Annotated in this window: 46 protein-coding genes (1 of these 46 cut by a window edge); 21 read left to right on the forward strand and 25 right to left on the reverse strand. The window is 69.0% G+C overall.

Annotated elements, in window-relative coordinates; all coding sequences use genetic code 11:
• On the reverse strand, positions 1-482 hold a 482-nt coding region (locus tag NR810_RS36300), incomplete at its 3' end, for a hypothetical protein (protein WP_257459277.1).
• Positions 483-576: 94 nt separating this feature from the next.
• On the opposite strand from NR810_RS36300, the gene NR810_RS36305 reads away from it, so the two are divergent.
• From NR810_RS36305 to NR810_RS36325, 5 genes are all read left to right on the forward strand, one after another.
• A complete protein-coding gene (locus tag NR810_RS36305; RefSeq protein WP_257459278.1) occupies positions 577-1431 on the forward strand; it encodes a DUF1887 family protein in 855 nt (284 codons plus the stop codon).
• A 296-nt stretch (positions 1432-1727) separates the two neighbouring features.
• Positions 1728-3731, forward strand: a complete 2004-nt coding sequence (locus tag NR810_RS36310; protein WP_257459279.1) for a fascin domain-containing protein — start codon at positions 1728-1730, stop codon at positions 3729-3731.
• 20 nt (positions 3732-3751) lie between these two features.
• Positions 3752-5998, forward strand: a complete 2247-nt coding sequence (locus NR810_RS36315; protein WP_257459281.1) for a LodA/GoxA family CTQ-dependent oxidase — start codon at positions 3752-3754, stop codon at positions 5996-5998.
• Positions 5999-6005: 7 nt separating this feature from the next.
• Complete coding sequence (locus tag NR810_RS36320; RefSeq protein WP_257459283.1) at positions 6006-7169, forward strand: NAD(P)/FAD-dependent oxidoreductase; 1164 nt, start codon at positions 6006-6008, stop codon at positions 7167-7169.
• 100 nt (positions 7170-7269) lie between these two features.
• Positions 7270-8025, forward strand: a complete 756-nt coding sequence (locus tag NR810_RS36325; protein ID WP_257459285.1) for a hypothetical protein — start codon at positions 7270-7272, stop codon at positions 8023-8025.
• Positions 8026-8043: 18 nt separating this feature from the next.
• Here NR810_RS36325 and NR810_RS36330 read toward each other — a convergent pair whose 3' ends face one another.
• The 3 genes from NR810_RS36330 to NR810_RS36340 all read right to left on the reverse strand — a co-directional run bounded on the left by NR810_RS36330 (position 8044) and on the right by NR810_RS36340 (position 11687).
• A complete protein-coding gene (locus NR810_RS36330) occupies positions 8044-8271 on the reverse strand; it encodes a hypothetical protein (protein WP_257459286.1) in 228 nt (75 codons plus the stop codon).
• Between the two features lie 45 nt (positions 8272-8316).
• Complete coding sequence (locus tag NR810_RS36335; protein WP_257459287.1) at positions 8317-10038, reverse strand: hypothetical protein; 1722 nt, start codon at positions 10036-10038, stop codon at positions 8317-8319.
• A 131-nt stretch (positions 10039-10169) separates the two neighbouring features.
• A complete protein-coding gene (locus NR810_RS36340; RefSeq protein WP_257459289.1) occupies positions 10170-11687 on the reverse strand; it encodes an acyl-CoA synthetase in 1518 nt (505 codons plus the stop codon).
• A 222-nt stretch (positions 11688-11909) separates the two neighbouring features.
• Between NR810_RS36340 and NR810_RS36345 the strand changes: the two genes are divergently transcribed.
• On the forward strand, positions 11910-13265 hold the full coding sequence (locus NR810_RS36345; protein WP_257459290.1) for a class A beta-lactamase-related serine hydrolase: 1356 nt from the start codon (positions 11910-11912) through the stop codon (positions 13263-13265).
• Between the two features lie 136 nt (positions 13266-13401).
• A complete protein-coding gene (locus NR810_RS36350) occupies positions 13402-13845 on the forward strand; it encodes a hypothetical protein (protein ID WP_257459291.1) in 444 nt (147 codons plus the stop codon).
• Positions 13846-13866: 21 nt separating this feature from the next.
• On the opposite strand, the gene NR810_RS36355 is transcribed toward NR810_RS36350, so the two are convergent.
• Positions 13867-14898 (reverse strand): synaptic vesicle VAT-1 family membrane protein, encoded by a 1032-nt coding sequence (locus NR810_RS36355; protein WP_257459292.1) that lies wholly within the window; start codon positions 14896-14898, stop codon positions 13867-13869.
• A 132-nt stretch (positions 14899-15030) separates the two neighbouring features.
• A complete protein-coding gene (locus tag NR810_RS36360) occupies positions 15031-15996 on the reverse strand; it encodes a coiled-coil domain-containing protein (RefSeq protein ID WP_257459293.1) in 966 nt (321 codons plus the stop codon).
• Positions 15997-16357: 361 nt separating this feature from the next.
• Between NR810_RS36360 and NR810_RS36365 the strand changes: the two genes are divergently transcribed.
• Complete coding sequence (locus NR810_RS36365) at positions 16358-17170, forward strand: M57 family metalloprotease (protein WP_257459295.1); 813 nt, start codon at positions 16358-16360, stop codon at positions 17168-17170.
• Between the two features lie 70 nt (positions 17171-17240).
• Here NR810_RS36365 and NR810_RS36370 read toward each other — a convergent pair whose 3' ends face one another.
• The 4 genes from NR810_RS36370 to NR810_RS36385 form a co-directional block, all read right to left on the reverse strand.
• Positions 17241-17633 (reverse strand): VOC family protein, encoded by a 393-nt coding sequence (locus tag NR810_RS36370; protein WP_257459296.1) that lies wholly within the window; start codon positions 17631-17633, stop codon positions 17241-17243.
• Positions 17634-17696: 63 nt separating this feature from the next.
• Positions 17697-18566, reverse strand: coding sequence for a helix-turn-helix domain-containing protein (locus NR810_RS36375; protein WP_257459297.1), 870 nt, complete (start codon positions 18564-18566; stop codon positions 17697-17699).
• Positions 18567-18570: 4 nt separating this feature from the next.
• On the reverse strand, positions 18571-19806 hold the full coding sequence (locus NR810_RS36380; protein WP_257459299.1) for an amidohydrolase family protein: 1236 nt from the start codon (positions 19804-19806) through the stop codon (positions 18571-18573).
• Between the two features lie 190 nt (positions 19807-19996).
• The gene (locus tag NR810_RS36385; protein WP_257459301.1) at positions 19997-20191 is read right to left on the reverse strand and encodes a hypothetical protein; all 195 of its coding nucleotides are present in this window, start codon (positions 20189-20191) and stop codon (positions 19997-19999) included.
• Positions 20192-20409: 218 nt separating this feature from the next.
• On the opposite strand from NR810_RS36385, the gene alr reads away from it, so the two are divergent.
• Complete coding sequence (alr, locus tag NR810_RS36390; RefSeq protein ID WP_257459302.1) at positions 20410-21615, forward strand: alanine racemase; 1206 nt, start codon at positions 20410-20412, stop codon at positions 21613-21615.
• Positions 21616-21648: 33 nt separating this feature from the next.
• Here the strand turns inward: alr and NR810_RS36395 are convergent, their stop codons facing one another.
• Both NR810_RS36395 and NR810_RS36400 read right to left on the reverse strand, forming a co-directional pair.
• Positions 21649-22767 (reverse strand): hypothetical protein, encoded by a 1119-nt coding sequence (locus tag NR810_RS36395; RefSeq protein ID WP_257459303.1) that lies wholly within the window; start codon positions 22765-22767, stop codon positions 21649-21651.
• Between the two features lie 385 nt (positions 22768-23152).
• On the reverse strand, positions 23153-23938 hold the full coding sequence (locus NR810_RS36400) for a DUF2381 family protein (protein WP_257459304.1): 786 nt from the start codon (positions 23936-23938) through the stop codon (positions 23153-23155).
• Between the two features lie 240 nt (positions 23939-24178).
• On the opposite strand from NR810_RS36400, the gene NR810_RS36405 reads away from it, so the two are divergent.
• The gene (locus NR810_RS36405; protein WP_257459306.1) at positions 24179-25234 is read left to right on the forward strand and encodes an alpha/beta fold hydrolase; all 1056 of its coding nucleotides are present in this window, start codon (positions 24179-24181) and stop codon (positions 25232-25234) included.
• 93 nt (positions 25235-25327) lie between these two features.
• A complete protein-coding gene (locus NR810_RS36410; RefSeq protein ID WP_257459309.1) occupies positions 25328-27271 on the forward strand; it encodes an esterase/lipase family protein in 1944 nt (647 codons plus the stop codon).
• A gap of 64 nt (positions 27272-27335) precedes the next feature.
• Here NR810_RS36410 and NR810_RS36415 read toward each other — a convergent pair whose 3' ends face one another.
• The 6 genes from NR810_RS36415 to NR810_RS36440 all read right to left on the reverse strand — a co-directional run bounded on the left by NR810_RS36415 (position 27336) and on the right by NR810_RS36440 (position 34154).
• Entirely contained in the window at positions 27336-28370 is a 1035-nt protein-coding gene (locus tag NR810_RS36415; protein WP_257459310.1) for an alpha/beta fold hydrolase, read from the reverse strand.
• Between the two features lie 2 nt (positions 28371-28372).
• Positions 28373-30028, reverse strand: coding sequence for a hypothetical protein (locus NR810_RS36420; protein WP_257459313.1), 1656 nt, complete (start codon positions 30026-30028; stop codon positions 28373-28375).
• Positions 30029-30073: 45 nt separating this feature from the next.
• A complete protein-coding gene (locus tag NR810_RS36425; RefSeq protein ID WP_257459314.1) occupies positions 30074-30691 on the reverse strand; it encodes a hypothetical protein in 618 nt (205 codons plus the stop codon).
• Positions 30692-30883: 192 nt separating this feature from the next.
• Positions 30884-32431, reverse strand: a complete 1548-nt coding sequence (locus NR810_RS36430; RefSeq protein WP_257459315.1) for an acyl-CoA synthetase — start codon at positions 32429-32431, stop codon at positions 30884-30886.
• Between the two features lie 47 nt (positions 32432-32478).
• Positions 32479-33474 (reverse strand): 3-oxoacyl-ACP synthase III family protein, encoded by a 996-nt coding sequence (locus tag NR810_RS36435; protein WP_257459316.1) that lies wholly within the window; start codon positions 33472-33474, stop codon positions 32479-32481.
• The gene (locus tag NR810_RS36440) at positions 33471-34154 is read right to left on the reverse strand and encodes a TetR/AcrR family transcriptional regulator (RefSeq protein ID WP_257459318.1); all 684 of its coding nucleotides are present in this window, start codon (positions 34152-34154) and stop codon (positions 33471-33473) included. The genes NR810_RS36435 and NR810_RS36440 overlap by 4 nt, the downstream gene beginning before the upstream one ends.
• A gap of 107 nt (positions 34155-34261) precedes the next feature.
• Between NR810_RS36440 and NR810_RS36445 the strand changes: the two genes are divergently transcribed.
• Entirely contained in the window at positions 34262-35008 is a 747-nt protein-coding gene (locus NR810_RS36445; RefSeq protein WP_257459319.1) for an SDR family oxidoreductase, read from the forward strand.
• A gap of 474 nt (positions 35009-35482) precedes the next feature.
• Here the strand turns inward: NR810_RS36445 and NR810_RS36450 are convergent, their stop codons facing one another.
• Together NR810_RS36450 and popC are read right to left on the reverse strand one after the other, a co-directional pair.
• Positions 35483-35881 (reverse strand): hypothetical protein, encoded by a 399-nt coding sequence (locus NR810_RS36450; protein WP_306818823.1) that lies wholly within the window; start codon positions 35879-35881, stop codon positions 35483-35485.
• 57 nt (positions 35882-35938) lie between these two features.
• Positions 35939-37357: a subtilisin-like protease PopC gene (gene popC, locus NR810_RS36455; protein WP_257459320.1), complete on the reverse strand. Its 1419-nt coding sequence runs from the start codon at positions 37355-37357 to the stop codon at positions 35939-35941.
• A gap of 483 nt (positions 37358-37840) precedes the next feature.
• On the opposite strand from popC, the gene NR810_RS36460 reads away from it, so the two are divergent.
• Positions 37841-38653, forward strand: coding sequence for a prolipoprotein diacylglyceryl transferase (locus NR810_RS36460; protein ID WP_257459321.1), 813 nt, complete (start codon positions 37841-37843; stop codon positions 38651-38653).
• A gap of 26 nt (positions 38654-38679) precedes the next feature.
• On the forward strand, positions 38680-39255 hold the full coding sequence (locus tag NR810_RS36465) for a class I SAM-dependent methyltransferase (RefSeq protein ID WP_257459322.1): 576 nt from the start codon (positions 38680-38682) through the stop codon (positions 39253-39255).
• Between the two features lie 26 nt (positions 39256-39281).
• On the opposite strand, the gene NR810_RS36470 is transcribed toward NR810_RS36465, so the two are convergent.
• Together NR810_RS36470 and NR810_RS36475 are read right to left on the reverse strand one after the other, a co-directional pair.
• Positions 39282-40247, reverse strand: a complete 966-nt coding sequence (locus NR810_RS36470; protein ID WP_257459323.1) for a sigma-70 family RNA polymerase sigma factor — start codon at positions 40245-40247, stop codon at positions 39282-39284.
• On the reverse strand, positions 40244-41536 hold the full coding sequence (locus NR810_RS36475) for a phytoene desaturase family protein (protein ID WP_257459324.1): 1293 nt from the start codon (positions 41534-41536) through the stop codon (positions 40244-40246). The genes NR810_RS36470 and NR810_RS36475 overlap by 4 nt, the downstream gene beginning before the upstream one ends.
• Positions 41537-41759: 223 nt before the next feature.
• On the opposite strand from NR810_RS36475, the gene NR810_RS36480 reads away from it, so the two are divergent.
• Complete coding sequence (locus NR810_RS36480; RefSeq protein WP_257459326.1) at positions 41760-42680, forward strand: alpha/beta fold hydrolase; 921 nt, start codon at positions 41760-41762, stop codon at positions 42678-42680.
• A gap of 99 nt (positions 42681-42779) precedes the next feature.
• Here NR810_RS36480 and NR810_RS36485 read toward each other — a convergent pair whose 3' ends face one another.
• Positions 42780-43061, reverse strand: a complete 282-nt coding sequence (locus NR810_RS36485; protein WP_257459327.1) for a rhodanese-like domain-containing protein — start codon at positions 43059-43061, stop codon at positions 42780-42782.
• A 64-nt stretch (positions 43062-43125) separates the two neighbouring features.
• On the opposite strand from NR810_RS36485, the gene NR810_RS36490 reads away from it, so the two are divergent.
• The 4 genes from NR810_RS36490 to NR810_RS36505 all read left to right on the forward strand — a co-directional run bounded on the left by NR810_RS36490 (position 43126) and on the right by NR810_RS36505 (position 50601).
• On the forward strand, positions 43126-43644 hold the full coding sequence (locus NR810_RS36490) for a GreA/GreB family elongation factor (RefSeq protein WP_257459329.1): 519 nt from the start codon (positions 43126-43128) through the stop codon (positions 43642-43644).
• Between the two features lie 93 nt (positions 43645-43737).
• Entirely contained in the window at positions 43738-45405 is a 1668-nt protein-coding gene (locus NR810_RS36495; protein WP_257459330.1) for a sensor histidine kinase, read from the forward strand.
• A 102-nt stretch (positions 45406-45507) separates the two neighbouring features.
• Positions 45508-48039 (forward strand): ATP-binding protein, encoded by a 2532-nt coding sequence (locus NR810_RS36500; RefSeq protein WP_257459331.1) that lies wholly within the window; start codon positions 45508-45510, stop codon positions 48037-48039.
• Between the two features lie 84 nt (positions 48040-48123).
• A complete protein-coding gene (locus NR810_RS36505) occupies positions 48124-50601 on the forward strand; it encodes an ATP-binding protein (protein ID WP_257459333.1) in 2478 nt (825 codons plus the stop codon).
• Between the two features lie 14 nt (positions 50602-50615).
• On the opposite strand, the gene NR810_RS36510 is transcribed toward NR810_RS36505, so the two are convergent.
• A complete protein-coding gene (locus tag NR810_RS36510) occupies positions 50616-51284 on the reverse strand; it encodes a hypothetical protein (protein ID WP_257459334.1) in 669 nt (222 codons plus the stop codon).
• A gap of 198 nt (positions 51285-51482) precedes the next feature.
• The gene (locus NR810_RS36515) at positions 51483-54806 is read right to left on the reverse strand and encodes a pre-toxin TG domain-containing protein (RefSeq protein ID WP_257459337.1); all 3324 of its coding nucleotides are present in this window, start codon (positions 54804-54806) and stop codon (positions 51483-51485) included.
• Positions 54807-55046: 240 nt separating this feature from the next.
• Here NR810_RS36515 and NR810_RS36520 point away from each other — a divergent pair, with 240 nt between their 5' ends.
• Both NR810_RS36520 and NR810_RS36525 read left to right on the forward strand, forming a co-directional pair.
• The gene (locus NR810_RS36520; RefSeq protein ID WP_257459339.1) at positions 55047-56453 is read left to right on the forward strand and encodes a vWA domain-containing protein; all 1407 of its coding nucleotides are present in this window, start codon (positions 55047-55049) and stop codon (positions 56451-56453) included.
• 13 nt (positions 56454-56466) lie between these two features.
• Positions 56467-57538, forward strand: the 5' portion of a protein-coding gene (locus tag NR810_RS36525; protein ID WP_257459341.1) for a hypothetical protein. It continues 26 nt past the right edge of the window; only the first 1072 of its 1098 coding nucleotides appear in the window; it begins with the start codon at positions 56467-56469; its stop codon lies beyond the right edge, outside the window.

The raw sequence follows: 57538 nt of genomic DNA on the forward strand, positions 1-57538 counted from the left end.
TCTCCTCGTGCGCAGCGCGCCGCTCCCAGCAACAGGTGGAAGAAGAACATCTCCAGCTCGCGCGAGAGGTCCACCGTCCGAGCCGCGCTCTGTTGCTGGATTCGCGCCAGTGATTGCGAGACGCCACCGGAGCGCTCGAACAACACACGGTAGTCATTGACCTTCGCGAGGAACAGCTCCTGCTCGTCGAAGATGGCGAACTCGAGCACGTGCCCGTCGTCGTACAGCACCTTGAGGCCATGTGCCGTCTCCCGCACGCGCAGGGCGATGCGGCTGGCCTCTGGCAGCCACGACACGTCCTGGCGGAACTGCTCCTGCACTCCGGGGATGGTGATCACGAAGAAGTCGTGGTCCGACCACTCGTCCGGAGCGCGGCGCACCTCCGCCATGGAGCCCAGCGCGACGAGCGCCAGGACGCGTGGATCGGCTTCCAGGCGGACCCGCAGGTTCTGGGTGAACTGGTGGTAGGCGTCCAGGTGCATGGGAATGCTCCAGTGAGGGAGGGCACTGGAGCATAGAAGTCATCCCTTCACCACACCGTCGAAGGCACCGTAGCCGCCAGGTAAGGTAGGTGGCATGCCGCAGACGCCGTCCCTCCCCTCCGCCCGAGACCTGGAGTTGCACGCGGCGGGCGCGCCGCCCGCGCCGAGGACGCTGCTGCAACCCGGAGGCGAGGCCCTGGCCATGCTGGCGCGCCGGGGCTTCACCGCGACCGTGGCGCCGCTGGACCTGCCCTTCCCCGCCGACCTGGAGGCCCAGGCGGCCGAGCGGCTCGCCGAGCGGCTCGGCCACTACGCGTTCCGCCTCTTCCTGCGTGGCGCCATCCTGCGCCGGGCCCCCTTCACGCCAGAGGAGGCCACGCGCTACGTGGATGTCGAGCAGGCCCGGGGCTTCGCGGAGGAGCTGGTGGCGCTGGACCTGGCGGCGCGCGAGGACGGTGGGCGCTACCGGCTGCGCTACCCGGCGAACAACTTCGGCGGCACGCTGGAGTGGTACGTGGCACGCGAGCTGCGCGGGCGGCTGGGCTTCGACGTGGCGGCGGGCGTGAAGTTCCACGCGCGTGACGTGGGCGGCGACCTGGACGTGGTGGCCTCCGCTGAAGGCAAGCTGCTCTACCTGGAGATGAAGTCCTCGCCCCCCAAGCACCTGGCGCCGGACGAGGTGGGTGCCTTCTTCCGGCGCGTGCGCACGCTGCGTCCGCACCTGGCCGTCTTCGTCATGGACACCGCGCTGCGCCTGTCCGACAAGGTATTGCCGCTGCTCCAGGCCGAGCTGTCCACCCAACCCCCGCCCGAGCCCCGGCGCGTGGTGCGCGAGGTGTGGGCCCTCACCCCGTACCTCTACGTCGTCAACGCGCGGCAGGATCTGCTCGGCAACATCGGCGTGGCCATCGCGGAGGGCTTCCGCGCGCTCGCGCCGCCTCCTCCCTGAGCGGCCGGCCGAATCGTAGGGGACAAGGCGTCGGCTGACACGTCGTTGGCGCTGGCTGACATGTCGGAAACGCCGAGGACATGTCCTTTCCGTGGCCGCGGGCCCGGGAGAACCGTGGCCAGGAAAGGCCTGTTTCCCCTCTGGGCGCGAGCTCCGGGCAACAACCACGCTTATGACAGGCATGGTTGTTGCTTGGACACTTCACCAGGGGGGCCACGCACCTTGATGAGGCACCGTCTTTTCGTCCCAAAGAAACATGGGTTCCCCGGGTCGCGTCCGCAACCACAGGAACAGAAATGAAAATGTTCGCATTTCCTTCGTCGCGTCTCCGTCGAAGCTCCCTCCTCACCTTCGGCGTATTGCTGGCGGCCCTGCAGGCGTCGCCTGGCTTCGCACAACGCACTCTTCCCACACCTGCCCCCGCGCTCCCCACTGCTCCACCTGCAAAGCCGAGCGCCCTCAACAACGGCAGCGCGGCGGAAGCGTCCAAGTACTACAAGGAGCTCTCCGAGAAGCTGGGGTTTCTCACGCCAGCGACAATCGAAACACAGGCCAACCTGAAAGTGATGTTGGACTACCTCGGGTATCAGGCCCTCACCCCGGATGACATCGAATTCGCGACGCCAGAGTCGTTGATGGCGCCGGCCCCGCAGAAGCCAGGCAACATCTCTCAGGTGTTGTCTCCCGGGAGCAAGGTGTCGCTCCAGGCGGATACGGGCACGTTCTTCTCCCGCTGCAACAACTGCCAGCAGACCGTGAACAACGGTGCTCCGGACTCTGTCACCACCCACATCAACAACACGGCCTCCGCGCCCTTCGCCATCTTCGAGGTGGTCGACGCGGGCAACGGCAAGATCGCCCTCAAGGCGGACACCGGCAAGTTCGTGGCCCGGTGCAGGTTCTGCATCATCGGCGGGACCGCCCCGGACTTCGCGACGGTCCATGTGGCCGGACCGACACCGCCGGAGTTCGCCAAGTTCATCCCGGAGCTGCTGCCAAACGGAAAGATCGCCCTCAAGGCGGACACGGGGAAGTACATGAACCGGTGCCGCAACTGCTCACCCGGCGCCAGCACTCCCGACACGGTCGCGATCAACGCCACCGATCCCCGGAGCGATGCCACGGCCCAGTGGTCCGTCGTTTCGAGCAGCCCCGCCCCTACCCAGCGAGAGGGGGAGATCCTCGTCTCGCGCTTCTTCGCGCCGAAGATCGTCAACTTCGCTGTTCCTCCCGAGCAGCGAGAGATCGGCTGGCGCCGCCTGGTGCGCATCAACGCGCGCCCCGGTTCCGAGGCGCAGAAGCACTTCGTGGAGAGCGCCTGGATCCTCTTCAATCACTTCACCAAACCCCCTACCCACAGCCCTTTTGGTGGCAGCAACGTGCCCGCCCAGGAAGTGAAGCCTTCCCCCTGGGGCAACGTGGTGGTCTCCACCACGCCGCCGTCGAAGAAGAATGGCTCCGTCAACACGCAGGTGGCCCTCGTCACCCACTGCCCGCCGTCCCGCCCCCAGTGCCAGGAGGAGAAGCTGAACAGCATCTACTGGTTGGACTTCGGCCCTTCGGACAAGGGCTCCAAGCTCTCCTACCAGCTCGATGCGTTCTTCGATGCCGGCGCCCTGGCGGGCGCCGCGCCCTACTTCGTCCCCAACGGGTGTGATACCTGCCATGGCTCCCTGCGCGGGAATGCCGTGCTCAACCACCTCGACACGGACCACTGGTTGGATCGCCTCACGGACGGGGACTTTCCCGCCCTCGCCAGGCCCGACGCTCCCGCCCCGCTCTTCGATGCCGGCAAGGATACCCGGTCGGCCCAGTACACCGCGGCCTTCGGAATCCTGCGCAAGCTGAACCAGGAGATCGCGACCATGCAGCAGCGCACGAATCCGAATGCCTTCCACCTCGCCGCCACCCGGAAGTGGTTGGACATGCACAAGAGCTCGGCGCAGCCGGAGCTGGATCTCGTCAAGCGCTCCGTCGACTTCTTCAACACCGGCCACCCCCTCAAGAAGGACCGCAAGCCGGCCAACGGCACACTGAACTGGACGGCGAGCGCCGAGGATCGGGAGCTGCTGGGTCTGATGAACAAGTATTGCTATCGCTGCCACGGAGCGATCCGCTTCGACGTCTTCAGCAAGGACATGGTCGCGGATCAGAGCAGCCCCATCCTCGACCGGATCGATCCCAATCCCACCCAGCAGAAGATCCTCGGCTTCAAGATGCCGATCGATCGCGACATGGACCCCAAGGACAAGCAGCGCCTGCTCGAGCTCGTAGAGAAGCTGTACGACCAGACCCACTGATTCCCGGAGGAGCACACGTCATGACCCGATTCTTCAGAATCCACCCCGCCGTGGGCGTTGCGCGTGTCGGCAACTCCCCTGATGAGTTCTTCGTCGGTCCCGAGCGGCCCGGAGAGCCCCCCAACTTCGACCTGGCCCAGAAGAAGTTCCGGCCCTTCAAGGACAGCCAGGGCCGCATCAAGCGGCAGGCGGCCCGCTTCCGCGTCTTCGAGTACGAGCAGAAGAACGGGGTGATCTTCCCCGTGCGCGAGGTGACCGCGGGCGGTAACGGCGTCGTCAGCATCAAATGGAAGGTTCACCTGGCCAACCGCAAGGCGGCCTTCTTCACGTTCGACGGGCAGGATGGCGCGGACGGCAACTGGAAGGGTCCAGAGCCGGAGGAGGGCCAGCCTCGGGTCAACCTGCGCAATGCCCATGTCAAGGGCGCGGCCGAGCGGGAGCGGTTGCTCGTCATCGATCCTGGGCTCAAGACCGTCTCGGGCCGCAACCAGCCGCCCGTGCCCTTCACCAATACCAAGACCCACATTCCCATCGCCACGCTGGGAGAGCTGCGCACGGATGAGAATGGCAACCTGCTCGTGCTGGGCGGGCTGGGGCAGGCCAACGTGCTCCCCCAGGGCAAGCTCATCGACGACTACGTGAACAACGATCACTGGTTCGATGACATGTCGGATGGCCCGGTGAGCGCCGAGGTCACCTACACGGAGGGAGGCACGACCCAGACGGCGACGCTGGAGGGGGCCACCGGCTCCTGGGTGCTGGTGGGCCCGCCGGACTTCGCGCCCTCGGTGAGCAACGTCGTGCGCCTCATCGACACCATGTGGGACGTGGCGGTGCGCTTCCCCCAGGTGGACCTGTTCGAGACGGACGGCCTCTTCAGCCAGGGCCTGCTCGCCCGGCTCAGGCAGCAGCGGAAGGACTGGGATGAGCCGACGAAGTCCTTCAAGACGTACAAGCCCTCCTTCCGGCTGGAGATCTACCCGATTCTCGACCGCGCCCTGCAACACCGGCATGTCCACAACCCCGAGGCTTCCAAGGCCTTCCACGGAACCTTCGCGGGCATCGAGCTGGACCTGGGAACGGTGAGCTCCACCAAGGGCAAGCGCCTGCGCAAGACGATCTTCAACTACATGCGCGATCCCTCCAACAACAACAACGAACCCCTGCTGATGCCCAAGGGACTGGGCGACAACTACTCGGACTTCGAGGGGCCCAGGCCGGGCTACTTCATGACCCTCACGAGCGTGCAGTACGCACTGCTCAAGCGGTGGTCCGAGGGGGCGTTCGAGGAGGACTGGAACGAGCTGGCGCACAAGACCATCGATCCGGCCATCACCGCCGAAGGGCTGGAGCGGGCCGCGCTGGAGAACAGCGTGGGAGGCCCCTTCTTCCCCGGCATCGACTGCAGTTGGATGGTGCGCCTGCCCGAGCTGTACGCTTCACCCTTCCGCATCAAGCACTCGGGGGTGGCGTTCCCCAACACCGCCAGACTCCCCATCGGCCCGGGGTTCTTCTCCCAGCAGATGGCGCTGCCCTGGCAGGCGGACTTCTTCCAGTGCAAGAAGCAGTTCTTCCCCCAGGCGCATGTCAAATACGAGGGCGAGGGCATGTACCACATGTGGTGGTCCGCCCACCGCCCAGATGACGTCTACGAGAAGAAGGGGGACTTCCAGATGGTCTCCTGGACTCGCACGCTGGAGACGGTTGCCGCGGTCGAGGCGAAGAAACCGGAGCTGCAGAAGAGCGCGACCGAGGATGTGCCCGCCCTCGACCTGGCCATGTACATCCAGATGCTGAGGAACTGGCCGCAGCTCGGCTTCGTCATCAGCGAGGGAGACGCTCACTTCGAGACCCAGGAGCGCAGCGCCCCGACAGGGATTGCCGCCGTACGCAACGCGACCCGGATCCGGCTCAAGTCCTGGAAGACGGACTACCTGCAGCGCACCGACGCGGCTCAAGGCGTCACCACCTCGACCAGCGGAGCCGGCACGGAGTGGCTCGTGGAGTGGGTGGGCAACAACACGCTCAGGCTCAAGTCGTCGAAGGGAGACTACCTGCAGCGCACCGACGCGGCTCAAGGCGTCACCACCGGAGCCACCGGGGTCAACACGGTGTGGATCATCGAGGCCAACACCGACAAGTTCACGTTGAAGTCCTCGAAGGGCGACTGCCTGCACCGGCCCGATGCGGCTCCCAGTGTCACCACCTGGGGCGAGGGCATTGGCAACCTGTGGCACATCGAAGTGCTGGCGCCCACCAAGGTCTAGAACCCTCATGACCCTCCATCCCACCTCCACCCCAGCGGATCCGATGAACCCCATTTCCTCCGACGCGCGGGACTCGCGAGCCTCCTATGGAGTCGTGGTGGTGGGAGGCGGCGTAGCGGGCCTGAGTGCCGCCCTCACCCTGGTGAGGGCGGGCGTGTCCGCCTGCGTGCTGGAACGCACGGACTACTCACCCTGGCGCCCCGGGGAGACCCTCTCCCCGGTGGCCTACGCCGAGCTCCGGCAATTGCTGGCACCCGAGCCCTTGGAGACAGAGGGGTTCCTGGCATCGCATGGCCTGGAAGCCATCTGGGGCTCGGAGCAGCCTCACCACCACTCCTTCCTCACCAACCCCTACGGGGGCGGCTGGCATGTGGAACGCCGGCACCTGGATGCGCTGTTGGCCCGCCGCGCCCAGGCCCTCCAGGTGCCGCTGTGGCAGCGAACTTGTGTCACCCACCTGGAGCGTGAGGGGCACGGGTGGCGGGTACTGGCCAGCACGCCCCAGGGCCCGCTGGAGCTGCGATGCGAGGCCCTGGTGGATGCGACCGGGCGCTCGGCCCAGGTGGCACGGCACTGTGGCGTGCGGCGCCACGACCGGGATGCGCTGTGCAGCGTGTCGGCGATCGTGGACAGGCCGCCGGGCTTCCAGGAGCAGCAACTGGTGGTGGAGGCCACGTCCCTGGGCTGGTGGTACGCCGCGCCGCTGCCCCAGGGGCGCCTCATTCTCACGCTGATGAGCGACATGGATGTGTTGACGCGCCACGGTGCCTTCCAACCCGCGGGATGGAGCGCGCTCTTCACCACCACCCGGCACCTGGCCGACAAGGTGGGCCAGCTCCCGGCGGTGGGGCGGCTGCATGTCCGCCGCTGCGAGACGAGCAGTCTGGAGCAGGCGGCGGGGGCGGACTGGGTGGCGGTGGGGGACGCCGCGGCCATGTGGGATCCGCTCTCCTCGAGCGGCATCCTCAAGGGGCTGCGCACCGGGCGCGAAGCGGCGCGTGCCCTGTGTGCCACGCTGGGAGGAGATGGCGGAGCACTGAAGCAGTACGCCCAGCGGCGGACGGAGGAGTTCAACCGCTACCTGTCCGCGCGCCAGTCCCACTACGCCCTGGAGCAACGCTGGGCGGGAGAGGAGTTCTGGCGGCGCCGGGTGGAAGCAACGGAGGTGTGAGCTGGGAGAACCCAACAGGACCCATCATGCGCCTTGACTCAAGGGGTCAAATCCGCTCCCCTGTGCACGCGTGAAGCGCGCATGCACGAAGGGGCAGCTCTTGGCGAACGAGAAGACAGACAAGGACGGTGGGACGGGGCCATTCCAGCTCGGCAGGAGCTACGACGGGGTAGGGCCCGACCTGGGGAGCCTCCACGAGGCGCGGCATGAGGGCACGGGCAGGGCGGCACTGACACTGCTGCCCAGCGAGCGCGTGGACTGGCAACCCGAGGGTCCCTGGCGGGTACGGCTCTCCTGCGAGCCGGAGACCCCCTCGGTGACGCTGGAGGTGGAGCAGGCGCCCGCCTCGGCTCAGGTGAAGGAGCTGGCGGACATCCTCGTGCTGATGACCGCCGCGGTCGAACGCGTGGAGGACAATCCCCAGGTGCAGGCCCACCTCGCGCGAGGCCGGGTCAGCCCCTGGGAGCGCTGGGGCCCGCGAGCCGTCGCGGCCCTCGCCGTGCTCGCATTGGGCCTGGGTGTCTGGCCGCATCTGGCGCGCGCTCCCGAACGCCTGGAGCCCACCTCGATTGGCGTGGACTCCGGGAGACCGTCACAGAGCGATGCACCGGGGTTGATCAACACGGATGATTCACAGGCAGCGCCCATCACCTACCCGCTGCCCTGGGAGCCCTTCCGCAACCAGGCGAAGGCTCCCTGCCGGACCAAATCGGGTGAGGTCGAGATCAACGGAGGTTGCTGGGTGGCGCTCGAACGGCGACCGCCTTGCACCGATATCCAGGCCGAGTACCAGGGCAAGTGCTACATGCCCGTCTCGAAGGACCGGGGCCGTCCGCCCCAGTCCGTCGACCCCTGAGCACGCGGGGAAGCGGGCTCACTCGACCGTGCAGGTGTCATCGCAGAGGCAAGCGCTCCCGGAGCGATGGCATTTGATGATGCAGGTGCACTCCGAATCGAGGCAGTAGTTCGAACAGATCAAGGAAGCGGCCTCCGCCTCCCTGGTGGAAAGTCCTCCCACGACGCCTCCGACCACGACGCCCAGGACAAAGACAACCTTCACGATTCCCTTGCGCACGATGACCTCCTTCACGATGGACTGCACGGGTGGCGAGCTCATCTCATCCACCCCCTGCTATTACTTCACTTCTCAGGGGAGGTCGTCCAGGCCCAGGAGCCGGCCCAGCATCGCGTTGACCGCGGACTGGTGCTCGACGGGGACGCCGGAGAACACGTCGGTGAGGACGTTGTCGAAGAGCTCGCCCATCCTGTTCTGATCGTCCTTGAGGCCGCTGTTGAGGAAGTCGATCAGCGCCTCCTTGCCCGTTTTGGAGATCTCCCCGGCCAGCAGCCCCGCCGCGGGACCGCCAGCGGCCGTGGCCGCTCCCGTGAGCTTGCCCTCGAGGGGCTTGAAGATCATGTTCACCAACGCGGCGCGCGCCTCCTGCGAGTCCTTGTTCGCATCATAGGCGCCCTCGTAGCCCAGCGCGGCGGTGCCGACCAGGTAGCCCAGGAAGCCGCCGACGCGGTTGCGCTCGTCCTGGGTGGACGCACCGAGGAGCTCGCCTTTCAGCTCGCCCACCAGCGTGTTGACCTGTTGGACCACGGCGCCGTTGGGGTCGGGGTTCTCGAAGACGGACTCGCGGAAGTAGAGGGAGAGCGCCTCGCCCTTGGCGTCCATCGCCGGGTTGGCGCGCCGTCCCGAGGCAGGCAGGCCGGCCTCATCGGGCCGGGTGCCATCCGAGAGCCACTCGACGATGCCGCGGCTGTCCGAGAGGAAGAGCTGATCCAACCCGGCCCGCAGGCTCGCGTTGTCGTTGCCCTGCTCATCCAGGGTCCTGGCCGCGGTGCCGAACACCTGCGCCTTGTGCAGCTGGGCATCGGGTCCGTTGTAGTTGGCCATCATCCCGACGACCTGCTCCAGGCCGTCATGCTGCATGGAGGCAAAGCCACTGTGGAACGAGTCCCGGCTGTGGGGCGGGAGGTCGCCCAGGCCCTTGTCGAGCATGGAGAGGAAGTCGTCACCCCACGCCTGCGCGTACTCGTTGACCAGGGTCTGGCTGCCCGCCAGGACGTTGCCGGCGGCGCGCGCCATGAAGGGGTCGCTCCTGGCCTGCTCCCTGGCCGCGTCGAGGTAGCCGCGCCGGGCCGCATCCAGCCCGGGTCCCCCCTGCCGCAGCAGGAGCGAGGCCTCGGCGTTGCCCTCGCGCGCCAATCGCGTGCCCACCTCGGTCTGGAAGCTCGCGGGCATCGTCCCCAGGGCCGTGGCGATCGAATTGAAGGAGCTCCGCAGCGCCGCGTCATTGGGGAAGAACTGGGAGTTGTCGTTGAAGGTCCCGTTCACCGTGTCGGCGACCAGCTCAGAGGTCTCCTCGGGACCGAGGGCGTTGAAGACCTCGGGAAGCTTCTCTGGGCCATTGGCCGCGAGCCAGGCCATGTCCTGGGACCGGAGCTGCGTGCCATTGAATCCCTCGTAACGGGCGTTGTTCGGATCGGACAGCCACTCCGCCGCCTGCTCCGGGCTCTCTGGAGGGGGACCCGCGTAGAAGGAGGGGTCGACGCCCGTCGCGGGAGGAATGGTCGTGCTGCCAGCGGCGCCCCCAGTGGCGGTCACGGAGGCCGGAGTGCCGCCCGTTGCCGCCGTGGTGTTTTGTTGGGGAACCTGCCGCTGAGCGTTCAGTGGCGTGCCGCTGAGCGTGGACCCCAGGTCCACCGGCCGGGCCCGTGGCGGATCAAACCCGTCAGACACCTGCGTCGGAGAGGTCCTGGAGGGCGGAGGCGGAGGCGGAGGCGGTTTGACTTCCTTCTGCTGGACTTCCTTCTTCGGAAGCGCAGCGGAAGTGGAGGAGTTTCCAGTCAGTTTCACGGCCATGGTGCCCACCTGCCTTCGCGCTGGAGGCGTTCGCTCCAGAGGGTTCAGGGGAATTATCCATACCGGTTCGTATGGAGTTTCCCCGGGCGGCCATTCGACCGATGGGCTGACATCGGTGGATGTCGCACCCGTCAAACCGGAGCGCCGTGCTGGGCCGCGAGCGAGCGCCGATCGACCTTCCCCGCGCTGGTGCGCTGCAGGGCCGCCAGGAAGCGGACGGAGCGGGGCTGCTTGTAGCGGGCGAGCCGGTCCTGGCAGAACTCGAGCAGCTTCGCCTCGGTGAGGTCCGCTCCGGGCCGCATCACCACGAGGGCCCGGGGCACCTCGCCCCACTTGGGGTCGGGCACGCCAATGACACACACCTCGGAGACCTCGGGGTGGGCGGCGAGCACGTTCTCCACCTCGGAGGGGTAGATGTTCTCTCCGCCGGAGATGATGAGGTCCTTGCTGCGTCCGATGATGGTGAAGCACCCGTCCGCGTCGCGCCGGGCGAGGTCTCCGGTGTGAAGCCAGCCGCCCGCGAAGGTCTTCGCGGTCTCCTCCGGGCGGCGCCAGTAGCCGGCGCACAGGTGGGGTCCGCGCAGGAGCAGCTCGCCCTCCTCGCCATCACCTTCGAGGCGCGCCTCCACATGGAACAGGGGCACGCCGACGGAGCCTGGCTTGCGGTGCACGTCACCCGAAGGGAGCCAGAAGTTGTTGGGCCCGGCCTCGGTGAGCCCGTAGCCCGTCTTGAAGTCCACGCCGCGAGCGAAGAAGCGCTCGAAGACGGGCTGGGGGCACGGGGCGCCACCGCTGATGAGCAGCTTGAGGCGGGAGAAGTCCACCGAGTCGAAGCGCGGATGGCGCTGCATCTCGATGAACATGGTGGGCACGCCGAAGAAGAGGTTGATGGCGCCGCGATGGATGAGATCGAAGACCTGCTCGATGGAGAAAGAGCGGGCGACGATGGTGGTGCCGCCCACGTAGACGAGGGGCGTGGTGAAGACGTTGAGGCCGCCGGTGTGGAAGAGGGGCGCGTTGAGGAGCGCGGTGTCCTCGGAGGAGAGGCCCCAGCTGACGACGGTGTTGGCGGCGTTGGCGGTGATGGAGCGGTGGGTGAGGATGGCGGCCTTGGGGATGCCGGTGCTGCCGCCGGTGTAGCAGAGCACCCAGGGGTCCTCGGGCTCGAGGTCCACGGAGGGCAGCGGCGCGTCCGAGAGGGAGTCGCGGAAGCTGAACGGGATGTCCTCGGGGCGCGAGGCCGGGTCTTCCAGATGGACGAAGTGCCGGACGCAGGAGGCGAGCGGGCGAACGGCCTCGACCTGGGATTGGAAGTCGGGACCGTGGACGAGGACGACGGGCTCGGCGTCGGCGAGGAGGGCGGCGAGCTCGGAGGAGCTGAGACGCCAGTTGAGGGGCTGGAGGATGGCGCCGAGCTTGCCGCAGGCGAAGAGGAGATCGAGGAACCCGGTGCAGTTCATGGCGAGCACGGCGACGCGGTCACCACGGCGGACACCGAGGACATCGTGAAGGAGACGGGCGGTGCGATTGGCGGAGGAGTTCCACTCGCGCCAGGAGATGGGGCGGTCGCCGTGGAGGGCGTCGATGAGGGCGATGCGCTCGGGGGCGAGGGAGGCGCGGCGGGCGAGCCAGTCGTGGACGATGGGCACGAGACACTCCGGCAGGCAACAACCCCTCTCCCTCCGGGAGAGGGACGGGGTGAGGGTAGATTCGGATCCCAGGTTGGACCCTCTCCCTCTGGGAGAGGGACGGGGTGAGGGTAGACCGGAGCCACTCAGGAAGAAACCCGTCCCCGTTCCCCCGCCATACCGAGCGCCGCTGGGCCAAAGCCCCCACCCGGAATACCGTGCGCTCCCCCACCCGGAGCCCCGATGCGCCCCTCCGCGCTCTGCCTCGCCCTGCTGCTGACCACGACCGCCGCGGCCAAACCCCAGGCCCGGAATCCCGTCTCCCCCACCCGTTCACGCAGTCTGGAGACAGAGCTCCTGCGAGCGGTACGCGAGGTGGGCTTCGAACGGGTACGCGACTGGAGACACAAGGGCGAGCGCATCGCGCACATGCCGAACGTGGACGTGGCGGTCATCGAGCTGGACGCGGAGGGAAAGCCGGTGGCGGCGGCGAACGTGCTGTTGTCGAGGGACTACCCGAAGGGCCGGGCGGTGCCGCTGGACGGGAAGACCCTGGGGACGAAGGCGGTGCGCTTCACGAAGTGGGACCTGGAGCGCTGGGACGGCAAGAAGGGCTGGGCGGACGCGCCGGCCGAGGACGACCTGGTGCCGGGACGAAGGAAGGCGCCGTTGCGCTTCATGGCGCCCTACCCCGCGTCACTCTTCAAGATCCTCATCGCGTACCGGGTGATGAAGCTGGTGGACCGAGGGGAGCTGACGCTGGACACGCCGTACCGCTTCATGAGGGACACGGAGGACAAGGGCGAGCGGCCAGTGCGGGACTGGCTGGAGCCGATGATCGTCGAGTCGAACAACGGCGCGACGGAGGCACTGGTGAAGCTGCTGCACGAGCGGGGGGCGATGGAGGGGCTGAACGCGGAGTACGCGGCACTGGGACTGGGGACGCTGCAGGTGAACGGGACATCTCCGGTGACGGGGAGGAACTGGCAGCCGGGGAGCATCCACATGACGGCGCTGGACACGGCGAAGCTGTTCCTGCTCATCGAGGGAGGGCCGGGGGTGCTGTGGAAGACGCCAGCAGGGCGCGAGGTGAAAGCGACTGAGCTGTCCGAACCGTCGAGAACCTTCCTGAAGGGACTGTTGGCGGACCAGGGATACGCGGAGGGCCTGAGCTCGACGCTGGTGTGCGGAGACCCGAATGCACGGCCGGGACTACCCGTGGCGGTACCGGCGAGGTGGCTGGCGGAGGACGGAACGGCGACGGTGGGGAGCACAGCGTTCAAGAGGGACACGCGGCCGTGCAACGCGGTGGCGGAGGTGGAGTTCCTGCACAAGACGGGGCAGACGGAGAACTACGGGAGCGACGCGGGAATCGTGCGAGCGCTGCCAGGCAAGGAGCCGAGACACTACGTCATCGCGTTCCTGTCGAACCTGGGCTACCGCTACTACGACGAGGGAGTCGCGGGCACGGCGAACTTCGAGGACGAGGAGAACGGCTTCCCCGGGACGGTGACGGCGATCGGCTTCACGCAGAGCATCGCGGAGCTGGGCCGCCGCATCGACGAGACCATGAAGCGACGGGGCCTCGTGAAGCGGTAGCCGCACAGGAAGAAACGCCAACGAAGAAGCATGACTCCAACCACCCCACCGCAGCAGTCACTTCCCAGGGCATGACGATTCAGGTTGTCATGAGGGGTGGGACTCCGCTATCCAGAGGCTGAGGCAGGAGGGAGTCATGGACGAGGAGTCACTGCGGAGAAAGCTGGCCGCCATCGAGGCACTCTTCGCTGGGGCCACCACCACGGGAGAGCGAGAGGCAGCAGAAGCCGCGCGCGAACGCATCCTCGCCAGGTTGAAGGCCGCCACCGAGACGCAGCCTGCGGTGGAGTACAAGTTCTCTCTGGCGGACGAATGGCAGCGCAGGCTGTTCGTGGCCTTGTTGCGCCGGTACGGTCTGGAGCCCTACCGCTACCGGGGGCAGCGGTACACCACGGTCATGGTGCGGGTTCCCAAACGTTTCGTCGATGAGACACTCTGGCCTCAGTACCAGCAGCTCGCCGCGACCCTGCGTGGCTGGTTGGACGAAGTGGCCGAGCGCGTCATCCGTGAAGTGCTTCAAGCGGAAGGCGGCAACGTCGAGGAGAAGACCGCCAGTCCACAATTGGAGCCTGGCTCGTAAGCCCGAAGCACTCCACGCTCCTCACGGCACGAGCACGAGCTTGCCCACGGTGGAGCCGGACTCCAATGCGCGGTGCGCGTCGGCGACCTGGTCGAGCGGGAAGCGTGTAACGGGTGGCGCCGTGATTCGCCCCTCCTCCACCCACGCGAGCAACCGCCCCATGGCCTCGGCGAGCACGTCCCGCTGCTCGAAGAGATAGGACAGGTTGAAGGCCATCACGCTCGCGTTCGCGTTGGTGAGCGAGAGCGGGTCGAAGCGCGGGGTGCGCAGGAAGTCCGCGGCGAGCTTCACCCAGTTGGGCCGGCCACCCTCGCGCGGCAACATGGAGTGGAAGCCATAGATGACGAGCTTGCCGGGACGGGCGAGGTGCTCGTAGCTCTGGCGGAGCGTCGAGACGCCATTGGCATCGAGCACCACGTCATAGCCACGGGGAGCGGCCCGCTCGGCGGCGCGCCAGAGGTCCTCGCGGCTCTTGTCGATGACGACCTCGGCGCCGAGCGCCCGCGCGGTCTCCACCTTGTGACTGGAACCGACGACGCCCACGGTGCGGCAGCCCGCGATGCGCCCCAGTTGCAGCAGCGCCCCGCCCACGCCACCCGCGGCCGAGTGCACGAGCAACGTGTTCCCCGGGCGCGGGTGGGCCAGTTCGAAGAGGGCGTAGTACGCGGTGAGGAAGACGGTGGGAAAGCCAGCGGCCTGGGCCATGTCGAAGCGCGCGGGCAGCGAAAACACCTGGTGCCGGGGCACGGCGACATGGGTGGAGTAGCCCCCGAAACGGGTGACCCCGAACACCCGGGCACCCGGCGTCAGGTCCGTGACGGCCGAGCCCACCGAGGACACGGTGCCAGCGAACTCGAAGCCCGGGGTGATGGGCCAGCCCACGTACTCCTTGGCCGAGGCATACAGCCCCATGCGGATGACGCAGTCGGCGTAGTTGACGCCGATGGCCTCCGTGGTGACGACGACCTCCTCGGGAGCGGGAGTCGGATCCGGCTGCGTCTGGAGCGTGAGCCGGTCGTAACCGCCGGCACGGGGGATGACCACCTTGCGCATGGTCCAGACATAACCCCACCCCTCCCGCGCCGGGCTCCTGAAAAGAGGGGGACCTCCCGGGCGCGTTCTTCAGCAACTGGTCCGACCATCGGACCAGTTCGCGCGAAATGCGACCGGACCCCAGACCTTCCCTCAGCCCTGGGTGCCCGACCCGCCCTCGTCGAACGGAAGCGCCACGGTGGCGGAAGTCTCGGCCTCTTGCTGCTCGATCGCGGGGGCCGGCGTCGCGGCGGCCTCGTCATCGAACGGGAGCACCACGGACTGCGCCACCTGCCCCCGCGCAGCAACGGGAGGAGGCTCGACATGAACCTGCGCGGGCGCCGGAGCCGAGGTGGCCACCTGCTCCGCGACGATCACGGAGGGCTCGCCCGCGACCGGCTCCGCCGCACCCGGGCCCGCGACCTCTGCGTCCAACCCGGGCACGAGGTGGGCGATGTCATCCAGGCTGGCGAGGAACGAGTCTCCCCCTGAGTCCCCGAAATCCCCCCCGCCCTCCTCCAGGTTCGCGATGTCATCCAGGCTGGCGAAGAACGTCTCCGCGCCCGGGTCGCTGTAGGCCTCCTCCGCCTCCTCGACGCCGCCAGCCTCATCCAGTTCCTCCTGGAGCGCGGAGAGCTCCGCCTGCATCCAGTCGTCCTCCCCGGCGACGGCGCCGGTCCCTGCCTCCACGGAAGCCGCCTCGGCCTGCTCCGCCGCGACACGCTCCTCCCGCGCCACCGCCGCGTACGCACTGGCCCTCGCCAGCTGCGCGAGCAGGACGCCCGAACCGGCCTCGGCGCCCGGGAGCGGGCCCTTCTTCGCGTCCGCGCCCCCCTTCAGGTCCACGAGCTCGCGCTGGGCGGTCTCATATCCATCCTTGAGCGTCAGCTTCGCGCGCAGCTCGGTGCTCTGGCGCTCCTGCGCGGCCCGCTCCGCCTCGAGTGCCTCCAGCTCGGCCTGGTGCTGGGCATTGAGCGCCTCCAGCACCTCCTCCTCGGACTTCAGCTCCGTGTCCTCGGTGCCAATGGGCTTCTCGACGGCATCGACGCGCCGCTGCCCCTGGATGAGGCCAGGGGTCTGGACGAAGGGGTTGAAGCTTCCAATCCGCCGGATGCTCATGAACGGTCCTTGCTTGGGCACACGGGGGGTGCCTCGTCGTTGGATTGTCGCAACAAGACGGCCCGGGTTGCGAACACCCCGGGAGAGAGACCCGCCGCATCACCGGCTCCCTCGCTTGTCTTCGTTTCGGACAGGCGACTGTCGCGTTTCAGGACACATCGACCTTCTTCTCAACCCCTTGTTTTCCAAGGAAAAAAGAGCCGAAGTGTCAAGGCCTTTGACGCACAACGACATTGTCGCATGGAGTCAGGGGGCACCAGGACGCCTCGTGGGAGCTGGCCCAACCTACGGGAATCATTGAGCAATCGGCCCTGGCACGGAGGCTGCTTCAGGAGGGTCCATTCCATTGAAAGGAACTCTGATGATCAAGTCCCGTTCCGTCGCGTTGCTGGCTGGTGTGACCCTCCTTGGAACCGCGTGTGGTGGCTCCGACGAGTCCACGACTCCCGAGCCCATGATGTCGTGGGAGGAGTTCCGCGCGAACGTCTTCCAGGAGCCGGAGACCGGCGCCTTCATCTTCGCGGGTGACCAGAAGGTGGACAGCGAGCAGGAGCTGCGCGACGCGTACCAGCAGATGGCCAACGGGGACGTGGGCCAGCTGGCGGGTGGCCTGGCCGTGTACAGCTCGGGCGGCAAGGACATCAAATGGACGGCGAGCCAGGCGCTCAACATCACCTACTGCGTGAGCACGAAGTTCGGGAGCAACTACAGCAAGGTGGTGAGCTCCATGAACACCGCGGCGGGCGCCTGGGAGGGCGCGGGCAAGGTGAACTTCATCCACGTGTCGGCGCAGGACAGCAACTGCACCAGCCGTAACAGCAACGTGGTGTTCGACGTGAACCCGGTGAATGTGAGAGGCCAGTACCTGGCGCGCGCGTTCTTCCCGAACTCGAGCCGCAGCAGCCGCAACGTGCTCATCGACAACTCGGCCTTCCAGCCGGGCGCGCCGGGCCTGGACGGGATTCTGCGGCACGAGCTGGGCCACACCCTCGGCTTCCGCCACGAGCACACCCGTCCCGAGGCGGGCGCGTGCTACGAGGACGGCCAGTGGCGTGCGCTGACGGCGTACGACAGCAGCTCGGTGATGCACTACCCGCAGTGCAACGGCACCAACACGTGGAACCTGACGCTGACGAACCTGGACAAGCAGGGCACCAGCATCCTCTACCCGTAATCCAGCCGGCGCGAGCGCCAGGTTGAGAGGACCACGGGCGGCTCCGGAAAGGGGCCGCCCGTCGTCGTTTTCACGGAGCGGGGCGGTAGGTGCCGAAGCTCCAGACGTGGCCCTCCGGGTCTCGCGCGGCGTACTCGCGGCTGCCGTAGCTGGTGTCATGGGGCTCCATGACGATGACGGCGCCGGCGGCCCGCGCCCGGGCGCAGTGAGCGTCCGGATCGCGCACGTGGACATAGGGACCCATGCCCGAGCCGCCGAACACGTCATCCTTGATGCTGCCCATCATGAGGATGCCGTTGCCGAAGCGCAGCTCGGCGTGGGCGATGGTGTCGTTCGGGCCGGGCACCACCATGTGCGACTCGAAGCCGAAGGCCTGGGCCAACCACTTGAGGGCAGCGGGCGCGTCCTTGTAGCGCATGCAGGGATAGAAGGTCGGGGCGGTCTCGGGATTGGACGGGGTCATGGCGGTCTCCTGAGGTATCGAGAAGAAGGTAGACCCCGGCGGCGCCGCCGTATTGGACGGATTTCACCTCATCATCCCGTCGGGGTCCGCCATGCGCTGACGCAGGAATTCTCCGGGGCTGGAGCCGGTGAACTGGCGGAACTCGCGGATGAAGTGGGCCTGGTCATAGTAGCCAAGCGAGAGCGCGAGCGAGCCCCAGTCAGGCGTGGCACCGGCCTTCAACTGGCGGATGGCTCCCTCGAAGCGGCAGATGCGGGAGAACAGCTTGGGCGGTACACCCACGTGCTCGCGGAAGCGGGCGATGACGTGCTTGTGGCTGTAGCCGAGCTCGTCGGCGAGCGCGCCCGCCTCGACCCGGCCGCCAGTCTCGACGAGCCGGCGGACGGCCCAGTCGACCCACTCCGGCACCGCGCGCGTGGCATGGATGCGGGTGGCGATGACCCGGTCGAGCAGGTCGAAACGGGCCTCCCATTCTGGGAGCCCGAGCAGCTGCTCCCGGAGCAGGGAGCCCTCGGCGCCCATGACGTCCTCGAGCCCCACCACCCGGTGGGCCAGCTCATCCATGGGAAGCCCGAAGAACAGACGGGCGCCGAGCGGCGTGAAGTTCACCTGCAGGCCGGACATGGCGCCCGGGGTCTCGGTGAGGGAGTAGGTTTCGTGCAGGCCGGCGACGAAGCCGGCGGTGTGCCGCGCCGCCAGCGAGCCGTCTCGCGCGTCGAGCAGGTGGAGGGGCGGCCCGAAGTCGATGATGAGCACGACCTGGGGTGCGGAGAGCTCGCGGCGGCGCAGGGGATGGGGGGTCTTCTCGAAGTAGCCGCAGTAGTCGCGCACATAGCCCGCCAGGCGCGGAGCGGGCTGGCCGAGCGCCAGCATCCAACCGCCGCTCGGCGACTCCTGACGCACGACCTGGACGCGAGAGCCGGGCGCGAGCATGTCCCTACCGACGATACACAGTGCCGTTCTTCATGACGAAACGAACCCGCCGCAACGAGGAGATGTCCTGGGTGGGATCTCCCTGGACGGCGACGAGGTCGGCGAGGAGGCCCTGCTTCACCTGACCGATGCGGTCCTCCATGTGGAGCATGCGCGCGTTGACGGAGGTGGCGGCCTTGAGCGCCTGCAAGGGGGGCATGCCGTAGGCGACCATCAACTCCAGCTCGCGGACGTTGTCCCCGTGGGCGAACACCCCCACGTCACTGCCGTTGCAGATCTGCACCCCCGAGTCGAGGGCGGCGCGGAAGCTGGCGCGCTTCTGCTGGATGGAGGCGGGCTCGGGGTCGGAGCCCTTCTTCCAACCGCCGTACTGCTGGATGGCATCACCGGCGGCGACCGTGGGGCAGAAGAAGACGCCGTACTGGGCCATGAGCTTGAAGACCTCCGGGGTACCACCGTCACCGTGCTCGATGGTCTCGACCCCGGCGAGCACGGCGCGACGCATGCCCTCGGCGGTGCTGGCGTGGACGACGACGGGGCGGCCACCGTCGCGAGCGGTCTGGACGATGAGCTTCAGCTCCTCGAGGGAGAAGGTGGGGAGCGCCTCGCCCCTGGGACCCCAGCGGTAGTCGCCATAGACCTTGATCCAATCGGCGCCCCGGCCCATCTGCCCGCGGACGGCGCGGATGAGGCCATCGGACCCATCGGCCTCCTCGGCGCCCTGGGGGACGTGCCACTCGGGCGCATAACCCTTGGGAGCATAGGAGCCGGTGGCGACGATGGCGCGGGTGGTGGCGAGCACGCGGGGCCCGGGGATGATGCCCTGCTGGATGGCCTGCTTGAGACCCACGTCGGCGTCGGCGGCGCCCTCGGTGCCGAGGTCCCGCACGGTGGTGAAGCCGGCGAGCAGGGTGTCATGGGCATGGCGGGTGGCGCGGGCGACGCGGAGGGCGAGCGACTCACGGAGCACCTGATCATTCCAGGACGTCTCGTTGTAGGGGTGGAGGAGCAGATGCGAGTGCCCCTCGATGAGACCAGGAAGCAGGGTGGTGCCAGGAAGGTCGATGCGCTCGGTGCCCGAGGGGGCTGACACCTGGGAGGCGGGACCGACGGCGGCGATGCGGTCACCGCGAACGAGCACGACCCAGCCCTCCTGGGGCTTGGCGGAGACGCCGTCGAAGACGCGAGCGGGCCGCAGGAGGAACGAGGTGGAGGGAGCCGAGGCCTGTGCGGACGCCATGGAAGGCACGACACAGAGGAGCGCGACGAAGAAGGCGAGCAGGTGGCGCATGGAGGGCGAGGAGAAGAACGAGAGACAGGCCAGCGACCTATCACAAATACGCCCGCTCCCCTCCTCCCCTTCCCACCCTCTCCCGCCGGGAGAGGGCCGGGGTGAGGGTACGTGTCACCGTGCTCCACCCCGTGAGCCGCTACTCGTCCTCTTCGACCGAGGAAGCATCCTTGCCATAAGGAGGACCGGACACACCGGAGAGCTGCCGTTCCTTGAGCTCCTTGTCGCGTTCGAGGTCGGCGTAGGTCATGCCCGGGGACTCGGGACCGGGGCGCCGTGCCTCGTCCCCGGAGTGGCCGCGGAAGCGAGAAGAGAGCTTCTGCCAGAGGCTCATGGACGATCTCCCATGCGGCGAAGGGCCGCGTACCCGGAGAAGATGGGACGCCGGAGCGAAGCGTGAGGAGGTGAACCGAGCGAGCCCTTCCCGCGCGGAGCATCGTGCGCTCCCATGCCTGGAAGCTCGGAAGGCACGTGCAAAGAGGCGGACTTTGGCGCAGAACGCGAGGGGAGAACGAGCGCGCGCCGTATGGCGCGAGGACGGACAGGCGGCAGATGCACGAAGTGACTGCGGGAGCATCGGGGAAGGTGGCGTCGTGGTTGGAGCTGTCGGCGGGGGCACTCGCCGCGAACGTGACCACGCTGCGCAAGCTGTCCGCGGACACGGGGGGGCCGAAGGCACTGGGCGCGGTGCTGAAGGGCAACGCGTACGGACACGGCCTGACGCAGATGCTGCCGCTGGTGCACCCGCTGGTGGACATCCTCTATTTCATCACGCCGGGGGACGCGCTGACGGCGCGGGCCTTCGAGCAGGCGCGGGGCCTGCCGCGCAAGCAGGTGTTGGTGATTGGCGCCATGGACGCGGAGGAGGCGGTGGCGCTGGCGCGGGCGGGGGTGGAGGTGGTGGTGGGGGACGGCGCGTGGGAGCACATCGTGGGGGAGCTGCGCCGCGCGAAGCTGGAGCACCCGCTGCGGGCGCACGTGCACGTGGACACGGGGCTGGGGCGCGAGGGCTTCACCCCGGGGCAGATCGCTGGAGGCGAGCTGGACTTCCTGCGGGAGGCGTCGGACGTGCTGAAGGTGGTGGGGGCGCTGAGCCACTTCGCCAACACGGAGGACGTGACGGAGCAGACCTACGCGGAGACACAGGTGGACGTCTTCGAGGGAGGGCTGATGGCGTTGCGCGCGAGCCTGCCGGTGCAGGAGCCGTTGCAGCGGCACATGGCGGCGAGCGCGGCGACGCTGGTGCTGCCGAGGGCGAGGTACGACGCGCAGCGGGTGGGCATCTCGCTGTACGGGCTGTGGCCCTCGACGGAGACGAGGCTGTCGGCGCGGCTGGTGCTGGGCCGGGTGCCGGAGCTGAGGCCGGTGTTGTCGTGGCGATGCCCGAGCCAGGTGGTGAAGTGGCTGCCGGCGGGGAGCTACGTGGGGTACGGGTGCACGTACCGGTGCCCCGAGGCGACGAGGGTGGCGGTGCTACCGGTGGGCTACTTCGACGGCTATCCCCGGTTGTTGTCGGGGAAGGCGCACGTGCTGGTGAACGGCCGGAGGTGCCCGGTGCTGGGGCGCGTGATGATGAACCACATCATCGTGGACGTGACGCGGGCCACGCACGACGAGCGGCCGGTGACGGCGACGCTCATCGGCAAGGACAGCGACGAGCACCTGCACGTGGAGAACCTGGCGGACTGGGCACAAACCATCAACTACGAGCTGGCGACGAGACTGGGAGCGCACCTGAGAAGGGTCGTGGTCCCCTGATCGCCCACCTCTCAGAGGACCCCTGGTCGAACCCTACCGTTGCATATCCGGGCTGCACCCGAACACAGACATATCCTCCGTCACCGTGGAACACACCCAACCCGGGCCACAGGAATTCAAGTCCCCGGGGTCGCACTTGCGAAAGCAGGTGCTGACGGTGGGGCTGCCCACGCCGCAGACATCGCCCGAGGGACAGCTCTCGGAGCGAAGCGGATTGCAGACCCGGGCGCACCAGAAGACGGCGCGGCCACGGGACATGCGCATGTTGCAGCGCTCGCCCTCGGCGCACGGGTTCTCGCGGCAATCCCCCTGGGAGTCCACGAGACACTGATACTGCCCCTCCGGGATGCGGGTGCAGCGCTGCCCATCGGGACAGCCGAGGCGCTGACAGTCCGGGGCACACCCGGGACCCTGGAGACTGTCGGAACAAACGAAGCCCGAGGCACAGCGCGCGGAACCATCGAGTGAACAGGGCTCGGAGCACACCTGATTCACACACCGCAGCCCCTCGCGACAGGAGCTGGCGGGCGAGACGGCGATGGAGTCACACGGCTCACCCGCGCTTCGCTGTCCCTCGGGGGTACAGCGGCGGATGACGGAGCCGGTGGCGCCCGTCGTCACGGGGCGGCAGACCGAGCCGGGGAAACAGTGCGTGTCCTCCTCGCACTCGGAGGCCATGCATTCGAAGCGGCGCGTCTCGCGATTGGCGACACATCCCTGACCGGCCGGACAGTCCCCATCGACACGGCAGCTGCCACAGTCGAGCCCATTCGCCGTCCGTTTGCAGCGCATCGCCGCGGCCGGGAGCCCATCGGGTGAACGCTCCTGGGAAACCAGGGGAAGAACCGAGACAGGGGGAGGCGAAGCGGAGGAGACCTGGGGCTCGGGCTCGGGAGCAGGCTCGGGCGGGCTCTGTAATACCGGCCGGGAGTGGGCCCAGGGGACGGCCGCGACGATCCGCGAGGCGGAGGAGGCGGCGAAGCTGGCATCGACGACGGAGGCGCCACCGGGGAGGGCGCGATGCCGGGGACGTTCGCGAGGGTCCTCGGGGGAAGGGACGAAGAGCCCCGCGAGAAACGGAGCGGGTGAGGCAGTGGCGAGCTGCCAGCAGACGAACACCGCCACAACGACCAGGGTGACCTTGAGGATCACCCTCCTCGGGCGTGTCGGCTCACGCCACATGTCCTGCGCCTCTCATGTCATCCCCTCCGTGACGGCCATTGCATTCACGGTGCGACGGGCCCCTGGGGGCCCTCCTCCCTCATTGTCCGAGGGAGGAGTGACGCGGTTTCCGCACCAGGCTTCACATCCGTACCGCTTCCGTCAGCAGGCGTAGGTCGAGCAACACATGAGGTAGCCACCATCCTCCGCGCAACCGCACGGGAGGCAGTTCCAACACTCCCTGCCGATAGCATAGGCCGATCCGCCCCCGATAGCGGCGGCGACAGCAATGGCCAGCAGCCAACGACGCAAATGGGTCTTCTTGTCCGGTTTCATGACGTCCTCCTTCGGGCTCACCACTGCGGAACGACATCCCTCACAGCGCGACGCCCTCGGGTGGTGCCAGGAAGGCCCCACTCCGTCCGCGCAGCTGCAACTCGAATCGGGCCCGCCCATCCCTCGGCAGGGCCCGGGTGATGACGACGAGCCACCCCCACCCTCCGGGCGGGAGTGACACGGGCCCCATGCGGAGGGCCAGCACCTCCACCTCCTCCCCTCCCTCCGCATGACGCACCCGCACGTCGCCGGGCTCCCAGCGCCGCGACGGCTCCGGGTCGCGCACCCTCACCACGAAGCCGGACAGCCCTCCGGCATGGAACAGCCGCCGCTCCCCCTCGAACCCCGCCCGCGACTCCGCCAGCCGCGCGGCCCACACCTCGGACACCAGCAACGCCACCTCGCGTGCGTCCGGAGCCAGAGACGGGGTCGGTGCGGACCTGGAGACCCGCACCTGCACATCCACCTCGGAGGAGCTGCGGGCGAGGACGAAGGGCACCTCGGTCCCATCCGAGAGCACGACCTTCAAGGACACCCGCTCGCCGTGGGGAAGCTCCTCGCGCGGGGTGACGACGAGGAAGCCATTGCCCACCAGCAGGGGCTCGAAGTGGGCGTGCCCGTCGTCCTCCAGACGGGTGCGCACCGCATCGAGCGCGGTGTCGAAACGGAGTCGCGTCGCCGTCCTGGGGGCCACGCGTACCTCCTCGGTCCCACCCGACACCGTCACGGCCCGGAGCCTCGGCTTCTTCGCCATCGGCTGCGCCGCTTCCACCGCCCCCACCGCGGAGAGACACATGGCCAGGATGGGCATGACGCGGAGAGTCATCCCGGCGTGTCCTGACCTCATGCGTTACCCAACCTAAGCAGGGGGAGAATTCTTGGGGAGGGCTGAAGTCGGTTTTCCGTGAACCGCCCGACTCCGACGCAAGTACGAGTCTCCCGTGCGGACACGCACGCTCACGCAATGCGTCACGAATTCGCGTGTTTGACCGGCGTGAAACGTCTGGGCTATCAAACCTGAAACTTGAATCAGTCATCATCTCCCAACTCCGAAGGAGCGGCGCAAATGAGCGAACAGGGCCGGGTCGTGGAGCAGCGCAACATCCAGACGAAGCGGCTCACCGTGCACACGCGGATGACTGGCACGGAGGGCTTTCCGGTGGTGTTCGTGCACGGCAACTGCTCGTCCTCGGCCTTCTTCGACTCGCTGCTCGAGCGACTTCCCACGGGGCTGCGAGGCATCGCGCCGGACCTGCGCGGCTACGGCGAGACGGAGCCCAAGCCCATCGACGCCACGCGCGGCATGCGTGACTTCAGCGACGACGTGGCCTCGCTGCTGGACGCGCTGAACATCCAGAAGGCGCTCTTCGTGGCCCACTCGGCGGGCGCGGGCGTGGTGATGCAGCTGACGCTCGACCACCCCTCGCGCGTGGCCGGCCTGGTGCTGGAGGCGCCCGTGTCCCCGTATGGCTTTGGCGGCACGCGCGACGCGGATGGCACGCCCTGCTGGTCCGACTTCGCGGGCTCGGGCGGCGGCACCGCCAACCCCGACTTCGTGCAGCGCCTGGCGAAGAAGGACCGCTCGACGGAGAGCCAGACGTCTCCGCGCAACGTGATGAACGGCTGCTACGTGAAGCCGCCCTTCAAGTCGCCCCGGGAGGAGGCGCTGCTGGACTCGGTGCTCTCCACGCGCATCTCGGACGCGCACTACCCCGGCAACTTCGAGAAGAGCCCCAACTGGCCCGGCGTGGCCCCCGGCACCACGGGGATGAACAACGCCTTCGCGCCCAAGTACTTCAACCTCGGCGCGTTCGCCTCCCTGTCCATCAAGCCGGACGTGCTGTGGATCCGCGGCGCGGATGACGTCATCGTCTCGGACACCTCGCTCTTCGACTTCGGCTACCTGGGCAAGCTGGGCGCCATCCCCGGCTGGCCCGGCGACGAGAAGTACCCGCCGCAACCGATGATCAGCCAGACGCGCCGGCTGTTCGAGCGCTACGCCGCCAACGGTGGCCGCTTCCGCGAGGAGGTGCTCACGGACACCGGCCACAGCCCGCATATCGAAAAGCCCCAGGAGTTCGAGCGGCTCGCCTTCCCGTTCCTCCTCGAGCACGCCCGCTGAGCGCGAGCTCCGGCGCACCGGCCCCGCTGGCGCGCCTCCTTCCCCGTTTCCCCCCACGTCGTAGGACTCACCTCATGTGTTGATGGAGGTCGTATGAAGACGTCGTTGAAGTTGTCGCTCTCGGCCGCGGCCCTGCTCACCGCCCCCGTTGCCGGAGCCGCCCTGCCCACGGACCTGGCTCCGTATTTCGATGCGAACGCCGCGCCCGCCAACACCTACCGGGTCGTCGGCACGTACACGCCGCCCACCTGGTCCTGGGGGCAGATCGAGCTGCTCGAGGGCCAGCAGCTCTACCGCACCGAGTATTACAACAAGCGCACGGAGAAGCTGCGCGACCAGGACACCTACCAGTCCTCGAGCTATCCGGTGCGCACCTACTACGGCTCGCTCAACCAGCAGCTCGTGAACGCGTTCAACCTCCATTACAAGAACGCCTGTGCGACAACGGCGGGGAGCACCTGTCCGGTGCCGGGCCCGACGCGCCCCGAGGCGCGCTTCGTGCTGCTGCACAAGGGCCGGAAGACGGCGGCGCGCACCTGCAACGTGAACCTGACGCCCACGCTGCTGGTGCACGGGGCCATGCAGGACGGCAACGTGTGGCTCTTCCCCAACGGCAATGACGGGACGGGCAGCGCGTACGGCGGCGCCTCGCAGGTGACGGGCTTCGTGCAGGACCTGGAGAGCAAGAACCGCTGCGTGTACGCGGTCACCTTCGGCTCCTTCCACGGAGACAACTTCAGCCAGGCCATCAACGTGTCCAACGCGGTCAAGCGCATCAAGGCGCTGCACCCGGGCGTGGCGCGCGTGGACGTGGTGGGGTGGAGCAAGGGCGTGCTGTCGGTGGACGCGTGGCTGAGCAACGCGCCCACGTGGACGGGCTTCAGCACCACGCGCTTCTTCGAGCGCATGGCGGCGGAGCAGGCCAAGGCGGTGCCGGCGTATGACGACTCGGTGCGCACGTACGTGGCGCTGAGCGGTCCGCACCGGGGCATCGACCTGAACTTCCGCCACCCCATCCACACGCTGACGATCGCCAGCACGTCGAACAACGCGCCGGTGGGCCGCGGCCCGATGCCGTGGACGTACTTCTCCGCCTTCCAGTGCGTGAACTGGGGCCCGGACGTGCCCTGGTACAACAACCCCTACGCGGAGAGCGTGTGCGAGGGCTCCGGCGGCACCTGGCCGGACTACTTCCGCCGCATCTACGTGTCCAACATCACCAGCCTGGACTCCACGGGCAAGCCTGTCACCGGCGGCACGCTCAAGACGCTCAACGTGAACCAGGGTGTCTCGTCGACCTCGTTCAACTTCGACGAGTATAACATGAGCATGTTCGGCAGCGTGGACGACACGGGCAAGTACGTGAACGCCTACGTGGGCCAGCTGCAGACGTCGGATGACCTGCGGGGCCTCTACCCCATCCCGGACCGCAGCGCCTACGAGTGGTCGGACGTGGACCAGGACGAGGCGCGCTTCTTCCCGTGGGTGGACCAGAAGCTCATCTACAACCCGTACAACCCGGCCATCGCCGCGGGCTACCTGAGCAGCACGAATACCCAGTGCAAGGCGACGGCGTTCGATCCGGTGGGCAGCCCCTGCTACGCCTACCACGCCTACAACACGAACCAGAACCGCGAGGCCTACGACGCGCTGGGCTACGGCAAGTACCGCATCATCCAGAGCCTGGGCATCGCGGCGGCCAAGGAGATGGGCGGCAAGTTCATCACCCGGCTGTCCGAGCGCGGACTGGACCCGCGGCTGCCCTCGCTCTACGTGCTGTACGGCACCACGTACGGGGCGAGCACGGACGCGCGCTACGAGACGGACGGCATGAGCTGCCCCACCTGCTCGGTGAACGGTGACGGCGTGCTGTTCAACGCGAGCATCGCGGCGGTGAACCAGCTCACCCAGGGCTGGACGTCCACCAAGAAGACCGCGGACGCCAAGCAGGAGGGCGTGCCCTACGGCCACCTGGAGGTGGGTGTCACCCCGGCCGTCTGGGCCAAGATGACGGCTCACTTCGCCTCGCGCGACTGAGTCCACCCGCCAGGGACAGGCAGCGGTGAGGAGCCCGCCGCCTGTCCCTCCGCGGGGGGGCTCCCTACTTCCCGGAGCCCCCGGACTCCAGCCCCTTCAGGAACGCGAGCACCTGCTCGTTGTACTCCTGGGGGCAATCCATCTGGACGGTGTGGCCGCAGCCCTTCAGGCCCACCAGCTGCGAGCGCCGGATGTGCTCGTGCCCGTACATCATGATGTCGCTCACCTCGCCCCCGTGCAGGTATGGGTTGGGGATGAGGCGGTCGTCCTCTCCGTAGACGATGAGCGTGTTCACCGTGATGTGGCCCAGGCTGTCGCGCACGAAGTCGTCATGCGCGAGCCCGTCCACCGTGCGCACGTTGGCGTAGGCGTAGGAGTCGAACTCGGGGCTCTTCGCCACCCGCACGCGCTCCTCGATGAGCCACTCGAGCTCGGGGCGCCAGCGCTCGAAGTTGGACTGGCGCACGCTGCCCCAGATGCCGTACTCGGGCGCGCTCTTGATGAGCTGCGTGCTGAAGGAGCGCTTGAACCACGCCTGCTCCTTGCGGCTGAACTTCTCGAAGCCCGCGGGCGACGTGAGCACGAGCCCCGACAGGTCCTCCGGGTAGCGGATGGCATACGAGAGCGCCGTCTGCCCTCCCATGGAGTGTCCCACGAGGATGGGCTTGTCGATGCACACCTTGCTCGCGAGCTCGTGCACCGCGTCGGCCATGGCCTCCATGGTGTACGGGAACGAGGCGGGCTTGTCGGACTTGCCGTAGCCCGGCAGGTCCACGGCGATGACGCGGTAGCCCTGCGCGGCGATGGCGTCGAGCTGGTAGCGCCAGAACTTCAGGTACGAGCCCAGCCCGTGGATGAAGATGATGGTCCGCTGGCCCTCGGGGTTGAGCTCGACGTAGGCCATCTCCGGCACGCGCGCCAGGCCGAGGGCGGCGGCGGTGTCGGCCAGGGCGAGCCGCTGGAGCGGCCAGGGCTTGCCCTCGAGCGAGGAGTAGTCGAGGTCCTGGAAGGACAGCGGCGGGCGCGAGGCGTACGAGGTGGCGCACCCGGTAGAGAGGCCCGCGAGCAGGAGCAGGCTCAGCGCACTCGAAGTCTTCATGGTCAGAACGCGTACCAGGTGAAGGTGGTGAAGCCAGCCCACGGGTTGGTCGTGACGCGCGGATTGCCGTTGTAGAAGTTGCCGCGGAACATGTAGCCGCCGTGCAGACCCACCGTCATGAGGTAACGGATGGTGTAGCGGAGCTCGGCGTTGATCTCCGTGCCAATCACCCGGCCGCGCCCCACGCCCGGGGTGTTCTCCGGAGGCGTGACGGTGCTCTCCGCGTAGCCCGCGCCCAGCTTGAGGTTGAGCTTGTTCGGGATGAGGTCATACGCGCCGGTGGCCAGGACCGTCTTCAGGCCAAAGCCCTGGTTGGAGATGTCCGTCACCGCGCCCGTGTAGTTGTTCGCCGTGCTGGAGAAGGGGAACAGCAGCAGCATCTTGTGGTTGAACCACACCGCGCCCGGCAGGCCGTACTGGTTGAGCGTGAAGGCGCTCGTGTAGAGGCGATCCTCCAGGTTCTTGTCGCCGGTGGAGAACATGCCCTCCAGCGTCACCAGGTCGTTCGACGTGCGCCCGAAGTTGTAGAGCAGCTCCAGGTTGGCCGACAGGCCACTGATCTCCACCTCGCGGTTGAACGTGGTCTCCGGATTGGTGCTGGTGTAGCGGCCCCCGTTGTACATGGCGAAGCCCGAGGCTCCGAAGGGACCCGTGCGGAAGTCGATGTTGTGGTGGAAGTTGAGGCCCAGCCAGCCCACCCAACCGCTGGGCCGCTCGATGTTGAAGCGGGACGTGCCCACGAAGGACGGCAGGCCCGTGGACGAGGGTCCGCTCCGGATGAGGCCCTCGAAGGCATAGGCCTCGCCCTTGGTCTCGTCGCGCAGGTACCAGGCCGACAGGCCCACGTTCGTCCCCGGCGCCACCGGGTACGCGTAATCGGCCATGCCCAGCACGGCGTACTTCAGCCGCGGGTCGTCCTGCAGCGCCTTGTCCGCCTGCGCGCTGCCCAGCGGCAACAGGCTCAGCCTCGCGTGGCCCTTGGCGTTGCTGAAGACGGACAGGCCCGTGGCGTCACTGCCCAGGAACGCCAGCTTGTAGCCGGTGCGGATGATGTCGTTGAGCGGCGTGCGCGTCGGGTCGAAGTAGGCGTCGTAGACCGGCTGCGTGCCCACCACGATGGCCAGCTCGTTGGGGTTCTTCGTCGGGTAGAGCGCGACGTTGACGTTCTTCGTCTGGATGTTGACCTGGTCGGCGTTGAAGCCGCCGCCCTCGTTCTGCTGCGACGCATTGGCCGCGCGCCCCCAGAGGTAGTCCACCTCGAGCTGCGCGCGGAAGCTGGCCAGCCCGTCCACGAACACCGGGCTGTATTCGATGACCGGAATCCAGCGCTGCTCGACGTAGAAGGCCGGGCGCCGCTCCACGCGCACCGCGCTGCCCGCGGGCATGCCGATGGGGCCCAGCGTCACGCCCTTGAGGCCGGACGGATCCGCGATCTCATTGGTCGCGGTGGCTCGCGTGAAGAAGTAGTTGATGAGGATGAACTCGCGCGGCTCCGCGTCCTCGTCGCGGTTCTTCGCATCGTACCATCCAGCGTAGGCCCCCGGCAGGGGCGTGCTCCCTTGCGCCCAGGCGGGCCACGCGAGCCCCGCCGTTCCCAGGGCCAGCGCCAGCGCGCTCCCTCGCAGCCGCCTATCTGTCTCGGACAACCGCCACTTCATATGCGTCTCGTCTCCGGGTGAGGGGCGCGCCGGGGAGGCCGCTCCTTACTGGATGGTGTAGGTCTGCACCGCGTTTCCAGTAAAGGGCTGCTTGTTGAAGATGACCGTCGGCGCCCCCACATCCCCATCCGCGCAGCGGCTGCCGGTGGCCTGGTTCTCGAAGTACAGCTCCACCTTCAGCGTCTTGCCGTCCTGGCTCACCTGGCCTCGCCCCAGCTGCTTGAAAATCCCGAAGTTGTACGTCACATCGAAGCAGCTCCCGTCCTCCCTCACGTTCTCGATGAGCACCGTCTGCGTGGTGAAGTCCGACTGGCCCGACTTCGTCGTGCGGTCACACTTCCGCACCCCTGGCGAGGTCTCGCGCAGCGTCCCCAGGTCGCTGATGACGCGGTAGTCGCCACCCGCCACCGTCATCGTCACGAGCACGTAGCACTGGGTGCCCTGACCCAGGTCCAGGTCCTCGCTGTAGCCGTTGGGATGGCTGGGGATGTCGTTCCCCGTCATCACCAGCGTCTTCCCCTCGAGGTACGTGCTGATCTTGTCCGCCGCGTTGTACTTCGGCCCGGTGTTCGTGTTGTTGCCCGGGTTGGGAGTGGTGTCGTCACCGCAGCCCCCCAGCCCCAGCGCGCACAGCATCACCGCCGACAGCAGTTGCTTCTTCATTTGACAGTCCCTCTCCCCACGGCTCGTGCCGGCTCCTACTGATTTCGAGATGGCTGGGATTGCCCCGCGTGGTTTCGCGGGACGACCCTCACCCTGGCCCTCTCCCAGAGGGAGAGGGGATTGACTCGGGTTCAACCCGGGGCCCTGGTACCCTCACCCCGTCCCTCTCCCGGAGGGAGAGGGGAGTTGGGCTCAACTCTTGTCGGAGGCGATCGCCCGCTCTCGCAGCTCTCGCTTGAGAATCTTTCCCGCCGCCGACACCGGCAGCGCCTCCACCAGCTCCACCTTCTTCGGCACCTTGTAGCGCGCTACCCGGTTGCGCAGGTGCTCCAGCAGTGCATCCGGCGTCGCCGATGCCCCTGGCTTGAGCACCACGAAGGCTCGCCCCACCTCGCCCCACTTCGCGTCGGGCACCCCCACCACCGAGCAGGCCTGCACCGCCGGGTGCTCGTACAGCACCGTCTCCAGCTCCAGCGGGTACACGTTCTCTCCCCCGGAGATGAACATGTCCTTCTTGCGCCCCACGATGAAGTAGAAGCCGTCCGCGTCCCGCCGCGCCAGGTCCCCCGTGTGGAACCAACCCCCCGCGTCGATCGCCTCCGCCGTCGCCTCCGCGTTCTCGAAGTACCCCGAGCACATCGACGGCGCCTTGAGGATGAGCTCCCCCGTGCCCCCCTCGGGCACGTCCCGCCCGTCGTCATCCACCAGCCGCGCGTCGATGAAGTAGTTGGGCCGGCCGATCGAGCCCGCCTTCGACTCCGCGAACTCCGGACCCATGCTGAAGATGCCGGGCCCGAACTCCGTCATGCCGAAGCCCTGCTTGAAGGGCACCCGGTGCACCGCCTGCCACGCCTGCAACAACGGCACAGGCAGCGGCGCTCCACCGCTCGTCACGAAGCGCACGCTCGACAGGTCCGTCGTCCGGAAGCGCGGCGAGTCGTACATCTGCTGGTACTGCGTCGGCACCGCGAAGAAGAGCGTTACCTTCTCGCGCTCCACCAGCCGCAGCATCTCGTCCGCGTCCCAGCGGCGCATCAGCACCACCGTGCCCCCACACGTGAGCATCGGCACCGTGTAGACCAGCAGTCCGCCCGTGTGGAACATCGGCGTGTGCGTCACCGTCACGTCCCCGGGCCGCACCTCGTGGATGAGCGTGTTGAGCGTGTTCCACGCCACCATCCGGTAGCTGATGCGCGCACCCTTCGACTTCCCCGTCGTCCCGCCCGTGAAGAGCAGGCAGATGATGTCCTCCTCGCTCACCTGCTCGTTCGTCACCTTCGACGTGGACACGTGCGCCAGCACCTCGGCGTACGGGCGGCTCTCCGGCAGACCCTGTCCCTCCAGGTGCACGAGCTTCAGCGAGTCCCCCACCTGCCTGTGCACCGCCGCCACGTTGTCGCGGAAGTCGTCGCTGAAGAGCAGCACGCGCGGGCCCGTGTCGCGCACCAGGTCCGTCAGCTCCTGCGCGTGCAGGCGCCAGTTGAAGGGGACGAAGATGGCGCCCAGCTTCCCGCAGGCGAAGAACACATCCAGGTTCTCCACCCCGTTGTGGGCCACCAGCCCCACCCGGTCACCCCTCGACACGCCGGCCACGTCCCGCAGCCAGCCCGCGAGCGCCTCGGCGCGCGCGTTCATCGCCCGGTAGGTGAAGCGGCCCGACTCTCCCCTGGCCACATCCACCACCGCCGTGTGCTCCGGCCAATACATGGCCCCACGACCCATCCAGTCGCCGATGAACATGCTCCGTCCCCTCCGTCGGTTGTGTTCTCAGTCGCCCGGGCGACCGATCAGGCCGTCCAGCGGTACAGCGCCGAGGCCATCGCCAGGCCACCGCCGCTCGCGCACAGGGCCACCAGGTCGCCCTTCTTCACCCGGCCCTCCACCACCGCGTCATCCAGCGTCATCGGGATGCACGCCGAGCCCGTGTAGCCCCACTTGTCCATCGTCCAGTTCGTCTTGGACATGGGCTGCTCCAGCGCCTTCATCGTCGCCTCGATGGTGCGCAGGTTCAGCTGCGTGAAGACGAAGTGGTCCACGTCGTTCATCGTCAGCTTCGCCCGCTCCAGCAACTGCTTGAGCAGCATGGGCCAGCGCTCGGTGTTGAAGGTCGCCGGGAACTTGCGCACGAACTGCACCGCCGGCTTGCCGTTCGTCAGCGCCAGCGTCTCCGCCGTGGCCGGCCGGTACGTGCCGCCCGTGTAGACCCCCAGCGCGTCGTGGTACTCGCCCGCCGCCAGCAGCTTCGCGCCCAGGAAGCCCGGCTTGTCACTCGCGCCCAGCACCACCGCGCCCGCCCCGTCCGCGAAGAGCGTGCACGTCTTCTTGTCCTTCCAGTTGATGTACCGGGACATCCCGTACGCGCCCACCACCAGCACGCGCTGGTAGCTCTCGTCCGCGGCGATCGTCTTGCTCGCCACGTCCAGCGCCGTCACCCAGCCCGCGCACGCGGCGTTGATGTCGAACGTGCCCGCGTTGCTCGCGCCCAGCTTCGCCTGCACCACCGAGGCCGTCGCCGGGCTCAGGTAGTCCGGCGTGTCCGTGGAGATGATGATGAGATCCAACTCCTGGGGCTTCACGCCCGCGCGCTCCATCGCCTGCTTCGCGGCGGCCACGCACAAATCGCTCGTCACCTGGTCATCCGCCATCAGGTGGCGCTGCTTGATGCCCACGTTCTGCTGCAACCACGCATCCACCGGCTCGCCGATGATGCGCTCCACGTCGGCGTTGGTGAGGACCTTCTCGGGGACATAGCGGCCAGTGGCCAGGATGTTGGCGTACCTCATCGGCTCCTGCTCCGCGGGACCCGGGGCTTGCGGCGCCCCTTCCCGCTCTCGGTGTCTGCCCCGGCAGGACGCGCGTCCATGCCGTGGCGGATGAAATCCATCGCGGTGTCCAACACGTGCTCCAGCCCGCCCTCCCCCTCCCACAGCACCCAGCGCATCCCCAGGAAGTCCCCCAGCCCCATCAGGCAGTAGGCCAGCGCCTCCGGGTCCATCCGCCGTACCTCGCCCGCCTCCATGCCCCTCACCAGGCCCGACACGTACCCCTTCGCGAAGCGGTCGTAGTAGCGCCGGTAGCACTCCTCATCGACGAACTCCGCCTGGCGCACGATGCGGTACAGGTTGCGGTTGCTCCCCACGAACTGGAAGAAGGCCCGCAATCCCTCCCGCTCCACCTGCATCCGGTCCTCGCACGCCGCCACCGACTCCGCGATGAGCCGCCGCAGCCGCGCCCCCAGCTCGTCCACCACCTCCACGAAGATGGACTGCTTGTCCGGGAAGTAGACGTAGAAAGTCCCCAGCGCCACCTCCGCCTCTCGCGTAATATCCGCGATGGAGGCATGCTCGTAGCCCTTCTCCCCGAAGACGGCCTCCGCCGCCCTCAGGAGCTTCTGGCGCGTGCGCTGTCCTCGCGGGGTCGCGGGCACGATGCGCTCGGTTGGCGAAGTTGAAGACCGATTCATCTTTCAACCTTGCGTAACACCCCCCTCGCGGTATTGTCAAAAGCTGTCATTCACACGCTGGCGCACACCCCGATGCTACGCATTGCGTCAGCCAGGAGAAGCACCGCATGCAGCTCAAGGACTTGAAGGTCATCGTCACGGGCGGCGCCCAGGGCATGGGCGCTCACTTCGCCACCCGCCTGCACGAGGCCGGCGCCAAGGTCGCCGTGGGCGACGTCAACGAGGAGCGCCTCGCCGCCCTCCCCGCCGCCATCCACCGCCGCCGCCTGGACGTCTCCAAGGAGGAGGAGTGTGTCTCCTTCGTCCAGTGGGCCCACGAGTCCATGGGTGGCCTCAACGGCCTCATCAACAACGCCGGCATCCTCCGCGACTCGCTGCTGGTGAAGAAGGACAAGACCACCGGTGAGGTGAAGAAGCTGTCCACCGCCGACTGGAACGCCGTCATCGGCGTCAACCTCACCGGCGCCACCTTCATGGTGCGCGAGGTGGTGGCGAAGATGGTGCAGACGGATCAGCGCCCCGGCGTCATCGTCAACATGAGTTCCATCGCCCGGCACGGAAACCGCGGGCAGAGCAACTACGTGTCCGCCAAGGCCGCGCTGGCCGCCAACACCGTCACCTGGTCGCGCGAGTTCGCCCCCTTCGGCATCCGCGTGGGCGCCGTCGCCCCCGGTATGGTCGAGACGCCCATGACCCAGGGCATGAACCAGAAGGCCCGTGACGCCCTCGTGGCCAACATCCCCGTGGGCCGCATCGGCCTGCCCGAGGACCTGTGGCTCGCCGTGAAGTTCGTCCTCGAGTGCGACTACTTCAACGGCCGCACCATCGACGTGGACGGCGGCCTCAATATGTAGGCTGGCCAACGCGCGCCCCCGGGCAGCGCACGCCACCCAACGAGCCGGTGCGGAGGGGCCGTCAGACCCTTTCGCCCGGCTCGTTCGTTTCAGTCGTATGGAGGCGGAACCCGGCCCAGCGGCGTCGCCCGGCAGGCAGGCGGGCAGACCCTCACCCCAGCCCTCTCCCAGGGGGAGAGGGGGCATCCACGGACCTGTCCTGGGGTCCGAAGGGAAAAAGCGTGCAAGGTGGGACTTCTTCCCGTGGATGCAAGCGCAACGGCCGTTCAGGGGGTTGCCACTTGGAAGTCAAGTGAGTAAATCATTTCCAGTCGGGAATAGTCGGGACGCTCGGAAGGTCGGAGAAGGCAGGCGAGGCAACGCCCCCCCAGGAGGCGAGCCGCCAAGAGCCGGGCGAACCAGAAGCTGTAGGGAAGTCCCGACCTTCGAGGGGAACCTCGAGCCCCGCTCAGGTGTCCATCCTGAGGGGCTGGCTCAGGTGTACATCTCGAGACCCGCGGTGCGCCCCGCCTCGAACTCCGGCGCGCGCTGCAGCTGCTCCAACACCCGGGGCGTGCAGTAGAGCGTCACCATGGGCGTGGAGCCGGGCTCGCTGATCCACCTCACGGCGCCCATGAGATGGTGCGCCTGGAGGAAGCTCAGCACCGAGTCCCGAAACTGCTTGCTCTGCTCGCAAGCGGCTTTGTGGACGAGCGAGCGGTCTCGCTGGATGGACGGGCGCCACGCGGCTCCGGGCTCTTCCCGGGGCATGACCAGGGCCTCGATCCACCCTTGCGCGCTCTCCACCCGGGAACCCGGGAGGGGCGTGACGGCGGACATCCGTGGAAAGCGGCCGGAGGCCCGGCGCGGTGAGGTGGCTGTCTTCCTGCTCATCCCACTTCCTCCTCGACAGGCCCGGCGCTCACCTGGCGCCGGCCCTGGCTGCCGCCACTACTTGAAAACCGCCAGACCCCTGCCAGCACGTCCGGCAGGCGTCTTGGGCAGCTTCAGCGTATTGTCCAGAATCAAATCCCTGACTTCTTCCGCCGTCAAGTCGGGGGAACGGCAGCGATATAGCGCGGCCAGACCCGCGACGTAAGGGGCGGCCATGCTCGTTCCGCTCATTCGTTCATAGAACGCCTGGTTGTTACACCTTCGTTCTGTGCTCGAGTAGACGTTCACGCCATAACCCATCACGTCGGGAACAGGTCGCTGTCCCACCACGCCGCTGGCCGAGAAGCTGGCCACGCGCCTCGAGAAGTCGACCGCCCCCACGGAGAGGGCCTCGGGGAAGGCCGCTGGGTAACCAGCCGTCCCAGCGCCTCCGTTACCAGCCGCCACCACGGGCAGGACGTTGGAGTCCACCAGGCGGCGCACCAGCGTCTGCAGGGCCCGGATGTTCAGGCGGTACTCCATGTCGCTGACTCCGGGCGGAGGCTGCACGGGGAACCCCAGGGACATGTTCACCACCGCGGGACGCGTGGCGTTCTCGGGACGCGAGAACTGGTGTAGCAGCCATTCCATGCCGGCGGCCACCCGTCCCAGGCTGGTGCGTATGGTTTCGGACTCGATGACCGAGGCGACGTAGAGGTCCACCTCCGGAGCGACGCCGTGGTTGAGGCCCGCGGCGATGCCGGCCACGTGGGTGCCATGCCCATCCGGGTCGAAGCCGCGCACGTCACGCGCCGGGTTGTGCGGCGAGTTGGGGAAGAGCGAGACGTAGCGGAACTGGATGAGGCGCCCCATGTGCTCCGGGTGGTCCGCGTCCACGCCCGTGTCGAGGATGCCGAGCATCACGCCCGCGCCCCGGATGCCCTGGGCGTGAGCGGAGAGGACACCGCACTCCTCGGGCCACTCGCGGTGCTGGAGCGAGGAGAGGCCCTGGTTGCGCGGCCCCATCTGCCCGGCGGACACCGGCCCCGGGAAGGTGAGCTGCACCGTGTCCGGGATGAACTCGAAGTCGCGCCCGAGCTCCTCCCGGGCGATGCGCTCGGCCTGCTCCGTGTTGAAGTGGGCCATGGTGGCGCCGATGAGCGGCATGTGCCGGTAGGTGCCCACCTCCGAGGCGGACGCCGACTCCATCATCACCGGCCCTTCCGAGGCCGAGGCCGCCACGTCGACCTCGTTCTTGCGGCCGCGGCCCCGCCCCTTGCGGCTCTTGGTGGGAGGGGTGCTCACCTCGGGCAGCCGCCCCGGCAGCGTCGCGGAGCGCAATCCCAGGCTCCGCAGCATGTCTGGCGCCCGCCCGCTGATCATGAACTGCAGGGCGGTGCTGCGCTGCAGCACCCGCTCTCCCTGCTCCGTGCCCCGCACGCCCGGATGGGCTTGGGTCTCGATCGACTCCTTCGGAACCAGGAGATAGGACTTCATGATGGGTTCGCTCCTTTACAGAATAACGACGGCACTGACTGCGCGCGGGACCTGGGTGGACGCCGGCCGCGCCCTGGCGGAAGGCGGGGTGGGACACCGTCGTCGTTCACACGTCCGGCTCACAGTGCGACTAGAGCGGTCCCCCCTGACATGGACCGGTGGAGTTCCCGCTGTGGACACCTCGGACGCTCCGGGGGGTTCCACTGGACGACTTTCACAACGTACGAAACCGGAAAGCATTCACAGGTAGGAAGCGTAATACGGATCGTGACAGGTCGGGAAATAGCCGCCCGGTCCCGGGCGAGCCCGAGAATCCGGCCCGGAACGCTCCCGCGCCCCGGCGCAATGGGGTACCGGTGGAAATCGACGGCTTCCTACCCGCTCCCCGGACGGCCACGGGAAGGCCCACCCCCCCATGATTTGTTCGCCACCCTGGCGGCAGGCGGACTATGGGTGTCTTCCGTCCGCCCGCCGGAGAGCCTCGTGATTCCCTACCTGCACGTTCCTTCCATCAAGCTCGGCCCCCTCACCATCGAGCCCTTCGGCATCTTCGTGGCGATGGGCATCCTCCTCGCCGCACGCCTCCTGGCACGCCAGGCCGAGCGCGAGGGGCTCGATTCCACGCCCCTCCAGGACTATGCCCCCTGGGGCGTCGGTGTGGGTGTCGTCGTCGGCCACCTCTTCCACCTCTTCGCCTACCACCCCGAGGAGCTCTCCAAGAGCCCGTTCCAGATCTTCAAGGTGTGGGATGGCCTCTCCTCCTTCGGCGGGCTGATCGGCGGCATCCTCGCCGCCGTGGTCTTCTTCCGGGTGCGCAAGCTGCGCTTCCGCGACTACGCCGATGCCTTCGCGCTCTCCGTCGCCCCCGGCTGGGCCGTCGCCCGGCTCGGCTGCTTCGCCGTGCACGACCACCCCGGCGTCCGCACCGACTTCTTCCTCGCCATCGACTTCCCCCTCCCCCTGGGGCCCCGTCATGACCTGGGCCTCTACGACGCCGCCTTCCTCTTCGCCATCTCCGCCCTGCTCTGGGGTCTGCGCAACGCCGGCAAGCTGCGTGGGAAGCTCCTGCCCCTGCTCTCCCTCCTCTACGCCTTCGGCCGCTTCTTCTTCGACTCCCTGCGCGCCACCGACCTGTCCTATGTCGACTCCCGCTACCTCGGCCTGACACCCGCCCAGTTCGGGTGCTTCGCGCTCGTCGCCTTCGGCCTCTGGGGGCTCGTGAAGTGGGATGCCCCCGCCAGGAAGCCCACGCCCGCCTCGGGCTCGGGGGGCGGAAGCGTCCAGGCCGCCCGGTAGGCCCCCGAGTGATAGGAAGGGGAGCCATGACCGCCAGGGCCCTGCTCTACGACGCTTTCATGACTCCCCTCGGATGGCTCGGGCTCGACCGCGCCCGGCACAGGCTCGTCGAGGGGCTCTCCGGTGACGTCCTCGAGGTGGGCACCGGCACCGGGCTCCTCCCCTCCTACCCGCCCTCGGTCGCCTCCACCGTCGCCATCGACATCGACCCCGACATGCTCGCCCGCGCGCGCCTCCGCCGCCCCGGCGTCACGCTCCTCCAGGCCGATGTCCAGCAGCTCCCCTTCCCCGACCGCTCCTTCGACGCCGTCGTCTCCTGCCTCGTCTTCTGTAGTGTGGAGGAGCCCGCCCGTGGCCTCGCGGAGATCCGCCGCGTCCTCCGACCCGGCGGCCAGCTCCGCATGCTCGAGCACGTCCGCTCTCCTCGCCCCGCGCTCGCTCACCTTCAGGATGGGCTCAATCCTGTCTGGTGCCGGATGTCCGGTGGGTGTCGTCTCAATCGGGAGACCGTTCCCCTCGTCGAGGCCGCCGGCTTCCGCATCGTCCAGCGCGCACAGCACCTGCGCGAGGTCGTCGAGGAGCTCGTCGCCGTTCCCGTGTGACTCGGGCGGGGCGGAAGACCCTCACCCTAACCCTCTCCCAGAGGGAGAGGGGATTCACGCAGGTTCCCGAGCTTGCGGCTCGCCAGTACCGAGTGCACCTCGGTGATACGTCCATCCGGCCCTGTTTCCACCCGCATCACGATCCTCGCGGCGTTGCGCGGCTCGCAGTTCCTCCACTCCGCCACCACCGCCGGCAGGCCGTTGAACATCCGCAACTCCACCGCGTCCGCCGGGCCTCGCAGCTCCATCAGCCGACGGTAGAGCAGCGCCACCCTCCTCACCCCCACCACCGGTACCTTCGCCGCGTAGAACTCGCCTCCTCCATCCGACAACGCCCTCACCGGCTCCGCCAGCAACGCCTCCGCCGCCGCCACGTCCCCTGTCGCCAGCGCCCCCAGGAATCCCATCAGCGCACCCCTCGTCCGCTCCTGGAGCTCCCGCGTCGGCACGCACCTCCCCCGGTCGTACGTCTCCATCGCCTCTCTCGCCCGATGGTGCGTCACCTTCACGTTCGTCTCACTCATCCCCAGGCTCTCCCCCACCTCCTTCACCGAGTAGTCGAATACGTCCCTCAGCAGCAGCACCGCCCTCTGCCTCGGCGTCAGCGCCTCCAGCGCCAGCAGGAACGCGAAGGACACGCTCTCCAATAGCTCGTAGCGCCCCTCCGTCGTCCCTCCCCCAGGCAGCTCCGCCTCCACCGACGGCACCGCCTCCTCCCCCGTCTCCACCGGCGAGGGCAGCCACGGGCCCTCGTACCCCTCCCGCTTCCTCCTCCTCAGCCTGTCCCGCGCCAGGTTCAGCGCCACCCGCGTCAGCCACGGGCGCAGCTCCTCCGGCCGCGCCGGTTGCTTCGTGAGCGCTCGCGCGTACGTCTCCTGCACCAGCTCGTCCGCGTCCGCCGCCACCCCCGTCATCCGGTAGCAGAGGCCCCAGAGGAACTTCTCGTTCTCCCTCGCCGCTCTCTCCAGCGCCTCGTGTGCCGCCGACGTCATGCCGCTCTCGCTCCCGCCTCTCTCAGCAGCTCCCGAGCCACCGTCTCGGCGCTCGCCAGCGAGGCGTCCACCAGCATCCCCTCCCTCCCCACCCAGTCTCCCACCACGTACAGGCCTCGCACGTGCCCCACCCCGGGCCCCGGCCTCCCCGCCAGCCCCTTCTCCTTCGTCGGCAGCGCGTTCATCACCGTCAGCCCCGGCAGGAAGCGCTTCGTCACCACGTGCTCGCGCCAGCCCGGTTGCAGCAGCTCCAACACCTCCTCCAACTCCCTCTCGCTCGCCTCCGTGTCCTTCCCCCCCAGGTACTTCGCCACGTGCACCAACGCGCCTCCCTCCGGCGCCAGCTTCGCCCACCCCGTGTGCACCGACGCGTACCACGGGCCGTCCACCCCGAGCGCGAACAGCGCCCTCGGCCTCGTCAGCCTCGAAAGGCCCACGTCCAGCGACGCCGCCTTCACCGGCACCGACTCCGCCGCCCACCCCGCCAACACCTCGTCTCCGGGGAGCAGCTCCGCCACCTCCCTCGGCGACCCCGCCACCACCACCGCCTCCGCCTCGTACTCCGTCCCGTCCGCCAACCGCAGCCCTCGCACCCGGGACGACCCCCCTCCCGTCTCCCGCTCCACCGTCTCCACCCGCGCCGACGTCACCACCTCGACCCCCGCGCTCCCCGCCAACGCGACGAGTCCGTTCACCAGCTCCTTCCAGCCGCCGTCGATGTAGCGCACCCCCTTCCTCGCCACCTGGTACTGCGCCACCGCCGCGTCCGCCCCCAGCTCCCTCGTGTCCGCGCAGTACGTCGACAGCCGGAAGACGGCCTCCACCACCTCCCTCACCTCCGCTCTCGAGACGTGCCCCTCCAGCCACTCGCGCAGGCTCGTGCCCTCCAGCTTCGCGGCGTCCTCCTTCATCAGCCCCGTCATCACCCTCCCCAACTCCAGCTTGCCCGCCGCCCCCAGCAGATCCGTCATCAGCAGCGACACCGCCCCCGAGGGCAGTGCGTGCAGGCGGCCATCTCGCAGCGCCAGGCTCCCTTCCCCTGTCGGGCCCCGCCCTCGCATCGGCACCCCCAGCGCCCCCAGCACCCGCGCCGCCGCCCCTCCCATGTACAGCGCGTGCGGCCCCAGGTTGAGCTGGTAGCCCTCCACCACCGTCGTCTGCGCTCGCCCCCCCAGGTGCCTCGACTTCTCGAAGAGCGTCACCTTCCGCCCTCCTCTCGCCAGCAGCACCGCCACCGCCAGACCCCCCATCCCTCCTCCCACCACCGCCACTTCCGTCGTCTTCTTCATCTCCGGTCCCCTTCCGAGCCGCCCTTTTCCTCGGGCTCACCCGGTCCACGCCGGAGGGGTTTCAAAGGTTACACGGCGCTTTTTCCCGGCTCGTCGCACGGTGGGGTGCCTTGGGTACTCGATACCCTCACCCCGACCCTCTCCCGGAGGGAGAGGGAGGAGTGGGTCCGGTGTCAGGGGGCTTCGTTAGGGTCGGCTCCCTACCTTTCGAGGGATCCTCCGCATGAAGGCTCATCTGCTCCTGCTCTTCGCCTCCACCGCTCTCGGCGCCCCCACCGCTCTCGCCGCGCAGACGGTCCTCCCTTCCTCACCGCTCGAGGCCCCTGACTCCTCCGCCTCCTTCCGCGAAGGCACCGTCCAGCTCTCCACCGGCGTCCAGCTCCACTACGTCGAGCAGGGTCGTCAGGACGGCCCCGTGCTCGTCCTCCTCCACGGCTACACCGACTCGTACCTCTCCTTCGACCGCGTCCTCCCCATCCTCCCCCGCCGCTTCCACGTCTACGCGCTCGACCAGCGCGGCCATGGTGATTCGTCACGCCCCGCCTGCTGCTACTCGCAATCCGATTTCGCCGCCGACGTCGCCGCCTTCCTCGACTCCCAGGGCATCCAGCGCGCCGTCCTCGTCGGCCACTCCATGGGCAGCTTCATCGCCCAGCAGGTCGCCCTCCAATACCCCGACCGCGTCCAGGCCCTCGTCCTCATCGGCTCGGCCCCCACCGTCCACGGCAACCCCGTCGCCGCCGACCTCATGTCCTACGTCGACACCCTCTCCGATCCCATCGACCCCGCCTTCGTCCGCGACTTCCAGGCCAGCACCTTCTTCCGCCCCATCCCTCCCTCCTTCCTCGACACCGCCGTTTCCGAGAGCCTCAAGGTCCCCGCTCGCGTCTGGCAGGCCTCCCTCGCCGGCCTCATCGCCGAGGACCACTCCGCGCGTCTCGGCGAAATTTCCGTGCCCTCCCTCGTCGTCGGTGGCGATCAGGATGGGTTCTTCCCCGTCTCCGAACAGCGGGCCCTCGCCGATGCCCTCCCCCAGGGCTCCTTCGCCCTCTACTCGCGGACCGGCCACGCTCCCCACGTCGAGCAGCCCCACCGCTTCGTCCATGACGTGATGCGCTTCCTGCGCGGCCTGCATCCGCGGTGAGCGGATTGTCCCGACGACTCCAGTGGGCCACGGGGCTCCATACCCTCACCCCGACCCTCTCCCAGAGGGAGAGGGAGGAGTTGCTCGGGTTGCCCGGCCCTACCAGTTGTTCACCGACCTCAGGTCGAAGATGTCCGTGAAGCCGTGCGCACGGAGGATCTGCACCGCCATCGCGCTCCGACCCCCCGCCTGGCAGTACACCACCACCTTCGTCTGCGGCGGTCCTACCTCCCCCACCCGCTGCGGCAGCTCCTGCACCGGAATGTTCCTCGCCGGCTCCGGGTGCCCCTGCCGGTACTCCTCCGGCGTCCTCACGTCCAACAACACCCACCCCTGCCCCACCAGCTCCCGGGCCTTCTCCGACAGTTCTTTCGGCGTCATGGGCCACGGACTGTAGCCGGAAACTGGAGCCCTCACGCCACGGAGCTACAGTCCTGTCGCACCCATGCCACTGCTGGACAAAGAAGAGTTGCTGGCCCAGCTCGCCGAGCGTCTCCGTCAGAGCGACCGCGTCGCCCATCGCGCCGAGCTCGAGGCCCGCGAGGCCGCTCGCTCCCTGGCCACCGAGTCCGAGAAGAAGGAAGACGGCCGCGCCGTCATCGAGTACGGCAGCCTCGCCTCCGGCCAGGCCCAACGCGCCCGCCGCGTCCAGGAGGAGCTCAAGGCCCTCTCCGACTTCCAGGACGCCGGCCTCCCCCGCTTCTCGCGCAAGGGCCCCGTCGCCCTCGGCGCCATCATCGACGTCTCCACCGAGGACGAGGATGGTTTCGCCGAGCGCACCTTCTTCCTCCTCCCCGTCGGCGCCGGCACCGAGCTCACAGGCCCCGGCGGCGATGGTTTCCTCTCCGTCATCACCCCCGCTTCCCCCGTCGGCCGCGCCCTCATGGGACGTCGGGCGGGCGACACCATCGAGGTCACCCTGGCCGGCGAGGTACGCGAGTGGACGGTCCTCGAAGTCGTTTGACTCCCCCAGCTTGATCGCCGCCACGCTTCATTCCACGATTTCCCGTGAAGAGCAGGCGCTGGGGGGTCCTGCGCCAGTAGGAGGTCGCCAGCCATGGCCATGCTCCGTGCCGCCATGAAGAGCATCCCGGAGGAGCCGGACGAGGTCTCCGCCTCGGCCTCCCACCAGGAGGAGTGGGCCCTCGTCGCGGACCACCCCGACGGCTTCATGGCGCTCTCCCCCGTGCGCGACCCCTCCGGCGAGCTGGTGGACTTCCACTGGCAGTACGCCAACCCCGCCTCCGAGTCCATGCTGGGCATGGGTCTGACCCACATCCGGGGCCGGGGCCTCTCGGAGCTGCTCCCGGACGTGCGCGCCCGCGGCATCCTCGCGCGCTACGTGCGCGTGGTGGAGAGCGGCGAGCCCTACATCGACGAGGTGTGCTTCCCCCTGGCCAACCGCTCGCGCTGGTTCCGCGTCGTCGCCCTCAAGCGCCGGGAGATGCTCACCCTCTGGTTCAGCGAAATCACCCGCCGCAAGCGCGAGGAGCTGGAGACGGGCTTCCTCGCCGAGGTCAGCCACCTGCTCACCGCCTCGCTCGACGTGGAGAGCGCCCTGCACGAGCTGGCGCGCCGGTGCGTCCCCACGCTCGGCGAGGGCTGCGTCCTCCAGGTGCTCGACAGCAGGGGCCAGCCGCTGCTGCTCGAGACGGTGGCCAGCGAGCCCGCCCAGGAGACGTTGCTCGTCGAGGTGATGCGGCACTGCACCCAGTCCTCCGCCGAGCCCGGCCCCATGGGGCTGCTGCTGCCCCAGGACACTCCCCAACTGCTCACCGGGGTGACGCCCGCCCTCCTCTCCTCCCTCACCCGCGACCCCGAGCACCTGCGCCTCATGCGCATGATGGGGCCCCGCTCCCTCATGGCCGTGCCCCTGCGCGCGCGCGGGCGCACCCTGGGCGTGCTCGTCCTCCTCACCTTCTCCGAGCGCGCCTATGAGCCGGAGGACCTGCGCTTCGCCGAGGACCTGGGAGACCGGGTGGCCCTCTCCGTCGACAACGTGCTGCTCTTCCGCGAGGCCCGCCACGCCGTCGCCCAGCGTGACGAGTTCTTCACCGTGGCCGCGCACGAGCTGCGCACCCCCACCACCTCCCTCAAGCTCAACGTCCAGTCCCTGCTGCGCGGCGCCCGCCGCGGGGAGGCCGGCACGCTGCCCGCCTCGCTCATGTCCAAGCTGGAGAACGTCGACCGCAACGCCGGCCGCCTCAACGCGCTCGTCAACGAGCTGCTCGACGTCACCCGCATCCACGCCGGCCGGCTGCGCCTGGACCTGGAGGAGGTGGACCTCACCGCGCTCGTCCAGGACGTGGCCGCCCGCTTCGAGCTGCCCGCCACCCAGTCCCAGAGCCCCATCCTCCTCCACCTCCCCGGCCCCGCCCGGGGCATGTGGGACAGGCTGCGCCTGGAGCAGGTGGTGACGAACCTGCTGTCCAACGCGCTCAAGTACGGCGCGGGCAAGCCCGTGGTGGTGCGGGTGGAGGCCGACGCCGAGCGCGTCCGCCTGGTGGTGCGCGACGAGGGCATCGGCATCGCCCCGGAGAGCCTGCCGCGCCTCTTCGGCCGCTTCGAGCGCGCCGTGTCGGACCGACACTACGGCGGCCTGGGCCTGGGCCTCTACATCACCCGTCAAATCATCGAGGCCCTGGGCGGCACGGTGAGCGTCCTGAGCACCCCCGGCGCCGGCGCCACCTTCACCGTGGAGCTGCCCCGCGAAGCCAGCGCCTGAGAAACAGCCTCCTCGCGCCCACACCCGCTCCTGTCGGGCGATGGACGATGCACACACAGCATGTGGATTTAGTCCGGGCAAGCTGCTTGGAAGGAGGGTCCCATGCGCTCGTCCCCCGAGCCGGGCCCGGAAGCCGAGCCCGCGCGCACGCCCCCGTTGCCCCTCACCTGGCCCGCCGCGCTGTTCGGTCTCATCTTCGGCGTGGCGATGACGTACGCGCCGTACGAGTTCCACGCCGCCGCCTTCCGGCCCCTCTACCCGTACGTGCGCGCCATGGGCCTGGCGTACCTGGCCAGCAGCATCGTGCTCATGGCCACGCTCCTCTATCCGCACGCCCCGCGCTGGTTGGACGTGCTGGGCCGCGTGGGCTTCGGCGCCGTCACCGGCCTGTACTGGTGGGTGCTCAACGTGCGCACCGGGGGCCTCACCGGCGCCATCCTCTACCCGCTGCTGCTGGCGGGGCTGGCGCTGGAGACGTCCCCCGCGTGGCGGCGGCGCGAGGTATTCCGCGGCGTGGTGGCGCTCATCGCGCTGTGCTTCGGGCTCCTCATGCTGGGGGCCCACCAGCACCTGCCCACCGTCTTCTACGCCGCGCTCGCCCCGCTGCTGGTGCCCATGGGGCTCGTCTTCCTGGTGAGCGGGGCGGGGCTGCTGGCCCCGGCGAGCACGCGCTGGCCCTGGCTGCCCCGCGTCTACTTCGGCCTGCTGGCGGTGGACTTCGCCCTGCTGGCCTGGGGCCTGGGCCGCAGCGGCTCCGGACCCGCCGCCTGCATCTACCTCATCCTCACCTTCACCTGCGCCCTCATGGCCGCTGGCCTCCGGCCCCGCGCCCCTCGCACCGTGGCCTTCAAGCTGCTGCGCGGGCTGGCCTTCGCCGGGCTGGTGCCACTGCTGGCGCTGGGCGGCTTCGGCGCCTGGCTCGCCCAGCGCGCCATCGAGAACCAGGTGCGCGACGACACCGTGCGCGCCGCGGCCGGCGAGGCGGACTTCCTCGTGCGCTACCTGGACGACGCGCGCGAGTCCCTCCAGCTGCTGCTCGAGTCCCCCGGCTTCCGCAGCGCCTTCGCCTCGCGCGACACGAAGCTGCTGGAGCTCTACCTGCGCAACCTCCCCGCCCAGGCGCGCGCCTTCGACGCCGCGCTCGCCGTGGACAAGGAGGGCGTGGGGCTCGCCACCTCCTACGGCCACGAGCAAATGGGCAGCTTCGCCCACCGCGACTACTACGCCGGCGTGCTGAGCACCGGCGCCCCCTATGTCTCGCGCCCCTACGTCAGCCAGCTCGGCCTGCCCCACGTGGCCGTCGCCCTCCCCTTCAAACAGGACGGGAAGCTGGAGGGCATGCTCGTGGGCCTGCTGTCCCTGGAGCGCCTGTCCGCCGCGGTGACGCCCGCCGCCCAGCGCTTCCGCGTGCAGGTGCTCGACAGGCGCGGCCTGCTGCTGCTGCGCGACACCCAGCCCGGCGCCCCGCTGCTGAGCGAGGCCCTGCTCCCCAGCGCCCTTCGCCTGCACCTCACCAACATCGACGAGGGCGTGGTGGAGACGTTCGACGCGGAGGACCGGCACATCCTCCTGGCCGCCGACGCGCCCGTGCCCGGCACCGAGTGGAGCGTCGTCGTCACCCAGGACCTGGGGGTGGCCTACCGCGCCATCACCCGCACCAGCGCGGCCTTCGTCGCCATGCTGGCCGTGGGCGTGCTGCTCACCCTGGCCCTCTCCCAGTTCGTCGCGAGGGACCTGATGCGCCGCCTGGACACGCTGGTGGAGGCCACCGCCGCCATCGCCCGGGGCGAGCTCAGCCGGCGCGTGCCCGAGGACGACGAGGACGAGCTGGGCGGGCTGTGCCGCGGCTTCAACGAGATGGCCTCGCGCACCGAGGCCGCCCAGGGCGAGCTGCGCGAGGCGGTGCGCCTGCGCGAGGAGTTCCTCTCCGTGGCCAGCCACGAGCTGCGCACGCCCCTCACCCCCCTCAAGGGCTTCGCCGCCCTCACCCTCAACCGCATGGAGAAGGGCGGCGACTTCCCCGAGCGCGAGCGCACCCTCAAGGCCCTGCGCTCCATGGCCCGGCAGACGGACCGCCTCACCCGCCTGGTGGACGACCTGCTGGACACCTCGCGGATTCAAGCCGGCCGCTTCGAGCTGGAGCGCGCCCGCGTGGACCTGGTGCCCCTGGTGCGCGAGGTCATCGAGCGCTTCGAGCTGAGGGGGGACGAGGGCCTGCGCTTCACCTTCGAGGCCCCCCAGGAGCCCGTGGAGGGCGTCTGGGACGGCCCCCGCCTGGAGCAGGTGGTGACGAACCTGCTGTCCAACGCCGTGCGCTACTCCCCCCAGGGCGGCACGGTGCGCGTGGGCTTCCATCTCACCCCCGAGTCCGTGGAGCTGCGCGTGCGCGACGAGGGCATCGGCATTCCGCCCGAGAGCCTCGCCTCCCTCTTCCAGCCCTTCGCCCGCGCCTCCAACGCCACCTCGCGGCACTTCGGCGGCCTGGGGCTGGGCCTCTTCATCTGCCGGGAAATCGTCCAGCGCCACGGCGGCACCATCTGGGCCGAGAGCCCCGGCGCCCAGCAGGGCAGCTGCTTCCACGTCCGGCTGCCCCGAGAGGCGCCAGCCATCGCCCCCATCGCCGCCGCCGGTTAGAGGGGGTCCAACCGATACCCGGTTTCTCAGTGTTTGATGCAGGAGAGGAGGCGGACGGGGTATCCTCCGGAAGGTTTTCCCCCCATGCATTCGAAGCCTCAGCCGACCGACGCCTCCCCCCGTCCCCCCGAGCTGCACGGCGCGACGGCCGCGCTGGCCCGGCGTGAGCGCTACCTGACCGCGCTGGTGGAGATTCAGCAGCGGCTGCTGGCGGCCTCGCCCGCGGAGAGCCTGTTCGAGGAATTGGTGGAGCCGCTGGGAGAGGCCTCGGGAGCCAGCCGGGCCTACCTCTTCGAGGCCCACCGCTCCCCGGACGGCAACCTGCTCTTCAGCCAGCGCGCCGAGTGGTGCGCCCCCGGAGTGAAGCCCGAGCTCGAGAACCCGGAGCTGCAGGACATGCACCTGGAGCGGCAGCTGCCGCACGTCTACGAGCTGCTGTCGCGAGGGCAGATCCTCTCCGCGCTGGTGAAGGACCTGCCCTCCGAGGAGCGAAGGCTCCTGGAGTCGCAGGACATCCTCTCCGTGCTCACGCTGCCGCTGTGGGTGCACGGCACGCTGTCGGGCTTCATCGGCTTCGACAACTGCGTGGAGGCGCGGGAGTGGGAGAAGCTGGAGGTGGACCTGCTGTGGGCGGCGGCCGGAGCCATCGCGCTGGCGATGGAGCAGCGGCAGTCGGCGCGGTCGCTGCGCGAGCGGGAGCTGCGCTTCCGGCGCATCGCGGAGAACGCCTCGGACGTGCTGTACCGCTACCAGCTGGCGGGCACGCGCAGCTTCGCCTTCGTCAGCGGCGTGGTGACGAAGAACCTGGGCTTCACCCCGGAGGAGCACTACAGGGATCCCGAGCTGTGGCACCGGCAGATGCACCCGGAGGACCGGGAGGTGCTGGAGCAGTTGCTGGCCGAGCCCGAGAAGCATGACTCGCCGGTGGTGGTGCGCTTCACCCGGCGGGACGGGCGCACGGTGTGGCTGCAACACGTGGTGACGCCGGTGATGGACGCCTCGGGGCTGTGCGTGGCGGTGGAGGGCATCGCCCGCGACATCACCGAGCGGCGCCAGTTCGAGGAGGCCCTCAAGCTGTCCGAGGCCAGCTTCCGCATCCTCCTGGAGGGCGTGCCGGACCCGGCGGCCATCCAGCGCGACGGGCGCATCATCTACGCCAACGCGGCGCTGGTGTCCTCGCTGGGCTTCGCGCGCCCGCAGGAGCTGATGGGGCGGCGGCTGCGGGAGTTCGTGCTGGACGATCCGCCCACGCCCGAGGGCTCGGTGGCGCTGGTGACGGGCGAGCGGCGATTGATGCGGCGGGACGGAAAGGTGCGCGTGGCGGAGTTCGCCTCGCTGCCCCTGCTCTTCGATGGCGAGCCGGCCGTGGTGTCCATCGCGCGCGACGTCACCGAGCAGAGGCAGTTGCAGAGCCGCCTGTCGCTGGCGGACCGGATGGCCTCCATGGGGACGCTCGCGGCGGGCATCGCCCATGAAATCAACAACCCGCTGGCCTTCGTCATCTCCAACCTGGGCTTCCTGGCGGAGGAGATGAGCCGCTCGCCCGTGCTCGCGCGAGGCCCTGAGGAGTGGCGCTCGGTGCTGGCCGAGGCGCGCGAGGGCGCCGAGCGCGTGCGCCAGATCGTCCGCCAGCTCAAGGCCTTCTCGCGGCCGGACGAGGAGCGGGTGGAGCCGGTGGACGTGCACGCGGTGCTGGAGTCGGCGGTGACGCTGGCCGACAACGAAATCAAGCACCGTGCGCGGCTGCGGCGCGAGTTCGGGCCCGTGCCGCGCGTCATGGGCAACGAGGGCCGGCTGTGCCAGGTGTTCCTCAACCTGGTGGTGAACGCGGCCCAGGCCATCCCCGAGGGCGCGGCGGAGAGGAATGAGATCCGCCTGGTGACACGCCTGGGACAGGATGGGCGGGTGGTGGTGGAGGTGCAGGACACGGGCTCGGGCATCCCCCGGGAGGCGCTCGGGCGCATCTTCGACCCCTTCTACACGACGAAGCCGGTGGGCGTGGGCACGGGCCTGGGCCTGTCCATCTGCCACGGCATCATCACGAGCCTGGGCGGGGACATCTCCGTGGAGAGCGAGCCGGGCCAGGGCACCGTGGTGCGGGTGGTGCTGCCGGTCGCCGAGGAGTGCGCCCGGGTGGAGAAGCCGGTGCAGGCCCCGCAGCCGGCACCCACGGCCCAACGTGGACGGGTGCTCATCGTGGACGACGAGCCCGCGGTGGGCCGCTCGCTGCGGCGGATCCTCCGCGAGCACGACGTGGAGCTGGCCACCAGCGGGCGGCAGGCGCTGGAGCGGCTGACGGCGGACGGGCGATTCCACGTCATCCTGTGCGACGTGATGATGCCGGATTTTGGGGGCAAGGACCTGTACGAGGCCATCCAGCAGGGCGGCTCGGGATTGGAGCAACGCTTCGTCTTCGTCTCCGGCGGGGCGTTCACCCAGGGGGCGAGGGACTTCCTGGCGCGGGTGCCCAACCCCACCCTGGAGAAGCCCTTCGACGAGGCCGCGGTGAAGCGCGTGGTGCGCGAGTTCGTGCTGCGCAACGCGGAGGCCGTGAGGAGCTGAGCGGACGGAACCGGTCAGTGAAGTGGCTGGCCAGGTGTGTCCAGGACGGGGCGGCGGGTGGGGAGTGTATGGCGCTCGTGGTCGTAGAAGCACTCGGGGCCGAGCAGGGAGATGAGCTCGCGCTCGCGGGCGATGCCCGCCTCGGTGCCCGCTTCAGTGGGCAGCTCGTAGGGCTGGACGAGGACGAGGTCCTCACCGAAAGACTCGCGGCACTCCGAGGGCAGAGTTTCGAGCCGCTGGCCGAACATGCGCACGAAGGGCGGCCCGTAGAAGTTGCGCCAGACGAGGCCCGTGAGGCCCTCGCTGTAGTCGCGCACGGTGAACTCCTCTTCCGAATAGGTGAAGTCCTTTCCCTCATCCGTGGGGAGGCTCTTGTGCACGAGCCTCCAGTGTTTGCCGTGAAGATCCGTATCCAACCCGGCCAGGGCCAGCGGAGACTGGACGAGGCGCATGAGCTCGACCACCTGCTGTGCATGGGCCGCGCGCCACGAGGCTTTCGAGGCCGAGCTCGCGGACGTCAGCCAGGAGATCATCCCTGTGTATGGCGGGGCACCGGTCGTGACGGGATAAATCGAGATGAAGTCCCGATCGGTGCGTGCCGCCACGTGCAAGTTGCCATGCTTTTCGTAGTAGGCGACGAGCGCACCAAGGTCGAGGCGGTGCGGGTCGATGGGTTCTCTCAAGGATGCATAGCCATAACGCCTGGGTTCGAACCAACGGAATTCGCGAAGGACGAGGGAGAGAAACTCTCCAATCACCGAGGGAGAAGGGCGGCCTGGGGGCAGTCCGATCTGAGTATCAAAATACTTGATAGCCATATCCATCTTGAGTGGAAAACACCACGTTGGGGAACGTAACACCCGGCCTGTCGGAAAAGAGGGTCACGGATAAGGTTTCACCGCTGCCTTTCCTTGTGTTTTCAACCTGTTCAAGACGCGAAGAAGCGGCTTCGAAAGGTGCGTAGCTCCATCAGGGTGCCGGGAGGAACGGACCCAGAGTTCGATGTGACCGCCATATGTCTCCACATACCCAAGCATCGCCTCGAGGTTCCCGGACAGGGATAACACCTTTCGTGCTTTGGCCTCGACGAAGGGGTAGGGCTGACCCCATACCAGCTCCACCGGGCTGCCCTTCACCGAGTCGGGCATGAAGCCCCGGGCGCCGCTCCCCGGCGGCGGCAACATCATCGCGGTGTTGCGCTCGTACTTCCCTGCCTGGAGGATGGCGTCCTCGAAGGCGTTGCCCGCCGGCCGGTTCTCGAGAATGGTCTCGTACATGCGCGCCCAGTCCGCGTCCGGCTGGAAGGAGAAGTGACGGTACTTCTCGGGGTGACGGAACTGATAGTCAATCCAGCGCTGTGCCTTGTGGGAGGGGCTGCCGGGCAGCAGCCTGCTTCCGTCCGCCAGCGTACGCGCTCCCAGCAACGGCACCTTCTGGCCTGCCCTCAGGGCCTCGGCGGCCTCGCGCAGCGGCGCCTCCAGGCCATGCGCTACACGCTGAAGGAACTGCATCTCCTCCTCCGTGAAGGTGTGCCCCTTGGAGGCAGCCACCATCAGGCGCTCCACTTCCCTGGCGTTCTCGGGCGAGAGGCGCGCGGCCACGCGCGAGAGCACCCGCACCTCATCCAGACTCCGCCCCGTGAGCAGGGCGAAGCGCTGAAGGCCCGCCTCTCCGGCATCCTTCAGCACCTTGCCGGTGACGAAGGGCAGCAGCACGCCCACCGCGCACAGCACGCGCTCGGTCGGGCTGAGCTGGTGGCCCGTGAGGCTGCGTCCGCTGAAGGCCGCATGTGCGTCCGTCACCTCGCCCGCGCCCGGCGCGAGGCCCACCAGCAGCTCCAGCACCAGCTCGTCGGTGGTGTACACCTCCGGATCGAAGGCCTCGGTGTAGTCCAGGTGCACCGGCGCCATGCGTCCCAGGTGCACCACGGTGGCCAGGGCCGAGCGGCTCGCCAGCAGGTACAGGGCCACCTGGTCGGGAGTGCGCTCGAGGAAGTCAGGGTCCTCCGTATGCGCGTAGGCCCAGGCGAGCGTTGCATCACCCAGGGCCCGCAGGGACCGCTCGCGCAGGGGTGACTCGCTGACGAGGTAGCCCGGCGCCACCCGGTGCGGAGGCGCGGAGTACGTGGCCAGCAGGCGTTTTCCCCACTGCTCGTACTCGGCCAGCTTGCGCTGCACCGCCCGCCAGCGCACCTCGCGCTGCCTCTCCTCCTCCATCAGCTCCGCGTACCGCGTCAGGGGAGAGCCGGTCCTCTCCAGCGCCGAATCCGGTTGAAGGAGCAACCAGCCCTCCAGCTTCTTCAATGCCGTGAGCCCCTCGCGACGTGCCTCTTCGGAGACAGTGCCCACCTGGAGCTTCTCTCTCTGGTTGCGCAGGAAGACTTCGTGGGGCGCCTGGAGCGTGGTGGCCTGAAGCACCGGGCCGGTGGACTCCTCCTCCTCCGTCCACATGACCAGACCCCGCCGCAGTGTCAGCACCACCTCGCCCTCCCGCCCCCGCGCGTATCGGTACAGAGCCCATTCCAGCAGGGGGCGCACGTCCTCCGCCTTCACCGCCCCCACCTCGGCGCCCGAGCCCTCGTGCGCGCGGACACGTAGCAACCGCACCCGCTCGCCTTCCACGCGCAGGCCCAGCGCCAGCCACGCCCCCAGCCGCGTCAACCCGCGCGCCGCCGCCCACGCCCGGGTGCGTACCTCCTTCGTCCCCTCCATTTCCCAGGCGGGAGACGGCGTGCTGGTATCCGCCTCGTGAGTGCAGGGAGGCAGCGGCCCGCTCCCGGACTCCACGACGAACTCCAGGTGTTGGCCCGTGTCTCCCTCCCACCGCTCGCGCGTGCGGCCCACCGCGCACAGCCGCTCCTCCGCGACACCGCTGTCCAGCAGGTGGCGTCGCACGGTGGCGGCCCGGCGGTGAGCGAGCGCCAGTGCCAGTGCCCCGCTGTCTCCAGGGTCCGTCGTCGCCACCACCCGCACGCGTCGCACCTCCGGGCGGGAGAGCAGCACCGCCGCCACCTCCTCCAGCACGGGGACCGAGTCGGGCAGCAACACCTCCTGCCCCGTGGCGAAGCGCACCGGCCCCCGTGTCACCAACCGCCCATCCTCCTCTCGGACCCGGGGACAGCCCTCACGTCCACCTGGACCCGCCGCATGGCGGGGGCAGACGTCCCGCCTGTCCACCACGCCGTCCCCGTCCGAGTCCTCCCCGTCCACGTCCAGGAGCAGGGGTGGCATGGAGGCTGGCGGTGCTGGACGAGGCGGCCGTTTGTAGCGTTCCAGGGCATGCCACTCGGAGCCCCGGTAGGGGACCCAGACCACCGAGGAGAAGAGGCGCAAGGTGGGTGCCGTCAGCGAGCAGCCGCAACCGCCACCTCCACCTACCGTGACGGTGAGACCCAAAGGGCTGTACCAGCGCAACCCCACCAGCCCCTCCACGGGCACCTGCCTCGCCAGCCCCGGCTGTCCCACCAGCGGAGTACTCCCGGTGAGAGTGCCCACGGCCGTCACGCCCAGACCGCGCAACACGGGCACTTCCGCGCCCAGGCCCACGGTGGCTGCATTGCCCCAGCGCACGCCGAGGAACTCATGCGTGGGGCGCAGCCACAACCCGGCATCCAGCGCCAGCAGCGCCCCCGAGTCGAAGCGGTAGTCCACCACCGCTCCCGGCATCCACGTGAGCGCGCCCTCCCCGGCGAACGCCTCGCGCGAACCGGTGGGCAGTCCCACGCCGAGCGTGAGCGCGGCGCCCCACCCCGAGTCCTCCGCGCGCCGGCGCAGACCGGGCACGGCCACCTTGCCGCGCAGCCGCACGTCTCCCAGGGCGAAGGAGCGCACGGTGCCCTCTGAGCTGATCGCCTCCAGGTTGTCCGAGCCCTGTGCCAGCACCAGCGGCACGGTGAGACCCGCTTCCACCCCGTCGGCCACCCCCACCGAGGCCAGCAGGTCCAATTGCAGCCGGGGACCCACCACGCTCAGCGCCTTCACGTCACTGCCGTGCACCCGGAGCACCAGCGGGTCCAACGCGAAGTGGAGGAAGACCCCCGCCGACGCGGAGTGAGGCGAGAGCGCGCGGGACTGGTCCACTCCCACCACGTCCTGAGGCGAGCCCAGGGGCCGGAAGGCCTGCACATCGAAGCGCTCCTCCTGGGCCGAGGCGGCCCTCGTGGACAGCGCCACCAGCACGACCGCGAAGAGGGAGGGCATCCGCATGTTCCGCTCCGGCCTGCTTCACGACGTCACAGGGGTGGTCAGAATCGCCCTGAAGGCCAGCCGCTGGCCAGGGAGGGACAGGCGAGGGCGCCCTACCCGCCCGACCGTCCCAGAACGAGTAGGATGGGGAACCGAGGGCATCGGTCGATTGCCGGACCCTCCTCCTCCTGACGGATGGGGTGGGCGCACCACTTGGGACAGGCTGAGCTCCTGTCCTCCCCCGCATTCCGAGGTCCCTCGATGAACCGGACAACGCTGCTGCTGGCCACCACCGCGCTGCTCGCCCTCGCGGCGGGGGTGGTGGGCCTGCCCCGCCAGAAGGACACGAGCCACACGGTGGCCCAGCCCGGCGAGGCTCCCACGGGCGTGGTGCTGCAACCCGTCGCGGCCAGCAGCGGCGTGCTGACGCTGGAAGGCAAGCTGTCCGGGGCCTACCTGATGGCGGGGCCGAGCGAGGCCTACGCCGCCCTCACCGTGCGCGCGGACAAGGCCCGGAACACGGAGACGCGGCAGCCGGTGAGCCTGGCGCTGGTCATCGACCGCTCGGGCTCCATGCGCGGGCAGAAGCTGGTGGACGCCAAACACGCGGCACGCATGCTCGTGGAGCGCCTGGGCCTGGAGGACCGGCTGGCCCTGGTGCACTACGGCACGGACGTGAGCGTCTTCCCCAGCACCGCGGTGTCGGAGGACGCACGCGCGCGGATGCTGGACTTCGTGGACGCCATCGAGGACGAGGGCTCCACCAACATCAGCGGAGGCCTGGAGGCGGCGGCCCAGGAGCTGCGGCCGTACGCGAGGAGCTTCCGGGTGAGTCGCATCGTGCTGCTGAGCGACGGGCAGCCCACCGCGGGACTCACCGAGGATGGGGAGCTGCGGCGGCTCGCGGGCAACTTCCAGCGCGAGGGCATGGCGGTGAGCGCCCTGGGCGTGGGCGAGGACTTCAACGAGCGGCTGATGCGGGGCATGGCCGAGGAGGGCGGCGGCTTCTACGGCTACATCCAGGACTCGGAGCAGCTGGCGGACATCTTCCGGCGCGAGTTGGAGCAGGCGGCGGGCACGGTGGCGCGCGGGGTGGAGCTGCGGCTGAATCTACCCGAGGGCGTCACGGACGCGGAGGCCATGGGCCTGCCGGCGCGGCGCGAGGGCCGCACCCTGGTGGTGCCACTGTACGACCTGGCCGGTGGCCAGGACACGCGGGTGGTGGTGAAGCTGACCCTCTCGCTGGAGCCCACCGAGGCCCCCCGGGGGGTGCTGAGCGCGCGGCTGCGGTACTGGGACGTGCTGGCCGAGCGCCAGACGGAGGTGGACCTGGGCCTCACGGCGAAGGTGACGGACGACGAGGCCCTGGTGCGGGCCAACCTGGACCAGGAGGTGCGGGTGCACGCGGTGCGGGCGCTCGGGGCCCGGGAAATGCAAGCGGCGGCCGAGCAGATGAAGCAGGGCAACCGGGAGAAGGCCCTGGGCATGCTGGACAATGCCCGGCGGCTCTTCGGCTCGTCGGCCGAGGCGCTGGCGGGGGAGGTTGCGGACGTGGACCGGACGAAGGCAGCCTATCTCAACGCCCAGGATGAAACCGCCGTGCGGCGTGAGGCGTTACAGCTTCATCGCAAGTCGCTGAAGACCTTCGGACAGAACAACGCCTACTGAAAGGCCCGTCGTCATGCCCCTGTCGGTGCAGCTCCAGGAACGCGAGGACTTCGAGGTACGCACGCTGCGGGCGTTGGGAGGAGGCGCGCTGGCGGGCGTGTGCGCGGTGGTGGCCGCCCGGCTGCGCGTGCCCGTGGACATGGGTTTCCTCGCGGTGACGGGGGCCGCCCTCGCCAGCGCCCGGGTGGACTGGAAGGCGCGGGTGGGGATGCTGGTGGGCCTGCCCGTGCTCCTCAACCTCCCGGATGTGTTGAACATACCGACCCCGCTGGCCGAGTCCTGCATGGGCGCGCTGGCGGCCGGGGTGGTGGGCTGGCTGGGGACGAAGTGGCGGCCGAAACCCTCGCAGGTGCTGGCCGGAGCAGTGGGCGCCGGAGCGCTGGTGCCGCTGGGACTCTTCGTGAAGCAGGTGATGGACGTGCGGCTGTTCGACGGCCGGCTCGGGGCGCTGGGCGCGGTGGTGGGACTGGCGGCGGTGGCCCTCTTCTGGAGCGTGGGGACGCTGGCGGCGCACGTGCAGGTGCACGGGGACGCGCTGGAGGCGCGGGGCATGGGGCTGGAGAAGCAGCTCTCCGGCGAGGCCCAGGAGCTGGTGTCTCGCGCGGTGGAGCTCTACCGGCAGTGCCAGAAGGAGGCGGGGCGGCTGACGGCCGGGCCGGGGAAGACGGAGCTGGTGGGCGTGCTGGAGAAGATGGCACGAGAGGTCTTCTCCCTGGCGGAGACGCACGCGGGGCTGGAGGCGCAGCTCAAGGCGGTACAGAAGGGCAGCGTGGACGCGCAGGTGAAGGAGCTGCGGGCGAAGGCAGCCGCGGCGACGGACGCGGTGGCACGGCGGCAGCTGGAGCTGGCCGCGTCGTCCCTGGGCGAGGAGCTCAACAACCTGGACGTGCTGGGGCGCAAGCGGGAGCGCCTGCTGGCGCAGCTGCACGCACAGGTGGCGCTGCTGGAGCGGGCGCGGGTGTCGCTGGTGGGCGTACAGGGCGGAGACCTGGGCTCGAAGGGCGCGCAGGCCGCGCAGCTCGCGCGCAAGCTGGCCGCACTGGGAGAGGAAGGCTCGGGTGAATCGGCTCCGGCGGCCCCGGTGC

This window comes from Archangium lipolyticum, assembly GCF_024623785.1.
GTDB lineage: Bacteria > Myxococcota > Myxococcia > Myxococcales > Myxococcaceae > Archangium > Archangium lipolyticum.

What these genes read in the sequence shown, in the direction of transcription:
- NR810_RS36305 (WP_257459278.1), top strand. Translation starts at nt 577, where the DNA reads ATGCCGCAGACGCCGTCCCTCCCCTCCGCCCGAGACCTGGAGTTGCAC.
- NR810_RS36310 (WP_257459279.1), top strand. Translation starts at nt 1,728, where the DNA reads ATGAAAATGTTCGCATTTCCTTCGTCGCGTCTCCGTCGAAGCTCCCTC.
- NR810_RS36315 (WP_257459281.1), top strand. Translation starts at nt 3,752, where the DNA reads ATGACCCGATTCTTCAGAATCCACCCCGCCGTGGGCGTTGCGCGTGTC.
- NR810_RS36320 (WP_257459283.1), top strand. Translation starts at nt 6,006, where the DNA reads ATGACCCTCCATCCCACCTCCACCCCAGCGGATCCGATGAACCCCATT.
- NR810_RS36335 (WP_257459287.1), bottom strand. Translation starts at nt 10,038, where the DNA reads ATGGCCGTGAAACTGACTGGAAACTCCTCCACTTCCGCTGCGCTTCCG.
- NR810_RS36345 (WP_257459290.1), top strand. Translation starts at nt 11,910, where the DNA reads ATGCGCCCCTCCGCGCTCTGCCTCGCCCTGCTGCTGACCACGACCGCC.
- NR810_RS36350 (WP_257459291.1), top strand. Translation starts at nt 13,402, where the DNA reads ATGGACGAGGAGTCACTGCGGAGAAAGCTGGCCGCCATCGAGGCACTC.
- NR810_RS36355 (WP_257459292.1), bottom strand. Translation starts at nt 14,898, where the DNA reads ATGCGCAAGGTGGTCATCCCCCGTGCCGGCGGTTACGACCGGCTCACG.
- NR810_RS36360 (WP_257459293.1), bottom strand. Translation starts at nt 15,996, where the DNA reads ATGAGCATCCGGCGGATTGGAAGCTTCAACCCCTTCGTCCAGACCCCT.
- NR810_RS36365 (WP_257459295.1), top strand. Translation starts at nt 16,358, where the DNA reads ATGATCAAGTCCCGTTCCGTCGCGTTGCTGGCTGGTGTGACCCTCCTT.
- NR810_RS36370 (WP_257459296.1), bottom strand. Translation starts at nt 17,633, where the DNA reads ATGACCCCGTCCAATCCCGAGACCGCCCCGACCTTCTATCCCTGCATG.
- NR810_RS36375 (WP_257459297.1), bottom strand. Translation starts at nt 18,566, where the DNA reads ATGCTCGCGCCCGGCTCTCGCGTCCAGGTCGTGCGTCAGGAGTCGCCG.
- NR810_RS36380 (WP_257459299.1), bottom strand. Translation starts at nt 19,806, where the DNA reads ATGGCGTCCGCACAGGCCTCGGCTCCCTCCACCTCGTTCCTCCTGCGG.
- NR810_RS36385 (WP_257459301.1), bottom strand. Translation starts at nt 20,191, where the DNA reads ATGAGCCTCTGGCAGAAGCTCTCTTCTCGCTTCCGCGGCCACTCCGGG.
- alr (WP_257459302.1), top strand. Translation starts at nt 20,410, where the DNA reads ATGCACGAAGTGACTGCGGGAGCATCGGGGAAGGTGGCGTCGTGGTTG.
- NR810_RS36400 (WP_257459304.1), bottom strand. Translation starts at nt 23,938, where the DNA reads ATGACTCTCCGCGTCATGCCCATCCTGGCCATGTGTCTCTCCGCGGTG.
- NR810_RS36405 (WP_257459306.1), top strand. Translation starts at nt 24,179, where the DNA reads ATGAGCGAACAGGGCCGGGTCGTGGAGCAGCGCAACATCCAGACGAAG.
- NR810_RS36410 (WP_257459309.1), top strand. Translation starts at nt 25,328, where the DNA reads ATGAAGACGTCGTTGAAGTTGTCGCTCTCGGCCGCGGCCCTGCTCACC.
- NR810_RS36415 (WP_257459310.1), bottom strand. Translation starts at nt 28,370, where the DNA reads ATGAAGACTTCGAGTGCGCTGAGCCTGCTCCTGCTCGCGGGCCTCTCT.
- NR810_RS36420 (WP_257459313.1), bottom strand. Translation starts at nt 30,028, where the DNA reads ATGAAGTGGCGGTTGTCCGAGACAGATAGGCGGCTGCGAGGGAGCGCG.
- NR810_RS36425 (WP_257459314.1), bottom strand. Translation starts at nt 30,691, where the DNA reads ATGAAGAAGCAACTGCTGTCGGCGGTGATGCTGTGCGCGCTGGGGCTG.
- NR810_RS36430 (WP_257459315.1), bottom strand. Translation starts at nt 32,431, where the DNA reads ATGTTCATCGGCGACTGGATGGGTCGTGGGGCCATGTATTGGCCGGAG.
- NR810_RS36435 (WP_257459316.1), bottom strand. Translation starts at nt 33,474, where the DNA reads ATGAGGTACGCCAACATCCTGGCCACTGGCCGCTATGTCCCCGAGAAG.
- NR810_RS36440 (WP_257459318.1), bottom strand. Translation starts at nt 34,154, where the DNA reads ATGAATCGGTCTTCAACTTCGCCAACCGAGCGCATCGTGCCCGCGACC.
- NR810_RS36445 (WP_257459319.1), top strand. Translation starts at nt 34,262, where the DNA reads ATGCAGCTCAAGGACTTGAAGGTCATCGTCACGGGCGGCGCCCAGGGC.
- NR810_RS36450 (WP_306818823.1), bottom strand. Translation starts at nt 35,881, where the DNA reads ATGAGCAGGAAGACAGCCACCTCACCGCGCCGGGCCTCCGGCCGCTTT.
- popC (WP_257459320.1), bottom strand. Translation starts at nt 37,357, where the DNA reads ATGAAGTCCTATCTCCTGGTTCCGAAGGAGTCGATCGAGACCCAAGCC.
- NR810_RS36465 (WP_257459322.1), top strand. Translation starts at nt 38,680, where the DNA reads ATGACCGCCAGGGCCCTGCTCTACGACGCTTTCATGACTCCCCTCGGA.
- NR810_RS36470 (WP_257459323.1), bottom strand. Translation starts at nt 40,247, where the DNA reads ATGACGTCGGCGGCACACGAGGCGCTGGAGAGAGCGGCGAGGGAGAAC.
- NR810_RS36475 (WP_257459324.1), bottom strand. Translation starts at nt 41,536, where the DNA reads ATGAAGAAGACGACGGAAGTGGCGGTGGTGGGAGGAGGGATGGGGGGT.
- NR810_RS36480 (WP_257459326.1), top strand. Translation starts at nt 41,760, where the DNA reads ATGAAGGCTCATCTGCTCCTGCTCTTCGCCTCCACCGCTCTCGGCGCC.
- NR810_RS36485 (WP_257459327.1), bottom strand. Translation starts at nt 43,061, where the DNA reads ATGACGCCGAAAGAACTGTCGGAGAAGGCCCGGGAGCTGGTGGGGCAG.
- NR810_RS36490 (WP_257459329.1), top strand. Translation starts at nt 43,126, where the DNA reads ATGCCACTGCTGGACAAAGAAGAGTTGCTGGCCCAGCTCGCCGAGCGT.
- NR810_RS36495 (WP_257459330.1), top strand. Translation starts at nt 43,738, where the DNA reads ATGGCCATGCTCCGTGCCGCCATGAAGAGCATCCCGGAGGAGCCGGAC.
- NR810_RS36500 (WP_257459331.1), top strand. Translation starts at nt 45,508, where the DNA reads ATGCGCTCGTCCCCCGAGCCGGGCCCGGAAGCCGAGCCCGCGCGCACG.
- NR810_RS36505 (WP_257459333.1), top strand. Translation starts at nt 48,124, where the DNA reads ATGCATTCGAAGCCTCAGCCGACCGACGCCTCCCCCCGTCCCCCCGAG.
- NR810_RS36515 (WP_257459337.1), bottom strand. Translation starts at nt 54,806, where the DNA reads ATGCGGATGCCCTCCCTCTTCGCGGTCGTGCTGGTGGCGCTGTCCACG.
- NR810_RS36520 (WP_257459339.1), top strand. Translation starts at nt 55,047, where the DNA reads ATGAACCGGACAACGCTGCTGCTGGCCACCACCGCGCTGCTCGCCCTC.